The 56,264-nt window shown below is 72.8% G+C and carries 49 protein-coding genes, 2 tRNA genes, 2 rRNA genes, 1 other RNA gene and 1 pseudogene (1 of these 55 running past the window's edge); 32 read left to right on the forward strand and 23 right to left on the reverse strand.

Annotated elements, in window-relative coordinates; translation table 11 throughout:
- The 3 genes from GA0070558_RS28380 to GA0070558_RS28390 form a co-directional block, all read left to right on the forward strand.
- A 23S ribosomal RNA gene (locus tag GA0070558_RS28380) occupies nucleotides 1-166 on the forward strand; the annotation flags it as partial.
- A gap of 76 nt (nucleotides 167-242) precedes the next feature.
- Nucleotides 243-359, forward strand: a 5S ribosomal RNA gene (gene rrf, locus GA0070558_RS28385).
- A gap of 256 nt (nucleotides 360-615) precedes the next feature.
- The gene (locus GA0070558_RS28390; protein WP_077937918.1) at nucleotides 616-1,242 is read left to right on the forward strand and encodes an NADPH-dependent F420 reductase; all 627 of its coding nucleotides are present in this window, start codon (nucleotides 616-618) and stop codon (nucleotides 1,240-1,242) included.
- Nucleotides 1,243-1,341: 99 nt separating this feature from the next.
- On the opposite strand, the gene GA0070558_RS28395 is transcribed toward GA0070558_RS28390, so the two are convergent.
- Nucleotides 1,342-3,165, reverse strand: a complete 1,824-nt coding sequence (locus GA0070558_RS28395) for a VanW family protein (RefSeq protein ID WP_091285337.1) — start codon at nucleotides 3,163-3,165, stop codon at nucleotides 1,342-1,344.
- Between the two features lie 608 nt (nucleotides 3,166-3,773).
- Between GA0070558_RS28395 and GA0070558_RS28400 the strand changes: the two genes are divergently transcribed.
- Complete coding sequence (locus GA0070558_RS28400; protein WP_043966355.1) at nucleotides 3,774-4,316, forward strand: DUF6230 family protein; 543 nt, start codon at nucleotides 3,774-3,776, stop codon at nucleotides 4,314-4,316.
- An 84-nt stretch (nucleotides 4,317-4,400) separates the two neighbouring features.
- Nucleotides 4,401-6,071 (forward strand): DUF6114 domain-containing protein, encoded by a 1,671-nt coding sequence (locus GA0070558_RS28405; RefSeq protein ID WP_091285340.1) that lies wholly within the window; start codon nucleotides 4,401-4,403, stop codon nucleotides 6,069-6,071.
- Nucleotides 6,072-6,135: 64 nt separating this feature from the next.
- Here GA0070558_RS28405 and GA0070558_RS28410 read toward each other — a convergent pair whose 3' ends face one another.
- Entirely contained in the window at nucleotides 6,136-7,806 is a 1,671-nt protein-coding gene (locus GA0070558_RS28410) for a DUF885 domain-containing protein (protein WP_043964855.1), read from the reverse strand.
- Between the two features lie 52 nt (nucleotides 7,807-7,858).
- Nucleotides 7,859-8,458: a Uma2 family endonuclease gene (locus GA0070558_RS28415; RefSeq protein WP_091285342.1), complete on the reverse strand. Its 600-nt coding sequence runs from the start codon at nucleotides 8,456-8,458 to the stop codon at nucleotides 7,859-7,861.
- A 116-nt stretch (nucleotides 8,459-8,574) separates the two neighbouring features.
- Between GA0070558_RS28415 and GA0070558_RS28420 the strand changes: the two are divergent.
- Nucleotides 8,575-9,703, forward strand: a pseudogene (locus tag GA0070558_RS28420) (DMT family transporter); the annotation flags it as partial.
- Here GA0070558_RS28420 and GA0070558_RS28425 read toward each other — a convergent pair.
- From GA0070558_RS28425 to GA0070558_RS28435, 3 genes are all read right to left on the reverse strand, one after another.
- Nucleotides 9,592-10,656, reverse strand: coding sequence for a PHP domain-containing protein (locus tag GA0070558_RS28425; protein ID WP_077937922.1), 1,065 nt, complete (start codon nucleotides 10,654-10,656; stop codon nucleotides 9,592-9,594). The pseudogene GA0070558_RS28420 and the gene GA0070558_RS28425 sit on opposite strands and share 112 nt — an antisense overlap.
- A gap of 76 nt (nucleotides 10,657-10,732) precedes the next feature.
- A complete protein-coding gene (locus GA0070558_RS28430; RefSeq protein WP_256092173.1) occupies nucleotides 10,733-13,660 on the reverse strand; it encodes a glycosyl hydrolase in 2,928 nt (975 codons plus the stop codon).
- 261 nt (nucleotides 13,661-13,921) lie between these two features.
- Nucleotides 13,922-14,707 carry a M23 family metallopeptidase gene (locus tag GA0070558_RS28435; RefSeq protein WP_091285349.1) on the reverse strand — a complete coding sequence of 262 codons (786 nt, stop codon included), beginning with the start codon at nucleotides 14,705-14,707 and terminating at the stop codon, nucleotides 13,922-13,924.
- 92 nt (nucleotides 14,708-14,799) lie between these two features.
- On the opposite strand from GA0070558_RS28435, the gene GA0070558_RS28440 reads away from it, so the two are divergent.
- The 4 genes from GA0070558_RS28440 (at nucleotide 14,800) to GA0070558_RS28450 (ending at nucleotide 16,687) form a co-directional block, all read left to right on the forward strand.
- A complete protein-coding gene (locus tag GA0070558_RS28440) occupies nucleotides 14,800-15,195 on the forward strand; it encodes a hypothetical protein (protein ID WP_176734414.1) in 396 nt (131 codons plus the stop codon).
- Nucleotides 15,196-15,307: 112 nt separating this feature from the next.
- Nucleotides 15,308-15,475, forward strand: a complete 168-nt coding sequence (locus GA0070558_RS33630; protein WP_176734415.1) for a hypothetical protein — start codon at nucleotides 15,308-15,310, stop codon at nucleotides 15,473-15,475.
- A gap of 137 nt (nucleotides 15,476-15,612) precedes the next feature.
- Nucleotides 15,613-16,143, forward strand: a complete 531-nt coding sequence (locus GA0070558_RS28445; protein ID WP_043964862.1) for a tRNA adenosine deaminase-associated protein — start codon at nucleotides 15,613-15,615, stop codon at nucleotides 16,141-16,143.
- 43 nt (nucleotides 16,144-16,186) lie between these two features.
- Nucleotides 16,187-16,687, forward strand: a complete 501-nt coding sequence (locus tag GA0070558_RS28450; RefSeq protein ID WP_091285355.1) for a nucleoside deaminase — start codon at nucleotides 16,187-16,189, stop codon at nucleotides 16,685-16,687.
- Nucleotides 16,688-16,743: 56 nt separating this feature from the next.
- Here GA0070558_RS28450 and deoD read toward each other — a convergent pair whose 3' ends face one another.
- Nucleotides 16,744-17,451, reverse strand: a complete 708-nt coding sequence (gene deoD / locus GA0070558_RS28455) for a purine-nucleoside phosphorylase (RefSeq protein ID WP_077937926.1) — start codon at nucleotides 17,449-17,451, stop codon at nucleotides 16,744-16,746.
- A 75-nt stretch (nucleotides 17,452-17,526) separates the two neighbouring features.
- Here deoD and GA0070558_RS28460 point away from each other — a divergent pair.
- Together GA0070558_RS28460 and GA0070558_RS28465 are read left to right on the forward strand one after the other, a co-directional pair.
- A tRNA-Ser gene (locus GA0070558_RS28460) sits at nucleotides 17,527-17,613 on the forward strand.
- 182 nt (nucleotides 17,614-17,795) lie between these two features.
- Nucleotides 17,796-19,427 (forward strand): FG-GAP-like repeat-containing protein, encoded by a 1,632-nt coding sequence (locus tag GA0070558_RS28465; protein WP_256092174.1) that lies wholly within the window; start codon nucleotides 17,796-17,798, stop codon nucleotides 19,425-19,427.
- A 158-nt stretch (nucleotides 19,428-19,585) separates the two neighbouring features.
- Here GA0070558_RS28465 and GA0070558_RS28470 read toward each other — a convergent pair whose 3' ends face one another.
- From GA0070558_RS28470 to GA0070558_RS28490, 5 genes are all read right to left on the reverse strand, one after another.
- Nucleotides 19,586-20,623: a hypothetical protein gene (locus tag GA0070558_RS28470; protein WP_091285360.1), complete on the reverse strand. Its 1,038-nt coding sequence runs from the start codon at nucleotides 20,621-20,623 to the stop codon at nucleotides 19,586-19,588.
- Between the two features lie 112 nt (nucleotides 20,624-20,735).
- Complete coding sequence (locus GA0070558_RS28475) at nucleotides 20,736-22,814, reverse strand: NACHT domain-containing protein (RefSeq protein ID WP_091285363.1); 2,079 nt, start codon at nucleotides 22,812-22,814, stop codon at nucleotides 20,736-20,738.
- Nucleotides 22,815-22,949: 135 nt separating this feature from the next.
- Nucleotides 22,950-23,552: a hypothetical protein gene (locus GA0070558_RS28480; protein WP_077937948.1), complete on the reverse strand. Its 603-nt coding sequence runs from the start codon at nucleotides 23,550-23,552 to the stop codon at nucleotides 22,950-22,952.
- The gene (locus GA0070558_RS28485) at nucleotides 23,549-24,163 is read right to left on the reverse strand and encodes a hypothetical protein (RefSeq protein WP_091285366.1); all 615 of its coding nucleotides are present in this window, start codon (nucleotides 24,161-24,163) and stop codon (nucleotides 23,549-23,551) included. The genes GA0070558_RS28480 and GA0070558_RS28485 overlap by 4 nt, the downstream gene beginning before the upstream one ends.
- Before the next feature lie 180 nt (nucleotides 24,164-24,343).
- On the reverse strand, nucleotides 24,344-26,008 hold the full coding sequence (locus tag GA0070558_RS28490; protein WP_091285369.1) for an FG-GAP-like repeat-containing protein: 1,665 nt from the start codon (nucleotides 26,006-26,008) through the stop codon (nucleotides 24,344-24,346).
- Between the two features lie 295 nt (nucleotides 26,009-26,303).
- Here GA0070558_RS28490 and GA0070558_RS28495 point away from each other — a divergent pair, with 295 nt between their 5' ends.
- Both GA0070558_RS28495 and GA0070558_RS28500 read left to right on the forward strand, forming a co-directional pair.
- Nucleotides 26,304-27,401, forward strand: coding sequence for a helix-turn-helix domain-containing protein (locus GA0070558_RS28495; protein ID WP_091285373.1), 1,098 nt, complete (start codon nucleotides 26,304-26,306; stop codon nucleotides 27,399-27,401).
- Nucleotides 27,398-27,943 (forward strand): PIN domain-containing protein, encoded by a 546-nt coding sequence (locus GA0070558_RS28500; protein WP_091285378.1) that lies wholly within the window; start codon nucleotides 27,398-27,400, stop codon nucleotides 27,941-27,943. Before GA0070558_RS28495 ends, GA0070558_RS28500 begins: the two co-directional genes overlap by 4 nt.
- Nucleotides 27,944-28,177: 234 nt before the next feature.
- Here the strand turns inward: GA0070558_RS28500 and GA0070558_RS28505 are convergent.
- Nucleotides 28,178-28,262 (reverse strand) — tRNA-Ser (locus GA0070558_RS28505).
- 82 nt (nucleotides 28,263-28,344) lie between these two features.
- On the opposite strand from GA0070558_RS28505, the gene ffs reads away from it, so the two are divergent.
- The 9 genes from ffs to GA0070558_RS28550 all read left to right on the forward strand — a co-directional run bounded on the left by ffs (nucleotide 28,345) and on the right by GA0070558_RS28550 (nucleotide 38,325).
- An RNA gene (gene ffs, locus GA0070558_RS28510) (signal recognition particle sRNA small type) lies at nucleotides 28,345-28,434 on the forward strand.
- 131 nt (nucleotides 28,435-28,565) lie between these two features.
- Nucleotides 28,566-31,118, forward strand: coding sequence for a DNA polymerase III subunit gamma and tau (locus tag GA0070558_RS28515; RefSeq protein ID WP_091285382.1), 2,553 nt, complete (start codon nucleotides 28,566-28,568; stop codon nucleotides 31,116-31,118).
- 110 nt (nucleotides 31,119-31,228) lie between these two features.
- Nucleotides 31,229-31,537, forward strand: a complete 309-nt coding sequence (locus tag GA0070558_RS28520) for a YbaB/EbfC family nucleoid-associated protein (protein WP_218107122.1) — start codon at nucleotides 31,229-31,231, stop codon at nucleotides 31,535-31,537.
- A 14-nt stretch (nucleotides 31,538-31,551) separates the two neighbouring features.
- On the forward strand, nucleotides 31,552-32,145 hold the full coding sequence (recR, locus tag GA0070558_RS28525) for a recombination mediator RecR (protein ID WP_091285390.1): 594 nt from the start codon (nucleotides 31,552-31,554) through the stop codon (nucleotides 32,143-32,145).
- Nucleotides 32,146-32,381: 236 nt separating this feature from the next.
- On the forward strand, nucleotides 32,382-34,046 hold the full coding sequence (locus GA0070558_RS28530; protein ID WP_091285394.1) for an ABC transporter substrate-binding protein: 1,665 nt from the start codon (nucleotides 32,382-32,384) through the stop codon (nucleotides 34,044-34,046).
- 78 nt (nucleotides 34,047-34,124) lie between these two features.
- Complete coding sequence (locus tag GA0070558_RS28535; protein WP_043964889.1) at nucleotides 34,125-35,129, forward strand: ABC transporter permease; 1,005 nt, start codon at nucleotides 34,125-34,127, stop codon at nucleotides 35,127-35,129.
- Nucleotides 35,126-36,088 carry an ABC transporter permease gene (locus GA0070558_RS28540; RefSeq protein ID WP_091285397.1) on the forward strand — a complete coding sequence of 321 codons (963 nt, stop codon included), beginning with the start codon at nucleotides 35,126-35,128 and terminating at the stop codon, nucleotides 36,086-36,088. Before GA0070558_RS28535 ends, GA0070558_RS28540 begins: the two co-directional genes overlap by 4 nt.
- Nucleotides 36,089-36,157: 69 nt before the next feature.
- Nucleotides 36,158-37,225 (forward strand): ABC transporter ATP-binding protein, encoded by a 1,068-nt coding sequence (locus GA0070558_RS28545; protein WP_091285401.1) that lies wholly within the window; start codon nucleotides 36,158-36,160, stop codon nucleotides 37,223-37,225.
- Nucleotides 37,222-38,325, forward strand: a complete 1,104-nt coding sequence (locus GA0070558_RS28550) for an ABC transporter ATP-binding protein (RefSeq protein ID WP_091285404.1) — start codon at nucleotides 37,222-37,224, stop codon at nucleotides 38,323-38,325. The genes GA0070558_RS28545 and GA0070558_RS28550 overlap by 4 nt, the downstream gene beginning before the upstream one ends.
- A 101-nt stretch (nucleotides 38,326-38,426) precedes the next feature.
- Here GA0070558_RS28550 and GA0070558_RS35065 read toward each other — a convergent pair whose 3' ends face one another.
- The gene (locus GA0070558_RS35065) at nucleotides 38,427-38,759 is read right to left on the reverse strand and encodes a hypothetical protein (RefSeq protein WP_077937958.1); all 333 of its coding nucleotides are present in this window, start codon (nucleotides 38,757-38,759) and stop codon (nucleotides 38,427-38,429) included.
- The gene (locus GA0070558_RS28560; RefSeq protein WP_077937959.1) at nucleotides 38,741-39,400 is read right to left on the reverse strand and encodes an HNH endonuclease family protein; all 660 of its coding nucleotides are present in this window, start codon (nucleotides 39,398-39,400) and stop codon (nucleotides 38,741-38,743) included. The genes GA0070558_RS35065 and GA0070558_RS28560 overlap by 19 nt, the downstream gene beginning before the upstream one ends.
- 148 nt (nucleotides 39,401-39,548) lie before the next feature.
- On the opposite strand from GA0070558_RS28560, the gene GA0070558_RS28565 reads away from it, so the two are divergent.
- Nucleotides 39,549-40,943 (forward strand): MFS transporter, encoded by a 1,395-nt coding sequence (locus GA0070558_RS28565; protein WP_176734416.1) that lies wholly within the window; start codon nucleotides 39,549-39,551, stop codon nucleotides 40,941-40,943.
- Between the two features lie 69 nt (nucleotides 40,944-41,012).
- Here the strand turns inward: GA0070558_RS28565 and leuA are convergent, their stop codons facing one another.
- The 3 genes from leuA to GA0070558_RS28580 all read right to left on the reverse strand — a co-directional run bounded on the left by leuA (nucleotide 41,013) and on the right by GA0070558_RS28580 (nucleotide 44,731).
- Entirely contained in the window at nucleotides 41,013-42,773 is a 1,761-nt protein-coding gene (gene leuA, locus GA0070558_RS28570) for a 2-isopropylmalate synthase (RefSeq protein WP_091285412.1), read from the reverse strand.
- 398 nt (nucleotides 42,774-43,171) lie between these two features.
- Nucleotides 43,172-43,747 carry a nitroreductase family protein gene (locus tag GA0070558_RS28575; protein WP_091285415.1) on the reverse strand — a complete coding sequence of 192 codons (576 nt, stop codon included), beginning with the start codon at nucleotides 43,745-43,747 and terminating at the stop codon, nucleotides 43,172-43,174.
- 84 nt (nucleotides 43,748-43,831) lie between these two features.
- Complete coding sequence (locus GA0070558_RS28580) at nucleotides 43,832-44,731, reverse strand: hypothetical protein (protein ID WP_256092175.1); 900 nt, start codon at nucleotides 44,729-44,731, stop codon at nucleotides 43,832-43,834.
- A gap of 242 nt (nucleotides 44,732-44,973) precedes the next feature.
- On the opposite strand from GA0070558_RS28580, the gene GA0070558_RS28585 reads away from it, so the two are divergent.
- Entirely contained in the window at nucleotides 44,974-46,239 is a 1,266-nt protein-coding gene (locus GA0070558_RS28585) for an aspartate kinase (protein ID WP_091285419.1), read from the forward strand.
- A gap of 4 nt (nucleotides 46,240-46,243) precedes the next feature.
- Nucleotides 46,244-47,305 (forward strand): aspartate-semialdehyde dehydrogenase, encoded by a 1,062-nt coding sequence (locus tag GA0070558_RS28590; protein WP_091285422.1) that lies wholly within the window; start codon nucleotides 46,244-46,246, stop codon nucleotides 47,303-47,305.
- A 93-nt stretch (nucleotides 47,306-47,398) separates the two neighbouring features.
- Here GA0070558_RS28590 and GA0070558_RS28595 read toward each other — a convergent pair whose 3' ends face one another.
- Nucleotides 47,399-48,778: a GGDEF domain-containing protein gene (locus GA0070558_RS28595; protein WP_077937975.1), complete on the reverse strand. Its 1,380-nt coding sequence runs from the start codon at nucleotides 48,776-48,778 to the stop codon at nucleotides 47,399-47,401.
- Between the two features lie 239 nt (nucleotides 48,779-49,017).
- Here GA0070558_RS28595 and GA0070558_RS28600 point away from each other — a divergent pair, with 239 nt between their 5' ends.
- From GA0070558_RS28600 to GA0070558_RS34910, 6 genes are all read left to right on the forward strand, one after another.
- Nucleotides 49,018-49,797: a phosphodiesterase gene (locus GA0070558_RS28600; RefSeq protein WP_091285426.1), complete on the forward strand. Its 780-nt coding sequence runs from the start codon at nucleotides 49,018-49,020 to the stop codon at nucleotides 49,795-49,797.
- 4 nt (nucleotides 49,798-49,801) lie between these two features.
- Nucleotides 49,802-50,434: a histone deacetylase gene (locus GA0070558_RS28605; RefSeq protein ID WP_091285430.1), complete on the forward strand. Its 633-nt coding sequence runs from the start codon at nucleotides 49,802-49,804 to the stop codon at nucleotides 50,432-50,434.
- A gap of 266 nt (nucleotides 50,435-50,700) precedes the next feature.
- Nucleotides 50,701-51,159, forward strand: coding sequence for a lamin tail domain-containing protein (locus tag GA0070558_RS28610; protein ID WP_228986650.1), 459 nt, complete (start codon nucleotides 50,701-50,703; stop codon nucleotides 51,157-51,159).
- 87 nt (nucleotides 51,160-51,246) lie between these two features.
- The gene (locus GA0070558_RS28615) at nucleotides 51,247-51,747 is read left to right on the forward strand and encodes a hypothetical protein (RefSeq protein WP_091285434.1); all 501 of its coding nucleotides are present in this window, start codon (nucleotides 51,247-51,249) and stop codon (nucleotides 51,745-51,747) included.
- Between the two features lie 9 nt (nucleotides 51,748-51,756).
- Complete coding sequence (locus GA0070558_RS28620; RefSeq protein WP_077937968.1) at nucleotides 51,757-52,257, forward strand: GNAT family N-acetyltransferase; 501 nt, start codon at nucleotides 51,757-51,759, stop codon at nucleotides 52,255-52,257.
- A 125-nt stretch (nucleotides 52,258-52,382) separates the two neighbouring features.
- Nucleotides 52,383-53,042, forward strand: coding sequence for an HNH endonuclease family protein (locus tag GA0070558_RS34910; protein ID WP_077937969.1), 660 nt, complete (start codon nucleotides 52,383-52,385; stop codon nucleotides 53,040-53,042).
- Between the two features lie 365 nt (nucleotides 53,043-53,407).
- Here GA0070558_RS34910 and GA0070558_RS28630 read toward each other — a convergent pair whose 3' ends face one another.
- From GA0070558_RS28630 to GA0070558_RS28640, 4 genes are all read right to left on the reverse strand, one after another.
- Nucleotides 53,408-53,647: a hypothetical protein gene (locus GA0070558_RS28630; protein ID WP_091285436.1), complete on the reverse strand. Its 240-nt coding sequence runs from the start codon at nucleotides 53,645-53,647 to the stop codon at nucleotides 53,408-53,410.
- Nucleotides 53,648-53,649: 2 nt separating this feature from the next.
- Nucleotides 53,650-54,852, reverse strand: coding sequence for a helix-turn-helix domain-containing protein (locus GA0070558_RS28635; protein ID WP_256092176.1), 1,203 nt, complete (start codon nucleotides 54,850-54,852; stop codon nucleotides 53,650-53,652).
- Entirely contained in the window at nucleotides 54,839-55,006 is a 168-nt protein-coding gene (locus GA0070558_RS34680; RefSeq protein WP_256092177.1) for a hypothetical protein, read from the reverse strand. Before GA0070558_RS34680 ends, GA0070558_RS28635 begins: the two co-directional genes overlap by 14 nt.
- Nucleotides 55,007-55,193: 187 nt before the next feature.
- On the reverse strand, nucleotides 55,194-56,264 hold the 3' portion of the coding sequence (locus GA0070558_RS28640; RefSeq protein WP_500862224.1) for a helix-turn-helix domain-containing protein. Its footprint extends 96 nt past the window's final position; 1,071 of the gene's 1,167 nt are visible here — the last part of the coding sequence; the start codon falls outside the window, past its right edge; it ends in the stop codon at nucleotides 55,194-55,196.

Consider the following 56,264-nt stretch of genomic DNA (forward strand, 5'->3'; position numbering starts at 1 on the left):
ATAACCGCTGAAAGCATCTAAGCGGGAAGCCTGCTTCAAGATGAGGTATCCCACCCTACTTTGTGGGGGTAAGGCCCCCAGCTAGACGACTGGGTTGATAGGCCGGAGATGTAAGCTCGGTAACGGGTTGAGTTGACCGGTACTAATAGGCCGAGGACTTGACTACAAAGCTGCTACGCGTCCACTGTGCAACTCTGAACAAACAGACGGCCTTGGTTGGTTGTTTGATATGTTCATAGAGTTACGGCGGTCATGGCGGAGGGGAAACGCCCGGTTACATTCCGAACCCGGAAGCTAAGCCCTCCAGCGCCGATGGTACTGCACTCGGGAGGGTGTGGGAGAGTAGGACGCCGCCGGACATTCTTTCGTTTCAGGGCCACCCCTAACCGGGGTGGCCCTGAAACGCGTCTGCGGCCATTTTGTCGAACACTCCCACCGGTGCCGCCCGCCTCGGTAGCGTCGACCGGGGACCCGCCGTCGGGCGGCGTTCCCCACGACCGTGGCCGGAAACCCGTACGTGGCGTTCGCCTCCAGCGCTATTGGGACGCTCCGGCCGGGGTACCTGCCCACAGTTCGACCGGATCTGACCGCCGGGAGGCGGAGGCAGGAGTGGTCATGAAGATCGGAATCATCGGGTCGGGACACATCGGTGGCACCCTCACCCGTCGGCTGAGCGCCCTGGGCCACGAGGTGACGGTCACCAACTCACGGGGGCCGGAGTCCCTCGGGGACCTGGCGCGGGAGACCGGCGCGACCGCGGGAACCCTTGAGCAGGCCACCGACCAGGCCGAGGTGGTCGTGGTGGCCATCCCGCTGCGGGCGGTGCCGGAGCTGCCGGCCCGACTCTTCGAGGGCCGGATCGTGGTGGATGCCGACAACTACTACCCCCAACGGGACGGCGACATCGCCGAGCTGCTGGACCGCAGTCTCAGCTCCAGCCGGTGGACGGCCGAGCACCTCAAGGGCGCCCGGGTGGTGAAGGCGTTCAACAACATCCAGGCCCAGCACCTCATGGACAACGGCCGGCCGGCCGGCGCGGCCGACCGGATCGGGCTGCCGGTGGCCGGCGACGACGCCGACGCCAAGCGCGCCGTGATGGAGCTGGTCGACGCCCTGGGCTTCGACCCGGTCGACGCCGGCACCCTCGACGAGAGCTGGCGGCAGCAGCCGGACACGCCCGTGTACGGCACCGACCGCGACGCCGACGGCGTACGCCAGGGGCTGGCCGACGCGCGGCCCTGAGAGCCCGTCCCGGGCGGCCGGGCGTGTTTCGCGTACCCAAGGTGATGCCCCGCCGGCGAGGTGCCGGCGGGGCATCGGTGTGTCCGGGCCCGGCGGACCTCAGTCGGCGGGGCCGCCGCAGACGTAGCGCGGCTCGGCAAGGTACCGCCAGGTGAACTTCTCCCGCTTGACCACCTTGCCGTCCTTCTTGATGACCCGGAAGGCGTCCTGGGTGAAGCCGTCGATGCCGTTGCTGGGGATGCACGACGGGCCGGGCGTGAGGTGGATGGTCTTCGGCTTGGTGACGTCCCGGCGGGGGCCGTACTCCGTCTTGACGCTGTCGTAGATCTTCGTGCTCCAGATCGACACGGTCACCGAGCTGGCGGTGGTCGAGGTGTCGATGAGGACGCCGTACTTCGTGTTGTTGCGGAACTTGAAGTCGAGGTTCGGCCAGAAGATCGTCGACTCGATGACCGGCGGGTACCGGCTGAACCAGTAGGAGTGCGGCTTGTGCTCGACGTCCTCCAGGCCCGCGTAGTAGGTGGCGTTGAACAGGGTGGTGGTGAACTGGGAGGTGCCCCCGCCCACGCCGGGGACGAGCTTGCCGTCGAGGATCACCGGGGCGTCCCGGTAGCCCTGGGCGTAGCCGCGCTCGCCGGTGTGGCCGTTGAGGGAGAACGTCTCGCCGGGCAGCACGACCGTCCCGTCGACGTCCTTGGCGATCTGGACGATGTTCTGGCTGCGGGGCGAGGAGAGGCCGCCGGTGAAGTGGGTGGTGAACCGGGAGACCCGTTCGGAGATGCCCAGCCCGGCCAGTTTCTCGGTGGTCAGCTCCGGCTGGGTCTCCTTGAGCCGGCCGGTGACCTTCCGGTCGTCGGTGCGGGGCAGGACGGCGAGCAGGTCGCGGCTGAGCGCGGCGCTGTCGAGCTGCTCGCCGGGGCGCCCGTCGACCGGCTTCGGCTTGCCCCCGGTGACCGTCATCCGGGCGTCGCGGGGCTCGGTCTCGATGGCGTCCAGCTTGTCGCCGAGGGCGGCCCGCAGCCGCTTCACGTCGACGCGGGGGGTGAGCTTCCCGGCGTCGTCGGCGGTGAAGCGCAGGCTCCGGGCGATGGCGGCGGGCGGGATGGTGACGGAACCCTTGTCGGTGTCGAGGGTGACGGGGGCGGCGACGGCGGGGCGGGCCAGCTCGGCGACGAGCTTGTCGACCTCCTCGGCGCTGGTCGCCGGCGTGTTCTCCACCAGCGGCACGGTCACCGGCTGACCGGAGAGCCAGCCGGCGCGGACCGCCTGGGCCGAGCGCTGCGGGTCGAGCGCGAGGCCGGACCTGGGGCGTACCGGCTTGGGGGTGGTGCCGGTGAAGATGATGGCCGGCACGGTCCACTCGCGGGTCTGGTCGCCGGCCGCCTTGCGCAGGGCCGCGTCGAGCCGGGTGGCGTCGACGGTCACCACCGGGGCGACGGCGCGCGAGCCGACGAGGCGGCTCACCGGGTGCGCCTGGGCCTTCGCCGCCGCGTCCACCGTCGCTTCGACGTCCACCGCGAGCCCCACGTCGGCGGGGGCGAACTCCAGGCTCTTCTCGCCGACCGTCACCCGCAGGGGGGCGCTCGGGGTGCCCGCCCGCTCCAGCTCAGCGCGTAGCTCGCGGATCGCGTCGGTGCGGCTGCGTCCGCCCAGCTCGGTGCCGAGCACGGTCGTGCCGCGCGGGACGTCGCCGGCGTACGCGTAGGCGCCCACCCCGCCGACGGCGGCCAGGACGACGGTGCCGACGCCGGCGGCGAGCAGGACCCGCAGTCGGCGGCTGCGGAAGGCCGGCCCGGTGCCGGCTGTGGCCTTTGTGGCTGCCGGTGCGACGGGGTCCGGCTCGTCGACCGGCCAGCTCACCGCGGTCACCTTGACGGTCGGCCGGTCGTCGGCGGGCGGTCGTGTTTCGCCGTACAGAGTCACAGCAACCTCGATCGGTACGTACCACGTGGGAGCCTCTCCCACCCGGGAGACACCTACGGTAACCAACGGCGGGGCCGTCCGGCAGTCTGCGTCCCCGGCCGGGTCCGGGCAGCGTGTCAGCGTGGGGCGCACCGGCTGTCCGTCGGGCTGCGCGGGCTGGTCATGCGGGATTTCCACGCCGGTATCGCCGTCGGGGTGATCGATGGATCACTCTCAGCGGTCTGGCAGGTTCCCGTTACCAAAAAGTTACCGGCGGGTATCACGGCTACGTCGCGTGAGTCTCGCCGCGTCGCCTGTCGCACTCGGCCCGGTTTGTCCGGTGGGGCGTCGAGGTGGGCGTTGACCGAAGGTGACCATAACCGATCTTGATGGCGCGGGCGAGTTACCCGCCGGTAGCAAGGGTCTTGTGACCTGGGTCGCTTAGCGGCAGCATCCAATCCGCACGCTGCGCGCACCGTCCGGCCAGCGGATCGCAGCAGCCACCGCAGCTTCCCCCACCCCCCGAGCCGCGATCCCGCGCTCGGTGACCCCCGTTCGAGGAGGACCTCGTGAAGGATTCGGAAGACCGTCTGGAGCAGGGCGGCACCCGTTGGCGGCGGTTCGCCGCGATGATGGTGCCCGCGACCGCCGTCGCCGGCGCCATCGTCTTTGGCATGGCCAACGGCGCGATCGCGGCGTCGTTCGCCGTCTCCGGCCAGACCTTCAAGGTCGGCGCCTCGAAGCTGGAGGGCACCGGCTTCAAGCAGTACGGCGGGTTCGTCAAGGAGAAAGACGGCACCGCCCACCCGGTGGCGGTGTCCGAGATCGCGGACGCCAAGCTCTACGACCTGTGCCAGTCGGTGAAGATCCCCGACCTGCCGATCGTGCTCACCATCAACGCCGGTGGCGGCGGCAACCCGGCCACCGCCAAGGGCCTGCTGATCGACATGGACTCCCTGGGCGGCGACGCCGAGTTCAAGAACATCAAGATCGGCCGGGACGCCACCGACCTCAACGAGGGGGCCACCGCCAAGTCGTTCGGCCAGAGCGCCGACAGCGTGACCATCACCGACCTGGAGCAGGTGGCCCGCTCCACCAGCGCCGCGATCTTCACCCTCAACGGGCTGAAGCTCAAGGTCAACGTGGGTGCCGCCGCCAAGGAATGCTTCTGAGCCAGCCACCGGGCCCGTGGGGGGTGTGCCCTCCACGGGCCCCGGCCCGCCCTCGTCACCAGTGAGCACCGCCAGGAGGAGTACGTGACGACCGCCAACCCGCAGCACGCCCAGCCGGGCGGGGTCAGTCAGGCGTGGCGCAACTTCCGCCGCTGGCGTCGGGCCCGCCCCTTCTGGGGCGGCCTGTTCACCGCGCTGGCCGGGCTGGAGATCTTCTCCACCACCCAGATGAGCCTCAGCGGCCTGAGCTTCCAGATGGGGCCGACCGGCTTCCTGTCCTGGCTGATCCCGGTGATCCTGGTGGCCTGCGGGATGCTGATGTGGTTCAGCCCGCAGCAGCGGATGTTCTACGCGATCGTCGGCGCGGTGACCGCCGTGTTCTCGCTCATCGGGGTCAACCTCGGCGGCTTCTTCGTCGGCCTGCTGCTCGGCATGGTCGGCAGCGCCCTCGGCTTCGCCTGGGTGCCCGCCCGCCGACCGGCCGCCGCGCCGGCCGGGTCCGGCCCGCCCGCAACCGCGACCGAAGAGCCGGCCGGAACCGCGACGGCCGGGCCGGTCGACGCCGACGCCGACCGCGCCGGCGAGGCGGCGCTGGTCGACGAGCTGATGCCCCGCGCGCAGCACCCCGACGACGTCACCGGCCCGCTCACCGACACCCTGCCGCCGCCCCGCAACCCCCTGCGCGAAGCGCTGCCCGCCGACGCCGCACCCCCGCTACGGGAGTCCCCGGCCGCCGGCGCGGGCGACGACAGCACCCAGGTGCTGCCGAGGGTCGGGGCGGACGGCCGCCCGCAGCCCCAGCCGGCCGAGGACGGCCCGGGCCGACGCGGAACGCATCGGGACCCGAGGCTGCTGGCGATCACCCTGGTGCTGCTCAGCGTCTCGGCCGCCGGGGCGCTGGCGCTGCGCGACCAGGCCCCGGTGCAGGCCGCCCCCGCCGCCCCGTGCCCCACCCCGTCCGCCACCCGCACGGCCGAGCCCGAGCCGTCGGCGTCGCGCCCGGCCAGCAAGAGCCCCACCCCCACCCCCAGCCCGAGCGCGGAGAAGACCTCCGGGGGCAACGTGCTCACCGACATCATCGACGGCATCGGCGACCTGTTCACCGGTGGCGACGACGACGCCGAGCCGGCCGCGAGCCCGGAGCCGACGGGCACCGCGTCCACCACCGGCACACCGACGTCCACCGCCCGGCCGACCGCTTCGGCGAAGCCGACCCCGGACGCGTCGGCCAGCCCCGACAAGCCCGGCGACGGGTGCGCCACCCCCGAGCCCACCGAGCCCGCCGAGGTCGAGCCCGGCGAGCCGCTGCCCAGGATCGCCCCCGAGCCGGGCCAGCCCCGGGTGGCGGCGAAGCCGTCGAAGCTCACCGGCTCGAAGGTCACCATGACCGGGCTGCGCTTCGAGGGGATCGTCGACCTGCCGACCGGCGACGGCACGCTCAAGGCGCTGAAGTTCAGCATGGCCAAGAGCGTCACCGACGACTTCCAGCTCCTGGCCGACGGCCCCGGCGGCCGGAGCCAGCGGTACGTCACGGACCGGCTGACCGTCCAGGGCGACGTGGCGTTCTACGCCACCCGGTTCGTCGGGCGGCTGCTCGGCATCAAGATCACGCTCACGCCCGACCTGCCGTTCCCCGACGGCATCCCGATCACCTCGCCGATCCCGATCACCTTCACCGACCCGGTGATCGACCTCGCGTACGTCCAGTGCGACGTCCTCACCGGAAAGCCGGCGCTGAAGCTCGACCTCGCCTGAGCCGCCCCCGACGCGACGGCCGGGGCCACACCCCCGGGCCCCGGCCGTCGTCCGTGCGGGAAACTCAGAGACGGGCGAGCGCCCGGCGCAGCGGGTCGAGGCCCAGCGCCCCCAGGTCCAACGCCTGCCGGTGGAACTCCCGCAGGTCGAAGTCGGCGCCCTTGCGGGCCTTCGCGTCCTCCCGGGCCTGGAGCCAGATCCGCTCCCCGACCTTGTACGAGGGGGCCTGCCCCGGCCAGCCCAGATAGCGGTTCAGCTCGAAGCGCAGGTTCTCGTCGGGCACCCGGCAGTGCGCCCGCATGAACTCCCAGCCCAGCTCCGGGGTCCACCGCTCGCCCGGGTGGAAGTCGAACGGGTTGTCCTTCGGGATCTCCAGCTCCAGGTGCATGCCGATGTCGACGATCACCCGGGCGGCGCGGAACGCCTGCCCGTCGAGCATGCCGAGCTTGTCGCCCGGGTCCTCCAGGTAGCCCAGCTCGTCCATCAGCCGCTCGGAGTAGAGCGCCCAGCCCTCGCCGTGTCCGGAGACCCAGCACAGCAGCCGCTGCCAGCGGTTGAGCAGGTCGGCCCGGACGGCGGTCTGCGCTACCTGGAGATGGTGACCCGGCACGCCCTCGTGGTAGACGGTGGTCACCTCGCGCCAGGTGGAGAAGTCGGTGACGCCCTGCGGCACCGCCCACCACATCCGCCCCGGCCGGGAGAAGTCCTCGCTCGGGCCCGTGTAGTAGATCGCGCCGTCGCTGGTCGGGGCCAGGCAGCACTCGATGCGGCGCACCTGCTCCGGGATGTCGAAGTGGGTGCCGTGCAGGTCGCTGATCGCCTTGTCGGCCAGCGCCTGCATCCAGTCCCGGAACGCCTCCTTGCCCTGGATGGTGCGCGCCGGGTCGGCGTCCAGCGCGGCCACCGCCTCGTCGATCGTCGCGCCCGGCCCGACGATCCGCGCGGCCACCGTCCGCATGTCGGCCTCCAGCCGGGCCAGCTCCGCGAACCCCCAGGCGTACGTCTCGTCGAGGTCGACGCGCGCGCCGAGGAAGTACTGCGAGGCCAGCGCGTACCGCTCCCGGCCGGCGGCCTGCTTGTCGCGCCCCAGCGGGGCCAGTTCGTCGCGGAGGAACTGGCCGAACCCGGCGGTGGCGGCGGTGGCCGCCGCCGCGCCCCGGCGCAGCTCCGCCCCGAGCGTGCCGTCGACGCCGAGCCGCTCCACCAGGCCGTGGAAGAAGTTGTCGCCGCTCGGGTCCGTCCAGACGTCGCACTGCTTGGCGACCTCGACGAGCTGCGCCTTCGAGCTGACCCGGCCCGCGCCGGCCGCCTCGCGCAGCGTCGTCTTGTAGCCCTCCAGGGTGCCCGCGAACCGGTTGAGCCGGGCCGCGATGTTGGCCTGCGCCTCCTCGCCCTCGGTGGGCATCAGGTCGAAGACCATGCGGATGTCGTGCAGCCCGCTGGCGATGACGTTGACCTCGCTGGTCGTCTCACCCGCCTCGTACCGGGCGAGGTCCAGGCCGAGCCGCTCCTGCATGGCCTCCCTGGCCGTCCGCTCCGACTCGGAATCGGGCTCGGTCACGTCGAGGTCGGCCAGCGTGCGTCGGGTCAGCTCCGCCCGGGCCGCGTAGCCCTCCGGCGACAGGTCGTCGAGCTGGTCGTCGTGTCCGGCGATGCCGACGTAGGTCGCGCCGACGGGGCTCAGCGGCGCCCAGTCGGCGACGTATCGGTCGGCGAGGTCATCGATTCGTCCCACGGGGTGACACTACGCGACCGGGCCGGGCGGTTGTCGAGCGTGATTGCCGTGTTCAGGGCAGCAGCTCGGCCGGGTCGAAGTCGATCGGGAACGGCGCGTCGGCCCGCAGCCGCTCCCCGCTGACCGCCCGCGCGACGGTGTCGTAGACGCCAGACGTGCCGAGGGCGAACAGCTCGACCGCCGCGTGCCGCAGGCGGCGGGAGAGTTCGACCCGCATGAAGTACGGCACGCCGGCCGCCGCGCACCGGCGCGGCTTGTCGACGAAGTCCTGCCGCCGGCTGCCGGGCGAGACGAACTCGACGGCCATGGTGCACAGGCGGGCCGGGATCCAGCGGTCCTCCTCGTCGTCCTTCGGCAGACCGTGCAGCACGGTGACGTCCGGCTGGATCCAGCGCTGCGGCGTGAAGGTCAGGTTGACCTGGCCGTACACGTAGAAGCCGGCGGCCTTGGCCGCTGGCTTCAGGAGGTGGGCGAGCTCGATCTCGGCATAACTGTCCGTGCCGACCTCAGCGGGCGTCATGACCAACCTTCCGTCGATGCACTCGTACCGCACATCGGGCAGCTGCGGCAGCGGGAGGTACTGCTCCGCGAGCTGGGTGGTCCAGATCCCGTCGAGATCGACGAGCGGGTCGAAACGCATCGGCATCGCCATCGGGGGCACCTCCTCGGCTGGTCAACGCACCACCACTGTAGGTGGTTCCTGTGGTGGTGGACACGGTGGCGGGAAACCGCGCGACAGCGTCGCACCCCTGCGGCAGAGTGTCAGGGGTGACACCCGATACCACCCCTGACAGGTCGGCGCTGCGCAGCTGGCTGCCCGGCTTCCTCGCGCTCGCCGCGATCTGGGGCGCGAGCTTCCTGTTCATCAAGGTCGGCGTCCGCGAGCTGCACCCGCTGCACCTCACCCTCTACCGGGTCGCCGCCGGTGCGCTGACCCTGCTCGTCGCGCTCGCGCTGCTGCGCGACCGGCTGCCCCGCGAGCCCCGGATCTGGGCCCACCAGTTCGTGGTCGCCGCGCTGGGCGTGGCCGTGCCGTTCACCCTCTTCGGCTACGGCGAGCAGCGGATCGAGTCGATGCTCGCCGGGATCTGGAACGCCACCACGCCGCTGATCGTGCTGCCGATGGCGGTGCTGGTGTTCCGCACCGAGCGGCTGACCACCCGCAAGGCGGTCGGGCTGGGGCTCGGCTTCGCCGGGGTGCTCGTGGTGCTCGGCGTCTGGGCGGGCGTCGGCGGGGCCCACTTCACCGGTCAGCTCATGTGCTTCGGCGCGGCGGCCTGCTACGGCTTCGCCATCCCGTACCAGAAGCGGTTCGTCGCGGGCAGCGCCCACTCCGGCCTCTCGCTCTCGGCGACCCAGCTCGTGTTGGGGACCGCGCAGCTCGCCGTGGTCGGCCCGCTGGTGGCGGGCGCGCCGCCGCTGCCCACCGACCTGTCGCCCGGCGCGCTGGCCAGTGTGCTCGCGCTGGGCGCGCTCGGCACCGGCCTGGCCTTCGTGATCAACCTGCGCAACATCCGGGTGGCGGGGGCGAGCACCGCCTCCATGGTGACCTACCTCGTGCCGATCTTCGCCGTGCTGGTCGGGGCGCTGGCGCTCGGCGAGCGGCTCACCTGGCACCAGCCGGTCGGTGCGCTGATCGTGCTGGCCGGGGTCGCGGTGACCCAGGGCCTGCTGGGCCGGCGCGGGCGGGCCCGCAGGGTCGACGTCGCCCCGCCGGCCGCCCCGGTCGCCGCCCGCTGAGCCGGCGCACGCCGGGCCAGCCCACGTCGAGCCGCTGCGCGTCGGTCAGCCCCGGGCCCACGCCACGAGGCGCTCCGCCGGCCAGGTGTTGACCACCCGGTCGGCGGGGACGCCGCACAGGGCCGCCCGCTCGCAGCCGAACCGCTGCCAGTCGAGCTGGCCGGGGGCGTGCGCGTCCGTGTCGATAGCGAACCGGCAGCCCGCCTCCAGCGCCCGCCGGATCAGCCGCTTCGGCGGGTCCTGCCGCTCCGGCCGCGAGTTGATTTCGACGGCCACGTCGTGCTCGGCGCACGCGGCGAAGACGGCGTCCGCGTCGAAGTCGCTCTCGGCCCGGGTACGCGGCCGGTGCGCCCGGTCGCCCGGCCCCCGCACGCCGGCCGGGCGCGACGACACCATCCGGCCGGTGCAGTGGCCCAGGATGTCCAGGTGCGGGTTGGCGATCGCCGCCAGCATCCGCCGGGTCATCCGGGCCCGCTCGTCGTTGAGCCCGCTGTGCACCGAGCCGACGACCACGTCGAGGCGGGCCAGCAGCTCCTCCTCCTGGTCCAGCGAGCCGTCGGCGAGGATGTCCACCTCGATGCCGGTGAGGATGCGGAACCCCTCGGGCAGCGCCTCGTTCACCGCCGCCACGTGGTCGAGCTGGCGGCGCAGCCGGTCCGCCGTGAGCCCCCGGGCCACCTTGAGCCGCGGCGAGTGGTCGGTCAGCACGACGTACTCGTGGCCCAGCTCGACCGCCGCGAGCGCCATCTCCTCGATGGGCGAGCCGCCGTCGGACCAGTCGGAGTGGGTGTGGCAGTCACCGCGCAGCGCCTCGCGCAGCGCCGTGGCCGCGGCGTCCAGGTCGGTGCCCTCGGTGGCGACGAGCCGGCGCAGGTAGACCGGCTCCTCGCCGGCCAGCGACTCGGCGACGCAGCGGGCGGTGACGTCGCCGACGCCGGCCAGCTCGGTGAGCCTGCCGGAGCGGGCCCGTTCGGCCAGCTCCGCCGCCGGCAGCGCGGCCAGGGCCGCCGCCGCCGACCGGAACGCCCGCACCCGGTAGGTCGCCTCGTTGGCCCGCTCCAGCAGGAACGCGATCCGGCGCAGGTCGGCGATGGGGTCCCGGTCGGTCATGCCCTGCAACCTACGCGCCCGCGCCGCCGGTCGGGGTACGACCGGCGGCGCGGGGTGGTGCGTCAGTGCGGACCGGTCAGGAGTACGGCAGCTTCACGACCGACTGGTTGCCGAGGCCGAGGGTGCTGGGGCTGCCGCCGATCGCCGACCAGACCTCCACCTTCACCGTGCCGTTGGCGAGGTTGCCGAGGGCGCCGCTGCTGGAGTGCAGCCCGGCGGCCTGGGTGTAGTGCTCGTACCCGGGGACCGGGTCGGTGGCGAAGTAGCGGTAGGTCTCCACCCGTTCCCAGCTCCCGTTGCCGGTGAGGTCGTAGGAGAGCCGCACCTGCACCCCGTTGCCGACGGCGGTGCCGGCGTCGAGGAACAGGTCGAACGCGGTCTGCCCGCCGGCGTACGCGAGGTTGAGGCCGGTCGCGGTGAACACCCGGGCGTTGGTCGGGGTGCCGTCGTGGTTGCCGTTCGCCGCCGCCACCGTCGTGGTGCCCGCGCCGCCGGCCGCACCGAGCCCGCCCCCGGCGAGCAGGTAGCGCGTCGGCGAGCTGGCCGGCGGCGTGGCGGTCGGCGTCGGGCTCGGGCTGGTGGGCGTCGGGGTCGGCGTCGGGCTGGTGGTCGGCGTGGGGCTCGGGGTGCCGGTCGGCGGCACGCCCCCGGCGGCGTTGCCGCCGCTCCACGTGTACGCCCCGGTGGTGGCCGTCTTCCCGGCCCCCACGGTGAGCGCGGTGCCGTCGGAGAACCGCACCGTGACCGGCGCGGCGGTGATGTTCGACGCCACGTACGTCCGCGCCCCGTTGCGGGTGAAGACGGCGCTCAGCGGGTGGTTCGCGCTGACCGTGGTGTCGACCGTGCCGAGCGCGGCGAGGTTGCGGATCCAGTGGAAGGTGTGGGCGCGGCTCTCCCCCTCCTCCGGCGTGTACCCGGGGTTGGCCCGCAGGTTCGACAGCGCCGTGGCGGGGTCGCCGAGCGCCTGGAACTGCCAGAGGATGTCCTGCCACACCGTCGGCTGCCCGTTGTTGTTGCGCACCAGTTCGGCGTAGTTGGTGCGCACGTACGCGGGGTCGTAGCCGAGGTAGAGGTGGCCGCCGGTGACGGGCAGCAGGTTGATGCCCTGGATCATCTCCGGCTCGGCGCTGAACCAGGTCGCGTACGCGCCGCCGTCGCCCCAGACCATGCCGACCGTCGAGTGCTCGAACCCGGCCGGGAAGTTCTCGTCGGCGTGGTCGAACCAGTATTCCTGGATCGCCGCCGCCTGCGTCGTGTAGAGGAAGATGCCGGCGTCGCGGACGGCCGTGTCGCCGGTGGCCTGACCCCACTGGATCAGGGCGTTGGCGAAGTTCATCCCCTCCGACGAGGACTCCTGGTTGTTGCCCGCCCCGAACGAGCCGTGCCCGGAGGCCCAGTCGTGGCCGGCGTAGATGTCGAAGTCCCGCAGGTACGGGAACCGGGTGTCGTTGCGGTCGTAGTTGTCGGCGTCGCGGATGAGCAGGTCCACCATGCCGCCGTAGCGGGCGTCGGTGGCCCACTGCGGGTCGAACTTGGCCAGGGTGGCCGCCGCGGCGATGAAGTAGCCGTAGTGGAAGTGGTGGTCGTTGAGTTCCTGGTCGGACCCGTAGGAGGCCGGGTAGCCGATCAGGGTGCCCCAGTTCTGGTCGTAGTAGAAGACCTTCGCGGTCTTGCCGGGCGAGGCGGTGAACCAGTCGGTGAGGGTGGACCGGATGGCGTTCAGCGCGCTGTCGCGGGTGGTCGTGTCGTCGACGAGGTCGGCCACCTCGGCGATCCGGGCGGCCCGGCCGAGGCCCTTGCCCGTCCAGTACGTGTCGCCGCCGCGCTGGTCCGTCGGGTTGCCCCGCACTGCGGCGAGCTGGTCGCGCAGGGTGGCCAGGTCGGCGCCGGAGCCGTCGCCGACGGCCGGCAGTTCGGGCAGCACCCCGTGGTAGGTCATGGCGGTGCGGAACTGGGTGACGCCGGTGAGGACCTTCATCCGGCCGCGCGCCGACGGGTACGTCTGGGTGATCGGCGTGGAGCCGGTCAGCGCCCTCCACTGGTGCGGGTAGAGGCTCACCACGGTCTGCGTGGCGGTGCCCTCCCGGGGCGTGGTGGTGAACGCGTACGTGGTGGTCAGGCGGCTGGCCGCCTGGTCGTACGCGTACGAGACGCGGGTGCCGGTGACGTGGGCGTGCGCGTACCGGCCGTAGGTGGTGGCGAGGCTGGTGCGTTCGGCGGCGGTGCTGCCGGCGGTGGTGGGCAGCAGGGCGACGGAGAAGTAGCCCTTGCCCGCGAGGGTGGACGAGATCCGGCCCCCGCTGACCGTCCAGCTCGCGCCGCTCGGCGCGTACGCGACGTAGTCGTGGCCGGCGACGGTGAAGCCGATGGTGGCGCCGCTGTTGGACCAGACGGTCGGGGTGCTGTTGGCGTTGACGACGGCGTCGCCGCCGGTGGCCTGGAAGTAGGCGAACGGCAGGCCGTGGCCGATGGTGGCGCGCAGGGTGCGCGCGCCGTCGCTCCAGTACGGGGTGACGGTCCAGTCGGTCCAGCCGGCGACCTTCACCGTCGGCGCGGCGAGCCCGGCGACGCCGACGCGGATGTCCTGCGTGTACGGGTAGTGGAACTCGCCGACGCCGGTGGCCGTGCCGCTGATCGCCGGGGTCGAGTTGGCCGAGAAGCCCAGGCCGTCGGTGAACGTGTCGTAGGACAGCGGGTGGGCGTGCAGCGGCTCGCTGTAGGCGCAGTCGGTGCGCTTCCACAGCAGAGACGACCACCAGTCGTTGGTGGGCACGGCACCGGCGGGGGCGTCGGCGGTGACGTGCTGCCGGGGGTTGGTGGAGAGCTGTCCGCAGCCGGAGGGCAGCGGGCCGACGGGCGTGGTGGTGTAGCTGCCCGCCCCGACGGACGCGGCCTGGGCGGGGGCCGTGTTGACGGCCACGGCGAGGCCGCCGGTGGCGAGGGCGAGGACGGTGGACGAGACGAGGGCCCAGAGGCGGTGGCGGTGTGGTGTGGGAGGTGTCACGGGTTCCTCCATCGCGCGGGTGCGCCGGACCGGCCGGCGTCGGCGCTTGGTCGGGATTGGAGAGGTTCGTTACCTGTGAGAGCGCTCTCTCATGCCGGGACGTTAACCGGTGTTCGAGACGTCCGTCAATGTGTGCGACCGGTTGAGCCGGGATGTCGCGATTGGACCGTCCCTGGTCCCGCTCCCACGCCCCGCTCAGCCGCCCCAGAGGGGGCGCTGCTCGGCGGCTCAACCGCCCCGGCCGGTCCGGCCGGCAGGACCTCAGCCGCCCCCGCCGCCGGTCTTCGGGGCCTTCGGGCAACCGTGCTCCCGACGCCACGCGGCGACCTCGGCGGCCGGCTCCCGGTTGCCGCCCCGCCGCCACGAGTCGAGATAGCGGGCCGGCCAGACCACCCCGCGCCGGATCCACCAGTCGCCCCGGCCCGAACACTGCGGGGAGAGCCCGAAGTGCAGGTGGCAGACGTTGTTGGCGTTGCCCGTGCGGCCCACCCGGCCGAGCTGTTTCCCGGCCCGCACCCGCGTGCCGGCGTCGATCCCGTCGGCGATCGCGCTCAGGTGCGAGCCGTAGTAGCGCACCCCGTCGTCGCCCAGCAGCGACACCGACAGGCCGCCGTTGTAGGGACCCAGCGGCCCCCGCTTGTCGAACCGGTCCACCCGGCTCACTTCCAGGATCGTCCCGTCGGTCACCGCCACCACCGGCTCGCCGCAGTCGGCGAAGATGTCCGTCCCCGGATAGGCGGAGTGGGTCGGGTGGTAGGCGACGTTGCCCGCGCGCACCGGGAAGACGTGCCGCAGGCCGGTGCGCGTCGGGCTGGGCGACGCCGACGGCCGGGCGCTCGCCGACGGGGCGACCGGCGACGCCGACGGGCCGACCGGCGTCCCGGCCGGCTGCCCGCCGGTGACCATCCCGGTCGGTGCCACCCAGCCGGCCCCGGGCGTGCGGTTCGGCGGCGGCGCGCCGCAACCGGCGGCCAGCACCGGCGCGAGCAGCAGCAGCACCGGGTACGCCGCGCGCGGGCGACGCCGACGCGGGAAGCGCGAGGACATCCGCCCATCCTGACAGAACCGATACGGTGGGGAGGGTACGGTCCGGGGTGTCCACCCCGCGCCCTGCGGCAACCGGCGGACGGAGTGCGGTGATGACCTGGCAGCCGGCCCACCCCGACTGGGTCGACCCGGAGCAGCCGGCCCACCCCGGCTCGCGTACCCCGTCGGGGCTCTTCCCCTCCGGGCCGCCGTCACGGCCCACCTGGCGCGAACCGCACCCGGTGACCGGCTCGGCGGTCGCCTCCGGGGCGGCCGTCACCGCCGCGTGGCTCGTGCTGTTCGCCCTCCTCGGCCGCGACGTCCCCACGTACGCCTGGTGGACCGTCGTCGCCGGCGCGCTGGCCTGGCTGGCCGCCCTGGCGCTGGCCCGCCACGGCGACCGCGGCGTCGCCACCGGCGTTGCGATCGTCACCGCAGGCGGCTGGAGCGTCGCCGCCGCCGTGGTGGCCGTGACCTGGGCGACGACGGGCGACTGGCCCCTGTGGTGACGGGCCCCGCGCGGCGGGACCGGCCGGCCCGCGCTGCCACCCTCGGTCGCCGGCCGGCTGCGCACCGAATCCCGTCTTGACGTACCCGCTTCGACGGCGCACTCTCGGCGGTATGGCCTGGACCACCCCGCGGCTCGACCCCGAGCGGAGCCGCCGCCGCCTCCAGATCCTCGCCGAGCTGGCGGGGGCCAGAGCGGGACGCGAGCGGGAACGGCCCCAACGCGCGCGCACCGAACGGCTGCGCCAGCTCATCGCCACCCGACGCCGGGTCGCGGGCTGACGGCTCCGGCCGACCGCCGCACTTTCCACAGGAATGACCGGCCCTTCGGGGCGTTGACCGGTCGCCTGCCGACCCGACCGGTTAACGTGCACGCGTAACGAGTCGGCGTGCTGTGCCGAGGCAAACTTGGGGGAACCGTGTCGTACTTCGCTGCCGCCGTGGTGCGCGACGGAGGCGGCTGGACCGCCGCAGAGGTGAACCTGCGCGGGGCCACCGACGTCGACGAGGTCGCCGACCGGCTGCGGGACGTCGAACCCGACGCCGACCTGTCGCTGCTCTTCGTCGAGGCCGACGACGCCTACCTGGTCATCCTGCGCCTCGACGAGGGCGAGGACCTGCGGGTGTTCGGCTCCGACTCCGCGTACGCCGAGGAGTCCCGGCTCGGCGCCCTGCTGGTCGGCGACCTGAAGGGGTCGGTCACCGGCTTCGACGACACTGAGGAGCCCCGGCCGAGCGCCGGCACCGGCGACGACGACAGCGAGCAGCCCGCCGTCGACCCGGAGGCGGACCCGGTCGGCGACGCCGACCTCCTCGCCGACCTCGGCATCCCCGCGCAGCGGCTGCTGCGCCTCTGCGCCCACGAGGGCATGCTGCCGGCCGACGTGACCGCCGAGGTGTGCCAGGTCCTCGGCTGCGCCGACGAGGTCGAGGAGCTGCGTGGCGTCTGAGCCACCTGTCCCCCGTGGTCGCCGGCAGCGGCACGAGCTGTGGATGCGGCGCGCCCTCCAGGTCGCGGTCACCGGCCCCGACCCGGCCCGCGCCGCCGCGCCGGCCGACGGGGTGGCTCGCGTCGCTGCGGCGGTCGACGCGGCTCGCCCTGACGAGGTGGCCGACGACGTGCCGGTCGGCGCCGTCCTCTACGGCCCGGACGGCACCGAGCTGGCCGCCGGGCGCAACGAGCGGGAGCTGACCGGGGACCCGACCGCGCACGCGGAGGTGCTGGCGCTGCGCCGGGCCGCCGAACGCCTGGGCCGGTGGCGGCTGGACGACTGCACCCTCGTCGTGACGCTGGAACCCTGCACGATGTGCGCCGGGGCCATCGTGCTCGCCCGCGTCGCGGCCGTCGTCTTCGGGGCCTGGGAGCCCAAGACCGGGGCCGCCGGCTCGCTCTGGGACGTCCTGCGCGACCGGCGGCTCAACCACCGCCCCGAGGTCTACGGCGGGGTGCTGGAGGCGGAGAACTCCGCCGTCCTGCGCGCCTTCTTCCGCTGACCGTCTGCTGACCCGCCGCCCGCCCCGCGATCGGGGCCGGGCCGGGCGGGGACTGCTCAGGCGATCGCCGTGTCCAGGCCGATCTCGACCATCTGGGAGAACGTCTGCTCCCGCTCCTCCGACGTGGTCTTCTCGCCGGTCTTGATGTGGTCGCTGACGGTGAGGAGGGTCAGCGCGCGGGCGCGGAACCGCGCGGCGATCGTGTAGAGCGCCGCCGACTCCATCTCCACCGCCAGGACGCCGTAGTCGGCGAGGCTGTCGTAGAGATCCGGCCGGTCGGTGTAGAAGGCGTCCGCCGCCAGGATCGGGCCCACCCGCATGGTGATGCCGCGCCGCTCGGCCACCTCGACCGACGTACGCAGCAGCCCGAAGTCGGCGACCGGGGCGTAGTCGATCAGCCCGGCGAAGCGCATCCGGTTCATGTTGGAGTCGGTGGACGAGCCGATGGCGGCCACCACGTCCCGCAGCTTCAGTTCCTCGGTCAGCGCCCCGCAGGAGCCGACCCGGATCAGGGTCTTCACGCCGTACTCGTTGATCAGCTCGTGGGCGTAGATCGAGGCGGACGGCATGCCCATGCCCGAGCCCTGGACGGAGACCTCCACCCCGTTCCAGCGGCCGGTGAAGCCCAGCATGCCCCGGACCGTCGAGTAGCACCTGGCGTCCTCGAGGTAGGTCTCCGCGATCCACTTGGCCCGCAGCGGGTCGCCCGGCATCAGGACCCGCTCGGCGATCTCTCCCGGCTTCGCGCCGATGTGCGTACTCATGGCAAAGATCCTGCCAGGCCGACCGGGGGGATACCGGTTCGGCATCCGGTCCCGGTGTCCTGTACCCTCGTCGGCGGTGGCGTGTCCGAGTGGCCTAAGGAGCACGCCTCGAAAGCGTGTGAGGGTTTACGCCCTCCGCGGGTTCAAATCCCGCCGCCACCGCTCGTGAAACGCCTGGCAGATCCGTGAGGACCTGCCAGGCGTTTTGTCTTCCGCCGTCTCCCGCCGTCCGAACGTCGCACAACGGGTCCGAAAGTCCGTTATCGCCGTCGATCCGGGGCCCCTATCGTGTCGGGACGTAAACACGGAGCGGGGAGAGTCATTTGCGTCGGAGAACTGCAAGCGTGTCGGTCCTGGCCGTGCTGGCCGGGCTGGCGATCAGTGCCCCCGCCGAGGCGGCGGACATCGGGATCATCACCCGGGAGGGCGTCAGCCTCCAGTACGAGCGGGTGGCGAAGGCGGTGACCCCGGTGAAGGGGACGGGTGCCACCCGGTCCGACTTCGACGGCGACGGCCGCGACGACCTCGCCGCCACGGGTCAACCCTTCGAACCCAAGCTGCCCCATTACCCGACCGGGCTGGTCGTCGTGCGCTACTCGTCCGCGCCGCAGGTCGACTACTTCACCGGGGTGCTGCGGGACGTACCCAGCTGCAGCTGCTTCGGCAGCGCGGTCGTGGCGGGGGACTTCAACGGCGACGGCTACGACGACCTGGCGGTCGGCGACTCGGGCGAGGCGGACCCGCAGAACAAGACCTACGCCGGCGGGGTGTGGGTCATCCCGGGCAGCGCCTCGGGCCTGGTGGTCGGCGCGGCGGGCCACTTCAACCAGAGTTCGCCGAACGTGCAGGGTGAGCCGGAGGACTACGACCAGTTCGGGGCGGTGCTCGCGGCCGGCGACATCAACGGGGACGGCCGCGACGACCTGGCGGTCGGCGCGTACGGGGAGGCGATCGGGGACAAGGCGGACGCCGGCTCGGTCTACGTCCTGTTCGGCGGGTCGACGGGGCTCACGGCCACCGGCTCGCAGTACTTCCAGCAGGACCAGGCGGCGGTGCCCGGTGCCGCCGAGCGCAACGACCAGTTCGGCCGTGCCCTCGCGATCGGCAAGGTCAACAAGGACCGGTACGCGGACCTGGTCATCGGCGCACCGTGGGAGAACGACGGCGGTGGCGCCAGCGGCAGCGGGCTGGTCACCCTGATGTGGGGGTCGGCCGGCGGTGTCTCCTCCACCGGGGCCACGTCCGTCACCGGGGCGGGAGTGCACGCGGCGACGGGCGACCGCTTCACCGTCGCCTGGCACCTGGGCGAGTCGCTCGCCGTCGGCGACGTGAACGGCGACGGGCTGGGCGAGGTGATCGCCGGGGCACCGAGGGCCCAGACCCCGCAGGACAACGGCGGCCTGATCGCGGTCTTCACGGGTCGCTCCGCCGGCCTGTCCGGCAGCGCGGTGAAGATCATGACGCAGCGCACGGCCGGTGTGCCGGGAGACCCGGAGTCGTTCGACCGCTTCGGTCTGACGCTCGCGGCCGGCGACGTGACCGGTGACGGCAAGGCGGACGTGTTGGTCGGCACGCCCGGCGAGGACATCGGTTCCACCACCGACGCCGGCACAGTCACGTTGCTGAAGGGTTCCTCCTCGGGCCTGACCGGCACCGGGGCGCAGGGCTTCGACCAGAACCACTCGGTGGTGCCGGGCTCGGCCGAGCGCTGGGATCGCTTCGGTGGCACCGTTGCGCTGCTGAACCTCAACGGCACCGGCGGGCTGGACGCCGTCGTGGCGTCGGCCGGGGAGGAGGTGGCCGGCGACACGCCCGGATACGCCTCGGGCTCCATCGCCGCGTTCCACGGCTCCTCCGGTGGGCTCGTGCCGCAGGCCACCTCGTGGAGCGGCGCGTCCCTGCGTACCGATCGCATCTCGCTCCTGAACTACGGGGACCGCATCGCCGGGCCGCACTGCGGCATCACCGCTATCTGACCCGTCTGGGGCCCGCCACGGGCACGACGAACCGCCCCATGGCGGTGATCGTGCCCGCGCCGGGCCCCAGGGCTCGGCCCGCCCCGACTCACGTCACGGGGAGGTGGCGTCCCGTTGGGTGAGCCGGTATGCGCCGTCGACCGGCCTCGATACGCGGGTCAGCCCTTGATCGAGTTGGGCACCACGGGGACCGTCACCGACGTGCCCGTGTTCGCGGTGACGTCCGGCACCAGGATCCTGGTGATCTCGATCTCGGGGCGCTGGGTGCGCCTGGCGATGCTGTCCGTCTCGCGCTGCACGGGGCAGAACGGCAGCCCCAGCCAGTACTTGGCGAAGACGTCCCACGCCGCAAGCTCCTCCCGATTCAGCTTCTCGACCTCGAGGCCGTCGTCGCCCTTGCCGATGTCCGGCAGGGCCGCCTTGTCGAACGCCTCCGCCAGCAGGACGACCGTCTCGTCGTAGCGGTTGGGGTTGACGGACCGGCCGAGTCCCCAGTCGTCACGCGTCCGGCTCAGCCGCTCCCGGTCATCGTTGCTGATCTTGTTGTCCTGCTGCTCGCCGAAGAGCAGACCCCCCTCGTCCTTCCCCGTCCACCAGCTCGCGTAGTAGGCACCCTGGTAGCCCTGGCACAGGTAGCGGTTGCCGTTCGGGTGGACTTCCAGCAGGAAGGTGTGCACGAACGGGATGGTGCAGTCGAGGAGCAGGATCTGCCCCTGCGGCGGCACCTCCCGAAGAAGCTCCAGCAACCGTTTCCCGGCACCCGAGCCGACCTTCTCCCGCTTTCCCGACTCGATGCCGCCGACGAAGGTGGGGTGCTTCTTCTTCAGCTCGGACAGGATGTTCTCGGCCGTCTTACCGCAGTTGGCCCAGTTGACACTGCCCATCGCCATGTTGAACAGGCCCTCGTTGCGGGACTTCACGACGGTCGTGTTCCTCTCGCCCAGGAACCCGCCGGTCTTCACCCGCATCTGCGCCGCCCGCACGGCCTGCGGCCAGGAGGGGAACGACTCCTTACCCGCGGGGCCGGACCAGGTGATGAGCTGCGCCAGGATGGCCTGTCGTTCGTGCTCCGCCAATTCCTCACCGGTCGTCTGCTGATATTGGCCGAACGCCTGCTCGATCTGCTCGGCGTAGGGGTCGAGCGCGCCCGTGACGCTCAGGTCCGGAATCGGATTCTTGGCGATGGTCAGCAACATCTGCTCCTCGGCGTGATCGTCGACGTCGGAACGACGCCGACACCGAGACGATGCCGCAGGGGGAGACGCGCTGCTGTCCGAGATCCGCGGTTCTGTTATCCGCAACCCGATCTCACGGGCGGGGGAGCATCTGGGCGTCGGACTTGGTCAGCCGGTCGGCGAAGAACTCCAGCAACTCCCGGTGGACGAAGATGTAGCCGTCGCCGACGTTTTGCAGGAACAGGCACTGCACGGCGTAGTCGAGGAAGGGCCGCAGCGGCCGGGGCAGGACGCTGTCGCGGGCGAACCGCCGGCGGACCAGCCACTGCTCGGTGAGCGGCCCGAGCGCGACGGCCACCAGCAGGTACGACGCGGCGAACGCTCCGACGACCACCCCGTACCGGAGGCCGTCGGCACCGGTGCGGGCCAGGCCGACGGGCAGCCCGCCGAGGGCGCCGGTGACGACGCCCAGCAGCGGCGCGCCGGTCGCGGCGAAGCGGAGCCGCTGCCGAAGGGCGGGGCTCGGGATCTCGCGGCGCGGCGCGCCGCCGGGCGGGCCGATCAGGTAGAGGTCGAACAGCATGGCGCGGGTGAAGGCCAGGGCGAGCAGGGTGGCCAGCAGCATCCCGAACCAGTGCGCGAAGTCGGCGAGCAGGCCCGGCCAGCCGCGCAGCCCGTCGGTGAGGCCGAAGGCCAGCCCGACCAGGAGTGCTGCGGCCACGGCCGCCCACCCGACGCCGACGTTGCCGGCCACGTCGCGTAGTTCGTCGGCGGTGTCGGTCACCCAGTTGACCCGGAGGGGCCGCCGGTCCTCCGGCCGGCGTTCCCGGGAGGCGATCAGTTCGAGGTCGTCGTACTCGTCGCGGACGAGGGCGAGCAGGGTCAGCGTCGCGGCTGCCAGCCCCACCACGAGGCCGGGCCAACCGATCAGGGCAGCCCCGAGCAGGGTGACCACCCCGCCCACGGCGACGCTGGCCAGCGCCCGGCTGAGCAGGTCGGCGCTGCGCCCGGCCCAGAACGGCGACCAGGTCGGGGCGACCAGGTCCAGCACGAAGATGGTCTGCTGCCGCTTGCGCAACTGGTGGCCGAGCACCGTCAGATACTGGACGGCCTGCTCCGGCCGGTACGCCGGGTGCGGGCGGTGCCGCAGCATCGTCTCGACGTACCGGGCGAAGAGGCGGGTGCGGCGACCGCCGGGGCCGTCGGTCGGGCCGGGACCGTCGGCGTAGGCCAGGCCCATGATGGCGAGCAGCAGGGGCGACCCGGTGAACTCCCACAGGCCCTCGTCGGCGGCGAGGGCGGCCCGCAGGCCGGCGAGAGCGGGCCCGGAGCGGTCCAGGTACCGCTCGATCTGCGGCCGGGTCAGCGGCTGGATCGTCACCGTGCCGTAGACGGGCAGGCTGGTGCGGAGCTCCCGGTATTCCGACTCGCGGCAGCAGACCGCGATCGGGGTGAGCGGCTGCCGGGCGTGGAACACGGCGATCGCCGCCGCGCACTCGTCGCGGCGGGCCGCGACGACCTCGTCGAGGCCGTCGAGCAGGGGCAGGACCGCGCCGGCCTCGATCCACGCGGTCGCCTGCCGGGACGGGATGCCGTAGCGCTCGGTCAGCTCGGCGGCGAGCCACTGCTCCAGCGGCAGGCGTCGGGTGGCCCACGACGACAGGTTCAGCACCACCGGGATGGGGGCGTCCGGGTCGCGCCCGGCCCCGTCGACCAGCTCCCGGGCGAGCTCCAGCAGGGTGGTCGTCTTGCCGGAGCCGGGCGCGCCGAGGATCACCACGGCGCGGTCGAGCCGCTCGAAGAGGCCGGCCACGGACGCGCCCTGGTCGAGGACGCCGGTGAAGCCGTCGCGGTGGGTGGCCCGCAGCGTCCACGGGTACCGCCGGTCGTCGGCCGACGCGGTGACGCCGAGCTGGATGCGCGCCTCGCGGTGCAGGGAGCGGTCCAGCACGCTGGTGATCCAGTACCGGCGTACCCGGTCGAGCAGGACCCGGCGGGCGTGCGCGGCGGCCACGCCGGTGACCGGCGCGGACTCCCGGGCCCGCCGGATCTCGACCACCATCACCGCCACGACCACCACGGCGAGCGCCGGCCAGGCGAGCCACAGGTGCGGCGTCCACCCGTCGGGCAGCGCCCCGGTGGCGACGTTGGTGACGACGCCCAGCAGGGTCACGCAGACCACCGAGAGGACGACCATGGTTACCCGACGCATGCGTCGTCTCTACCGTCCGGCCCGCGTCCGCACAACCCATGATCGGGTACGCGCCGGTCAGGCCGCCTGCGGACGATGGAGCCCTAGGCTCAGCAGGGACCGTGGCCCCGGTTCAGCGGGAGCCGTGGCCCCGGTTCAGCAGGGGCCGTAGCCCTCGGCGAAGAGGCGGCGGGCCCAGTCGGCGTACCCGGCGATGATCTTCCGGACCGTGCGGCCGTCGTGCAGGAAGAGGTACGCGCGGTCGCCGCTGCGGGCCAGCAGCCCGTCGAACCGGTACGTCCGCTGTGGAGCGTCGAGCGGGCTGACCGACCGGTAGCGGGCCCGGACCTCCCCGACCGGCGTGCCGACGCCGATGCCCTGCGGGGTGCGGACGTTGATCCGCTCCGCCGTGGGGACGGGGTCGTCGAGCCAGAGCAGCACCAGCCGGTCGTCGACGAAGATCGGGCTGACCGCGCCGTGGCCGGCGAGGGTGGGCCCGCACGCGTCCACGTCGGACGCCAGCATCCCGCGCCGGGCCAGTTCCTCCTCGGTGTCGCCGAACTCGACGTCGGTCAGGCCGTTGAGGTCGACGACCTCGTCGACGGCCTCGTCTGCTGCCGACCGGCCGGCGTCGGGCGGCGGGCCGGGCGGGCGCGCGTCGCCCCCGGCGTCGACCGGACCCTGTGGACGTACGCCGCTGCCGGCGATCGAGGCAGCCGCGAGCAGTGTCGCAATGAAAACGAATTGTCTGAATTTCATGGAATCCCCCAGTCCACAACGGCCCCGGGGCGCTCAGGTTGCTGCCGATCGCCGGATTCCCCGAATTCCCACTCCTCGGCCAGCTCGTCCCAGTAGTCGGCGCTCAGTCCGCGCCGCCCGTGCGCCAGCCAGCCGGCGGTGTTCCGCTCCAGGTGCAGGCCCAGCTCGGCGAACGGGTCGAGCCACCGCCCCGGCTCCGCGCCGATGCGGGTCAGCGCCGCGTTCAGCGGCCACTGCCCGCGCGGGGCGTCCAACACGTCGTCGAAGTGCGGCCCCCAGCTCACCGCGCCGCCGAGCCACACCACCGACGCCTGCCGGCCGAGGCCCCCCGAGAACTCCGCCTCCAGATAGGCCACCGGCCCCGACCGCGACCACCCGGCGAACAGCCCCGCCAGGGCCGGCGACAGCACCAGCTCGAACGGCTGCTCCGGGCCGGGCTCCCCGGCGGCGAAGTCCGGCAGCGCCCCGGTCAACTCCTGCACGAGCTGCGGGGTGACCGGCAGCAGCGCGAAGTCCTGCCGCAGCGCGGCGAGCACCGCGTGGTCCAGGTCGGCCGTCCGCTCGCGGAGCAGCTCGACATCGGCCACCACCGCGCTGAGCTGGTAACTCATCGGACCCTCCGCCGTCCACAAGCTGTGGATAGAACATGTGTACGACCGGGCGTGGCGTGCCGGCGCTGCCCCGGACCGTACCGAACGCGCCCCCTGTGGCCGCCGGGCCGGTGCGGACGTGGAAGAAGGGCCGGCCCCGGGCGGGGGCCGACCCTTCCTCCAGCGCGGGAGGTACCCGGATCAGTAGAACGAGCCGTCGCTCTGCGGCCCGGCGATGCGCAGGCCGAAGCGCTGGGGCCAGGCGCGGTCGGTGCGCAGCGACGCGCCGCTCCACGAGGTGGTCTGCGGCACGAGCCCGCCGCTGGACCCGAAGAACGAGGCGATCGACCCCGACGGGTAGCCCGCCGTGTCCGACGCCACCTCCTCGCCGGTCGACGCCACGACGGCGTCCAGCGCGCCGGTGCCGTCGAGGTTCAGCAGCGCGACGGAGGCGCCGAACTTGTCCCCACGCTCGGCCGAGCCCGGCACCACCGAGTGGTTCTGGTCGAAGCCCTGCGCCCCGGTGCCCGTGAGGCCCGAGGAGGATCCCTTCAGCAGGGTGATCATGCCGGCGCTGTCCGTCGAGCCGATGTCCTCGCCGGGCACGCCGACCAGCACGTCCGCCTTGCCGTCGCCGGTCACGTCGCCGACCGCGAGCGAGCCACCGAAGCGGTCCTCACCCTCGGGGTCGCCCGGCACGCCCGCCGTGCGCTGCGTGATGATCTTTACGGCGCTGGCGGACAGGCCGCCGGACCGGCCCGTGAACGCGGCGATGAGCCCGCCGGTGATGTCCGGGGTCTGTGCGCTGGGCGCACCGGCGATCACCTCGCCCAGCCCGTCGCCGTTCACGTCGCCTATCGCCAGGGCCTCGCCCAGGTACCAGGCGATCGTGAACTCGTCGCCCGTCGCCGGGTGCACCGCCGCGCCGGTCACCGACGTCGCGCCCGTGGTCGACACGCCGCTCGCCGAGCCCCACATCAGGGTGACCATGCCGCTGCCGTTCCAGGACGTGCCGTCGTTCTCGTGCGGCGCGCCGATGACCAGGTCCGCGTACTTGTTGTTGTTGACCTTGCCGATCGCGAGCGAGAAGCCGAAGTGGTCGTTGCGCTCGGCCGAGCCCGGCACCGCCGCCTGGTCCTGCTGGAGATACTGGGAGCCGGTGGCCGTGAGTCCACCCGACCCGCCGAACAGGACGTAGACCGAGCCGGCGTCCGCCTTGTCCCCGATCGCCTCCCCGTACGCGCCGATCGCCAGGTCGTCGCGGCCGTCCCCGTTGATGTCGCCGCTTGCGAGCGCGCCACCGAACCGGTCGTAGCTCTCCGGCTCACCCTGCACGTTCGGCGAGCTCTGGTTGAAGTGGCCCGCCGCGCCGACCACCAGGCCCGAGGCGCTGCCCGGGATGACCCAGACCCCGCCCGCGTGGGTCTTGTTGCGCGGGTCCACCTCGTCCGAGTCGCCGATCACCAGGTCGTCGTAGCCGTCGCCGTTGAAGTCGCCCGCCGCCAGCGCGGTGCCGAAGCAGCCGCAGCCGCCCTCCGACGACAGGACGCCGAAGAAGTAGTCGACCTGCGGCGCCGACGAGTAGCGCACGACCACCACGCCGGTCGGATACTGGGGCAGATTGGTCTCGAAGGGGTCGCCCGAGGCCGCCAGGTCGTCGCGGCCGTCGCCGTCGAAGTCGGACCGGGTGGCACCCGTCCCCTTCACCGGGGTCACCGCCTTCGCCACCCGGTGATACTGGAGGGCGATGCCCTCCCGGGTGATGGTGCCGAACTCGTCGGCCGCCCGCGCGGGCGCACCGACCGCGAGGCCGGCCACCACGGCCAGGGCCGACACACCTGCCGCTGTCTTTCGACGTGTTGTCATCCGACGCAACACAAACCCCCGCTCGTTGTTGGACGCCCCGACACGCTAGGGGGATAGACCAACGCCCATAACCAGGCGAACGGGCAGGTCAGCCGCCGACCGGGCAGCCCACCCGACCGAACGGCCGACCCGGTCCGTCACTTCAGCGCGACCCGTCGCCGGCGGCGCGCTGTCAGACGCGCACTCCCAGTCTTCAACTCCGAGATGCTGCGCCGCGTAGCCGTGTGGGTGTGCCCGCCGCTTCGATCATGGCTGTACCTGCCGTACGGTCGGCCGATGTTCTAATATCGAACACGTGAGCATAGGAGGGCGTGTTGCCGAGGCTCGGGCAGAGTCCGGACTGACCCAGGCTCAGTTGGCTGCTGCGGTCGGCATGGCGCGAAGTTCGTTGGCGAAGATCGAAACGGGAGCGCGAGGGGTAACCGCACTGGAGCTGGTTGCGATTGCGCGAGAGTTGCGGCGTCGCGTGGAATGGTTTGTGGAACCCGGTCCGCCCTCCATCGTCTCCTACCGCGCTTCGAGGTCGGGCGTAGCTACCCAGGTTATCGATGATGAGTTGGACCGGCTCGCCCGTGATGTCGAGTTTGTTGTTGCCGAGGTGCCCGAACTTGTGGACGGGCAGCCTGGTCAGCAACCGTTGCCCACCTCTATGGCCGCAGCGGACGTCCTTGCCGCCAAGGCGCGCTCCCTGCTGAAGCTCTCGGCTCGCGAGCCCGTCCTTGAGTTGTCGCGTCTGGTCACCAGCATTGGGCTGTTGCCCTTCGCTTTGCCGCTCGGGGAGGGGGCGGACGCAGGGACCGTGCTGCTCCGAGTCGGAGGGGTCAGCGTCGTCAACGGCGACCTGCGTGTTGGCCGACGCCGACTCGCGCTCGCCCATGAGCTGGGTCACTACCTGATCGCAGACCCGTATACGACGGACTGGCGCGTTGCCTCGACCGAGGCCGACGCGCTGGAGGCGCGACTTGACCGCTTCGCGCGTGCCCTGCTTCTCCCTGAGGCTGACCTCCGCGAGCGGTGGGCACAGTGGTCCGCTGGCGGAGATGAGGCGTTGCGCGACGTGGCTGTGCGTGCTGGTAGCCACTACCAGGTGGACATGGCCACCCTCGCGCGGCGACTCGGCGAACTTGAGCTCGTGGACGGGAGGCAGGTCAACGAGATTCGTGGGGTGCGCACGAAGAAGGCTGACATTGTCGAGAAGAATCTTGTCGTGCCTCGCGAGCTAGAGCCGATCTCTTTACCGCGCACCTACGAACAGGCTGTCCTTCGGTTGTACAGGGGCGAAACAGTAACGGCCGATCGCGCACTCGGGCTGCTATTGGGTACCTTCGACGAAGAATCGCTGCCTGACCGTCCCGAAGCGCCAGAATCCGAGATCTGGGCCGTTACCTCGTGACCGATGAACCTCGTGCATATGTTCTCGATACTGGTCCGCTGAGTCACTTTTCCCGTAGCCAATGGCTTGGCGTTCTCAAGGCTGTGCTCAAAGACGCGCGAGTTGTGATTCCCGACGTCGTCGAGGCCGAGCTGCGGACCGGTGCTGTCCAGAATGATCACCTGCGGGCCGTGCTCGACGCCGACTGGATCGAAGTCATCCCCCTCGACACCCCTGAACACTTGTCCGCGTTTGCCTACTACGAGCAGCGCCTCGTGGGTGCCGATGGACGCAACGTGGGGGAGTGCGGTGTGCTCGCCCTGGCCGAGACCATGGCGCACGCCGTGGCGGTTGTCGACGATCGGGTTGCCGGAAATGCGGCCAGAGGTCGCAACGTCGAGGTCCGGCGCACTCTGGGCCTGCTGTGTGACGCGATCCGCGAGGGGCTTCTTACGGTGCCCCTGGTGTCAGCACTGGCCGACGATCTCATGCGCGATTCCTACCGCCTTCCGTTTGGCCCGGGAGGTTTCGCGAGGTGGGCGGACGAGAATGGGCTTACCTGACGCTTCTCGCGCATGCTGACTCTGGGTCGTACTCGTTGTTGGCTACAGCGGGTGCCGCCAGATCCTGGTCCTCGGGCCGCTGGGGCCCGCCAAGCCGCGGCACCTCGCGTTGACTGGTCGGGAGGGCCGACCCGGCCACGGTGGGCCGTCTGCTCTGCGGCCGACTGGCCGCAAACTACGTTACGGCCGGCCCCCGGGGGCCGGCCGTAACGTAGTTTTCCCTGCTCAAGCGAGCGGAGGATACGAGATTCGAACTCGTGAGGGTGTTAACCCAACACGCTTTCCAAGCGTGCGCCCTAGGCCTCTAGGCGAATCCTCCGTGGGACAGGATACAGGTCCCCCGCGCGCCGGCCACCCCACCACCCCCCGAAGATCGACCGGGCGTCGGGTAGGGTGGGTGTCACCTCCCGTGCGGCGGTATCTCGTGAACCTCCCCAGGGCCGGAAGGCAGCAAGGATAAGCGAGCTCTGCCGGGTGCACGGGAGGCCTTTTTGTCTCCCGGCACCGCTACCGTACGCCGCAGGCCAGGTGCCGGCCAGAGTGCCGGCCGGGGCACGGGGTGGTGGGTGGTCACCCGCGCCCGACCGGCGCAGAATGGCTCGGTCGAGAGGAGGCGGGACGCGTGACACTGGCGCTCTACCGCAAGTACCGGCCGCGCACCTTCGCCGAGGTCATCGGCCAGGAGCATGTCACCGAGCCGCTGTCGCAGGCGCTGCGCAGCGGTCGGCTCAACCACGCGTACCTCTTCTCCGGGCCGCGCGGCTGTGGCAAGACCTCCAGCGCCCGCATCTTGGCCCGCTCGCTCAACTGCGAGCAGGGCCCGACGCCGGAGCCGTGCGGGCAGTGTGACTCGTGCCGCTCGCTGGCCACCGACGGGTCCGGCTCGCTCGACGTCATCGAGATCGACGCGGCCAGCCACGGCGGCGTCGACGACGCCCGCGAGCTGCGCGAGAAGGCGTTCTTCGCGCCGGCCCGCAGCCGGTTCAAGATCTACGTCATCGACGAGGCGCACATGGTCTCGTCGGCCGGCTTCAACGCCCTGCTCAAGCTGGTCGAGGAGCCCCCGGAGTACGTCAAGTTCATCTTCGCCACCACCGAGCCGGAGAAGGTCCTCGGCACGATCAAGTCGCGGACCCACCACTACCCGTTCCGGCTGATCCCGCCGAAGACGCTCCGCCCCTACCTGGAGCAGCTCACCGAGGCCGAGGGGGTGACCGTCGACCCGGCGGTCTTCCCGCTGGTGGTGCGCGCGGGCGGCGGCAGCGCCCGGGACAGCCTCTCCGTGCTCGACCAGCTCATCGCGGGCGCGGGCCCGGAGGGGGTCACCTATCCCCGGGCCGCCGCGCTGCTCGGCGTCACCGACTCGGGGCTGCTCGACGAGATGTGCGACGCCCTCGCGGCCGGCGACGGCGCGGCGGCGTACGCGACCGTGGACCGGGTGGCCGAGGCCGGGCACGACGCGCGCCGCTTCGCGTCGGACCTGCTGGAGCGCCTGCGCGACCTGATCGTCCTCCAGCAGGTGCCCGACGCCGCCGAGAAGGGCCTGATCGACGGCCCGGCCGACCAGATCGAGCGGATGACCGCCCAGGCGCAGCGGCTCGGCCCGGCGACCCTGTCCCGGTGCGCCGACATCGTGCACGACGGCCTGGTGGCCATGCGCGGCACGACCGCGCCCCGGCTGCTGCTGGAGCTGATCTGCGCCCGCATGCTGCTGCCCGGCGCGGACGACTCCACCGGCGGCCTGCTCCAGCGGCTGGAGCGGATGGAGCGCCGGCTCACCCTGGGTGCCGTCGAGCTGCCGCCGGCCGCCGCCGGCTCCGCGCCGGCCGCCACCACCCCGGCGGTACGCCCCGAGCCGACCCCCCCGCCTGCGGCGGCTGCCGCGCACCCGGCGCAGGCTGCGGCGTCCGCCGCCCCGGCGGCTGCCCCGGCTCCGTCGGCCGCCCCGCCGTCCGTGGCCGCTGCGGCGGCGGCTCCGGTGTCCGCAGGCCCTGCCCCGGCCGCTCCCGCCCCGGCCGCGCCCCGGCGGGAGGTCCCGCCGGAGGCGGTCATGCCCGACCCGGCGACCCCCGCCCCGCCCCGCCCCGGCGCGGCTCCGGCGGGTGCCCTGGACGCCGTCGCGGTGCGCCGGGTCTGGCCGGAGATCGTCGCGAAGGTCAACCGGATCAAGAAGCCGGCCGCCGCGCTGATGCGCGACGCGGTGGTCCGTGATGTGGACGGCGACACGCTGGTGCTGACCGTCAAGTCTCCGGTGCTCGCGCAGATGATGGGCAACCACACGTCGGTGCTGGCCGAGGCGCTCTACGAGGAGTTCGGCGGGCGCTGGCAGGTGCGCTGCGAGGTGGCCGGCGAGCGGGGCGGCGTGTCGCCGGGCGGCGGCTCCCGGGGGCCCGCCCCCGCCTCGCCCCGCCCCGCCCCGGCCCCGCCCGCGACCCCCGCGCCCGCCACGAACGCCCGCCCGTCGCCCGGCGCTGCGCCGGGTCCTGCCGGCGGCGGTGCTGCCCCGGCCGGCGGTGCCGCTGGCGCTGACGAGGAGTGGCCCGAGCCCGCCCGCCCCGGCGGGGCCGCCACCGCTCCTGCCGCGAGCGCCCCGGCCGGGGACGACTGGCCGGAGGCGGCCCGCCCGGGTGGCTCCGCCGCCGCGCCGCCGGCAACGGCCCCGCCCGGCGGGCCCGCCCCGGTGGCCGCCGCGCGTGCCGCCGCCCCGGCGACGTCGCCCAACGGTGCCGCCAACGGTGCTGCGGCCAACGGTGCCGCTGCGGCGACGCCGGCCAACGGAGCCGCCGCGCGTGGTGCCGCCCCTGCCGCGCCGGCCAACGGTGCCGCCGCCCCGGGCGGCAGGGCTCCCGCTGCCGGCAGCGGGCTCGCCGCCGCGCGGGCTGCGGCGGCCGGCCGCGGTCCGCGTACCCAGAACGGGGCCCGCAAGACCGCGGACGCCGACTGGGCGGGCGAGCCGCCCTACGACCCGGACTTCGACGGGCCGGTGCGCGGCGGTGGCCGCCCGGGCCCGGCGGCGTCGGCCGCCCCGACCTACGAGGGCTTCGACCCGGGCGACGAGCCGCTCGACGAGGTGATCGACGAGCGGACGGCCCGGCAGTCCAGCGAGGAGCAGGCGGTGCAGCTGCTCCGGGAGGCGTTCGGCGCGGAGAAGATCGACGAGGTGGACGCCCGCTGACGCGGGCGTCGCCCGTGCCAGGCAACAGTCTGCGCCCCGGTTAGGCTGGGCGCGGCCGAGCAGACGAGTGCGAGAAGGAGCCATCCGTGCGCCCAGGTGGACAGCCGAACATGCAGCAGATGCTGAAGCAGGCGCAGAAGATGCAGCAGCAGATCGCCAAGGCCCAGGCCGAGCTGGCCGAGGCCGAGCTGACCGGCACCGCCGGGGGCGGCCTGGTCGCCGTGACGGTCTCCGGCTCCGGCGACGTGAAGAGCATCAAGATCGACCCGAAGGTGGTCGACCCGGAGGACGTGGAGACGCTGGAGGACCTGGTGGTCGCCGCGCTGCACAACGCCGCCGAGGCCGCCCGGGCGCTGACGGAGCAGAAGATGGGCCCGGTCGCGGGCGGGATGGGCGGCCTCGGCCTGCCCGGCTTCTGAGCCGGCCGACGCAGATGTATGAAGGTGCCATCCAGGACCTGATCGACGAGCTGGGGCGACTGCCGGGCGTGGGCCCGAAGAGCGCACAGCGGATCGCCTTCCACGTCCTGTCGGCCGATCCGGCCGACATCAACCGGCTGGCCGGCGCGCTGCGCAAGGTCAAGGACCTGGTGCGCTTCTGCACCACCTGCTACAACGTCGCCGAGTCCGAGCAGTGCCGGATCTGCCGCGACCCGCGCCGCAGCGACGAGGTGCTCTGCGTGGTCGAGGAGCCCAAGGACGTCGTGGCGATCGAGCGCACGGGTGAGTTCCGGGGCCGCTACCACGTGCTCGGCGGGGCGATCAACCCGCTGGAGGGGATCGGGCCGGACAACCTGCGCATCCGCGAGCTGATGACCCGGCTGGGCGGCGGCGCGGTGCGGGAGCTGATCCTGGCCACCGACCCGAACACCGAGGGCGAGGCGACGGCGACGTACCTGGCACTGATCGTCAAGCCGATGGGCATCTCGGTGACCCGGTTGGCCAGCGGCCTGCCGGTGGGCGGCGACCTGGAGTACGCCGACGAGATCACCCTTGGCCGCGCGTTCGAGGGGCGCCGGGCGGTCTGACAGCAGGTGCCCTCAGGGGCAGGGGCGACGTAACAGTTTGGCATCGTGGTTTCGGATCGTTCGGCGAAACTCGCTTTTCGCCGTAGATTCTTCGGCCGTCTCGCGCCTGGGACACGATCCGATACCAACCCTTGCCCTGGCAGTTTCGGGCCGGTCCGAACGGGAGCTAAGGTCACGGCCATCGGTGACCCCTGTCACCACGTTGTCCGTACCCCCAAGGACGAGGTGAAGCACCCATGCGTGCACCCAGGCCGAAGGTCGCTGTCGCGGCCGTCGCGGTCGCGGCCCTCGCGGTAGCAGGCTGCGCCGAGAGCAACCGCGATGACAACTCCGGCGGTAGCAAGAAGGACACCATGGTCTTCGGCGTGGCCGGCGACCCGAAGGTCCTCGACCCCAGCTTCGCCAGCGACGGCGAGTCGCTGCGCGTGGCGCGCCAGGTCTTCGAGACGCTGGTCCGGCCGGAGGAGGGTGGCACCAAGGTCACCCCGGGGCTGGCCGAGTCCTGGACCCCGGACGCCGCCGGCACCACGTGGACGTTCAAGCTCCGTTCCGGCGTGAAGTTCCACGACGGCACCGACTTCAACGCCGAGGCCGTCTGCGCCAACTTCGACCGCTGGTACAACGCGAAGGGTCTCATGCAGAGCCCCGACGTGACCGCGTACTGGCAGGACGTCATGGGCGGCTTCGCCAAGAACGAGGACCCGGAGCTGCCGCCGAGCCTCTTCAAGTCCTGCACCGCCAAGGACGCCACCACCGTGGACCTGGCGTTCACCCGGGTCTCCAGCAAGATCCCGGCCGCGCTGATGCTGCCCTCGTTCTCGATCCACAGCCCGAAGGCGCTCCAGCAGTACGACGCCAGCAACGTCGGCGGCACCGCCGAGGACATCAAGTACCCGCCGTACGCGACGGAGCACCCGACCGGCACCGGCCCGTTCAAGTTCAAGTCCTGGGACGTCGCCAACAAGACGCTCACCATCGAGCGCAACGACGACTACTACGGCACCAAGGCCAAGCTGAAGACCCTGATCTTCAAGACCATCTCCGACGAGAACGCGCGCAAGCAGGCGCTGCGCTCCGGCGACATCCAGGGGTACGACCTGGTCGGCCCGGCCGACGTCGAGCCGCTGAAGACCGAGGGCTTCAACGTCCTCACCCGCCCGGCGTTCAACGTCCTCTACCTGGCCATCAACCAGAAGGGGAACCCGAAGCTCGCCGACCTCAAGGTCCGGCAGGCGATCGCGTACGCGCTCAACCGGCAGGCGCTGGTCGACTCGAAGCTGCCCCCGGGCGCGAAGGTCGCGCTGAACTTCATGCCCGACACCGTCGAGGGCTTCAACGGCGACGTCACCAAGTACGACTACAACCCGGAGAAGGCCAAGGCGCTGCTGGCCGAGGCCGGCGCGTCGAACCTGACGCTGAAGTTCCACTACCCGACCGAGGTCACCCGGCCGTACATGCCGAACCCGAAGGACATCTTCGAGCTGCTCTCGGCGGACCTCAAGGCGGTCGGCATCAACGTCGAGGCCATCCCGCTGAAGTGGAGCCCCGACTACCTGAACGCCACCACCTCCGGCAGCAAGCACGACCTGCACTTCCTCGGCTGGACCGGTGACTACGGCGACGCCTACAACTTCATCGGCACGTTCTTCGACCGGCCGAAGGACGAGTGGGGCTTCACCAACGCCCAGCTCTTCGCCCAGTTCAAGGACGCGGACACCACCGCCGACCAGGCGGCCCGGGTGGAGAAGTACAAGGCCCTCAACAAGGCGATCATGGACCTGCTGCCGGGTGTGCCGATCTCGCACTCGCCGCCGGCGATCGTGTTCGGCAAGGACGTGACCGGGATCAAGGCGAGCCCGCTCACCGACGAGCGGTTCGGAACCGCCGAGTTCAAGTCCTGACCTGACGCAAGGACCACGGGCGGGCGCCGTTACCCACGGCGCCCGCCCGCAGCCCTCCGTACCCCTTTCGAGGCCGCCGTGTTCCGGTTCATCGTCAGACGCCTGCTCCAGCTGATACCGACGCTGTTCGGGCTCTCTCTCCTGTTGTTCATCTGGCTCCGGCGGCTGCCCGGCGGCCCCGAGACCGCCATCCTCGGCGAGCGCGGCACCCCGGAGATGCGCGCCGCCATCCGCCGCAACCTCGGCCTCGACGAGCCGATCCTGATCCAGTACGGCCGGTTCGTCCGGCGACTGATCAAACTGGACCTGGGCACCTCGACCTCCACCAAGCGCCCGGTCGTCACCGAGTTCTTCGAGCGGTTCCCCGGCACCGTCGAGCTGACCGTGATGGCCATGATCATCGCCATCGGCATCGGCATCCCGCTGGGCTACCTGGCCGCCCGCCGCCGGGGCCGGCTGTTCGACCACCTGTCGGTCGGCGGCTCGCTGATCGGCATCTGCATCCCGGTGTTCTTCCTCGCGTACGTGCTCAAGGCCCTCTTCTCGGAGAACCTTGGCTGGTTCCCGTCCAGCGGCCGGCAGGACCCGACCCTCGGGGCGACCCGGATCACCAACTTCTTCGTCCTCGACGGGCTGATGACCCGGGAGTGGGACGCTGCCGCCGACGCCCTCTGGCACCTGGTGCTGCCGGGCCTCGCGTTGGCGAGCATCCCCCTGGCGATCATCGTCCGGATCACCCGGGCCAGCGTGCTGGAGGTGCTCAACGAGGACTTCGTCCGCACCGCCGAGGCCAAGGGCCTCACCGAGTCGACGGTCCGCCGCCGGCACGTGCTGCGCAACGCCATGCTCCCCGTGGTCACCTCGATCGGCCTGCTCACCGGCGGGCTGCTCTCCGGCGCGGTGCTGACGGAGACCGTCTTCGCCTTCAGCGGCATCGGGGCGTTCGTCGCCGAGGCGATCAGCCAGCGCGACTATCCCGTGCTGATGGGCTTCATCCTGATCATCGCGGTGGTGTACGTGCTGGTGAACCTCCTCGTGGACCTCTCCTACAGCGTGATCGACCCGAGGGTGAGGGTGCGATGACGATCAGCCCCGGCAAGAAGCGCGAGAAGATCGACCGGCTCGCCGAGCTGGCCGCCCGGGACGACGAGCGCGGCGTGAGCCTCTGGCGGGAGGCGTTCCGCCGGCTGCGGCGCAACCCGGCCGCGATCGTCGGCGCGGTCATCCTGGCCCTGTTCCTGCTGATCGCCATCGTCGGCCCGTTCCTCGTCCCCTACCCGGCCGACGCCCAGCTGTGGAAGGGCGAGATCCGGGACAACATCGGCTACTTCCCGGGCCCCCGGGCCGACAACTGGTTCGGCGTCGACCACATCGGCCGCGACGAGTTCAGCCGCATGATCGTCGGTGCCCGGCAGACGCTGCTCGTCGGCGTGGTCTCCACGCTGATCGGCCTGGCCGTCGGGTCGCTCATCGGCGGCATCGCCGGGGCCAGCGCCGGCCTCGGCGGCAAGTGGGGCCGGGCCGTCGACAACACCCTCATGCGCTTCGTCGACATGCTGCTGGCCATGCCGAGCCTGCTGCTGGCCATCAGCATCGCCGCGCTGCTCGGCGCCGGCCTCACCACCGTCATGATCGCGGTCGGCGTGGTCTCCGTGCCGGTCTTCGCCCGGCTGCTGCGCGGGTCGATGATCTCCCAGTCGAACAGCGACTACGTGCTCGCCGCGACGTCGCTGGGCGTGCGGAAGCCGAAGATCGCCCTGACCCACGTGGTGCCGAACTCGCTCGCCCCCGTCATCGTCCAGGCGACGCTGACCCTGGCCACCGCGATCATCGAGGCCGCGGCGCTGTCGTTCCTCGGCCTGGGCAACAACGACGCGTCCATCCCCGAGTGGGGCGTGATGCTCGCCGACGCGCAGCGCTACCTCGACGCCGCGCCCCGGCTCGCCGTCCTGCCCGCCCTCGCCATCATCGTCACCGCGCTCGGCTTCACCCTGCTCGGCGAGGCGATGCGCGAGGCCCTCGACCCGAAGCTGCGGAAGTAGGTCGGCTGTCGTGTGTGCAGCGCGAGGAGTGAGCTTGCGAGCCCCGCAGTCGCAAACGGAAGGCCGATAATGGCACTGCTCGAAGTGGACGACCTCTCCGTCACCTTCGCCCGGCGCGGTCAGCGCACCGTGCACGCCGTCGACGGGGTCTCCTTCTCCGTCGACGCGGGCGAGGTGGTCGGCCTCGTCGGCGAGTCCGGCTGCGGCAAGAGCGTCACGTCGCTGGCGATCATGGGTCTGCTGCCCAGGCAGCCCGGCCTGCGGGTCGGCGGCAGGGCCGTCTTCGACGGCACGGACCTGCTCCAGCTCGACGACCGGTCCCGGCGCGACATCCGGGGCCGGGACGTCGCGATGATCTTCCAGGACCCGCTCTCCTCGCTGAACCCGGTGATCCCGATCGGGCTCCAGGTGACCGAGGTGCTCACCCGGCACCGGGGGATGAAGGGGGAGGCGGCCCAGAAGGAGGCCGCCGACCTGCTCGACCGGGTCGGCATCCCCGACCCGCGCCGCCGGCTCAAGGAATACCCGCACCAGCTCTCCGGCGGCATGCGGCAGCGGGCCCTGATCGCCATGGCGGTGGCCTGCCAGCCCCGGCTGCTCATCGCCGACGAGCCGACCACCGCGCTCGACGTCACCATCCAGGCGCAGATCCTGGAGCTGCTCAAGGAACTGGTCCGGGACTCCGGCACCGCGCTCGTGATGATCACCCACGACCTGGGGGTGGTCGCCGGCATGTGCGACACGATCAACGTGCTGTACGCCGGCCGGGTGGTGGAGACGGCCCGCCGCCGCCCGCTGTTCCGCGAGCCGCGGCACCCGTACACCGTGGGGTTGCTCGGCTCGGTGCCGCGCCTGGACGCCGGGCGCGGCGAACGGCTCAACCCCATCCCCGGCTCCGTGCGGGACGTGCTGGCCTGGCCGGACGGCTGCGCCTTCGCCCCGCGCTGCACCCGCCGCATCGACGAGTGCGTGGGGGCGCCGCCGGAGCTGACGCTCACCTACGACGGCCGCAGCTACCGGTGCGTCAACCCGCCCCCGGTCCCCGGCACGCCGCCCCCGGCGGCGACCGACGCCGGCGCGCCGGAGCCCGCGACCGGCGGCCCGGTGCCCGCACCGCGCGAGGAGGAGAAGCCGTGACCGAGAGCGACATCCTCGTCGAGGTCCGCGACCTGAAGGTGCACTTCCCGATCAAGCGGGGACTGATCCTCGACCGGGTCGTCGGCCACGTCAAGGCCGTCGACGGCGTCGACCTGAGCATCCCGCGCGGCAAGACGTACGGGCTGGTCGGCGAGTCCGGCTGCGGCAAGTCCACGCTGGGCCGGGCGCTGCTCCAGCTCACCCCGCCCACCGGCGGCGAGGTCCGCTTCGACGGCGTCGAGCTGACCACCCTCGCGGCGGGGAAGCTGCGCACCATGCGCCGCCGGATGCAGATGATCTTCCAGGACCCGATGTCGAGCCTCGACCCCCGGCAGAACGTCGAGTCGATCCTGACCGAGGGGTTGCAGACCCACGGCATCGGCACCGACCGCGACGACCGGCGGCGGATCATCGGCGAGACCCTCGACGCCGTCGGGCTGCCCCGGTGGGCGCTGTCCCGCTATCCGCACGAGTTCTCCGGCGGCCAGCGGCAGCGCATCGGCATCGCCCGGGCCCTCGTGCTCGGCCCCGAGCTGATCGTCGCCGACGAGCCCGTCTCCGCCCTGGACGTCTCCATCCAGGCCCAGGTGGTGAACCTGCTCGACGAACTCCAGGACAACCTGGGCCTGACGTACCTGGTGATCGCGCACGACCTGGCCGTGGTCAAGCACATCTCCGACGTCGTCGGCGTCATGTACCTGGGCGCGCTGGTCGAGGAGGCGCCGAGCGACCGGCTCTACAGCGAGCCGCTGCACCCGTACACGCGGGCGCTCATGTCGGCCGTGCCCGTGCCGGACCCGGACGTCGAGGACCGGCGGGAACGCATCCTGCTCGCCGGTGACCTGCCCTCGCCGGCCAACCCGCCGTCGGGCTGCCGCTTCCACACCCGCTGCCCGTGGGCCCAGCCGACCCGCTGCGCCGACGAGCGGCCGGCGCTGCGGGAGATCGGCGGCAGCCGGGTCGCCTGCCACTTCGCGGAGCGGATCGCCACCGGCGAGCTGCGCCCGCACAAGGTGAGCGCCCAGATCGTGCGGCCCGAGGGCGAGGGCGAGGACCCGGCGGTCGTCTCGGCCCCCACGGAACCCGGCTCCTACGTCTGAGGTGCAAGGAAGGGCCCCCTGTTAACGCATTCTGCATAGCAGGGGGCCCCTGTTAACACCTGTGGCCGGTCTGCCCTCCGGGCGTTCAGCTCGGCGGCCGGTCAGCCCTCCGGGCGGTGGAGCAGGCCGACGGCGATCGTGTGCACGGCGTCCAGCCCGGCCGGATCGGCCAGCGGGGCCCGCCCGCCGGTGACGGCGTACCACTCGTCGGCCTCCCGGTACTGCACGCGCAGGGCGACCTGGCCGTCGGCGTACTCGGTGCGCAGGGTCAGCTCGCCGGTCACCACGCCGACCTCGTCGGTCATCACGCCGCCGGGGCCGGGCACGATGTCGGCCGTACGGCTCGACGCTTCGCCCCCGGTAGCGCCCGCGTCCGGGGCCTGCCCCGGTGCCGGTGCCGCCCCGGCCTCGCCCGTCACGGCTTGCTCGCCCATGTGCAGCCCCCCAACATGTCCGACAGGGCGGCCTTCTCGGCACTGGTCACCGTCAGCCGCCAGTGGTGCTTCACCGTCACCCAGTCCTCGGCGTACTGGCACCAGTACGACCGGTTCGCCGGCTTCCACTGCGACGGATCCTGGTCACCCTTGGACCGGTTGGAGGACGCCGAAACGGCGATGAGCTGCGGTCGCGTGAGATCGTTGGCGAAGTCGCCCCGCTTGGCGTCGTCCCACTCGTCGGCACCCGAGCGCCACGCGTTGGCCAGCGGGACCGTGTGGTCGATGTCCACGTCGGAGGGGTCGGTGAACGTCCGCCCGTCGTACACGCTCTCCCAGCGGCCCGCGACCACGTTGCAGCCGGAGAACCGGATGTCCTTGCCGTCGCGCTTCAGCACGCTGTCGCGTACGTCGCAGTTCTTGCCGGTGTCCCGCCAGTGCGGGAAGCGGCTGCGGCTGTAACCCTTCATCGACGCGGCGCTCGCCACGGTGAGCTGGTCGAGCATCTGCCCGACGTTGCCCCCGCCGCCGCTGGGCGCGGCCTCCGGCTCGTCGACCACCTCGCAGCCGGCGGTCGCGACGGCCAGCGCCACGGCGAGCGCGGCGACCACGGCCGCGCGACGTCCTGATCTGGTACGCACAGACGACACCTCTCCAGCTTGCGGGCTCCCGGCGATTGCGCACAGTACCCCGGCACCGTTTCCATGATTCGTGGCGTCCGGCAAATCGGCCGGAGGAACACTGGTACCCGTGACCGCACCCACACCGCCCCACGCTCCCGCGCTCCGGATGGGCACCCCCGCCGGCCGGGGCACCCTGCTCGCCGCCATCCTCGCCTCCGGCATGGTCTTCCTGGACAGCACGGTGGTCAACGTCGCACTGCCCCGCCTCGGTGCGGACCTCGGCGCCACCGTGGCCGGTCTCCAGTGGACCGTCAACGGCTACCTGTTGATGCTGGCCGCGTTCGTGCTGCTCGGCGGCGCGCTGGGCGACCGCTTCGGGCGGCGGCGCGTCTTCCTCCTCGGGGTGGTCTGGTTCGCCGTCGCCTCCGCGCTGTGCGGCCTGGCCCAGGGCACCGGCTGGCTGATCGCGGCCCGGTTCCTCCAGGGCGCCGGCGGCGCGCTGCTCACCCCCGGCTCGCTGTCGGTGCTCCAGTCCAGCTTCCACCCCGACGACCGGGGCCGGGCCATCGGCACCTGGTCCGGGCTGGCCGGGGTCTCCACCGCGCTCGGCCCGTTCGTCGGCGGCTGGCTGATCGACGCCCTGTCCTGGCGGTGGATCTTCTTCATCAACCTGCCGCTGGCCGTGCCGGTGGTGCTCGCCGCGCTGCGCTGGGCACCCGAGAGCCGCGACGTCGACGCCTCGCGTACCGGATCGGGCCGGCGGCGGTTCGACGTGGCCGGCGCGCTGCTCGGCGCGCTCGGCCTCGGTGGCGTGACGTACTCCCTGATCGACGCACCGGCCCGCGGGGTGACCTCGCTGCCGGTGCTGGCGTCGGTGCTGGTCGGCGTGCTCGCCGCCGTGGCGTTCGTGCTGGTGGAACGCCGCCGGGGCGACACCGCGATGCTGCCCACCGGCCTGTTCGGCAGCCGGCTCTTCTCGGTGCTGAACGTCTTCACGGTGGTGGTGTACGCGGCCCTCGGCGGGTTCACCTTCTTTCTCTCCGTCTACCTGCAGAACGTCGTCGGCTGGTCGGCCATGCTCACCGGCCTGGCCACCGTACCGATGACGGTGCTGCTGCTGGTCGGCTCGTCGCGGGCCGGCGCGCTGTCGGCCCGGATCGGGCCCCGGCTGCCGCTGACGATCGGGCCGGTCGTGGCCGCGCTCGGCCTGCTGCTGCTGCGCGGGGTGTCCCCGGGCGCGTCGTACTGGACGGACGTGCTGCCCGGGGTGACCCTCTTCGGCCTCGGCCTCACCCTCGTGGTGGCCCCGCTGACCGCCTCGGTGCTGGCCGCCGTCGCGGACCGGTTCGCCGGGGTGGCCAGCGGGTTCAACAACGCCGCGTCGCGGGCCGGCGGCCTGCTCGCGGTGGCCGCGCTGCCGCTGCTGGTCGGGCTGAGCGGCACCGGGTACGAGCAGGCGGCGGCCCTGACCGACGCGTTCCGGGGGGCGATGCTCTGGTGCGCGGGCGGGCTGCTGGCGGGCGCGGCGATGGCCGGCCTGCTGATCCACCGCCCCAGGTGAGCGGCAGCGCTCGTTAGGAAGGGCCCCCTGTTATGCAGAATGCGTTAACAGGGGGCCCTTCCTTGCACCTCAGGCGCGGGCGCGGTTGACGGCGCTGGTGACCGCCTTCACGGAGGCGGTGACGATGTTCGCGTCCACCCCGACGCCCCACACGGTGCGACCGTCCACCTCGCACTCGACGTACGCGGCGGCCTGTGCGTCGCCGCCGGAGGAGAGCGCGTGCTCGTGGTAGTCGAGCACCCGTACCGCCACGCCCACCGACTCCAGCGCGTTGACGTACGCGTCGATGGGGCCGTTGCCGACGGCGGTCAGCGACCGGGTGTCCGACCCGCCGACGCCGACCCGGGCCTCGATCTCGACCTTGCCGTCGACGGTGCCGATGGCGTAGCCGGCCAGCGTCAGCGCCGGGTCGCTCTGGTGGTCGACCAGGTAGTGCCCGGCGAAGATGTCCCACATGGTGCCGGGGTCGACCTCGCCGCCGCCGTGGTCGGTGACCTGCTGGACCACGCCGGAGAACTCGATCTGCAGGCGGCGGGGCAGGTCGAGCTGGTGCTCGCTCTTCATGATGTACGCGACGCCGCCCTTGCCGGACTGCGAGTTGACCCGGATGACCGCCTCGTAGGTGCGGCCCAGGTCCTTCGGGTCGACCGGCAGGTAGGGCACGGCCCAGGCGAAGTCGTCGACCGGCACCCCGGCCGCCGCCGCGTCGGCGTGCAGGGCGTCGAAGCCCTTCTTGATGGCGTCCTGGTGGGAGCCGGAGAAGGCGGTGTAGACCAGGTCGCCCGCGTACGGGTGGCGCTCGTGCACCGGCAGCTGGTTGCAGTACTCGACGGCCCGCTTGACCTCGTCGATGTTCGAGAAGTCGATCATCGGGTCGATGCCCTGGGAGAACAGGTTGAGCCCCAGCGTCACCAGGTCGACGTTGCCCGTGCGCTCGCCGTTGCCGAACAGGCAGCCCTCGATCCGGTCCGCGCCGGCCAGCAGGCCCAGCTCGGCGGCGGCCACGCCGGTGCCCCGGTCGTTGTGCGGGTGCAGGCTCAGCACCAGGCTGTCGCGGCGGGGCAGGCGGCGGTGCATCCACTCGATCGAGTCGGCGTACACGTTGGGGGTGGCCATCTCGACGGTCGCCGGCAGGTTGATGATCAGCTTGCGGTCCGGGGTCGGGTTGATCACCTCGATCACCGCCGAGCAGACCTGGAGCGCGTACTCCAGCTCGGTGCCCGTGTACGACTCCGGAGAGTATTCGTAGTAGATCTCCGTGTCGGGGGTGTGGATCTCCGCGTACTTCTGGCAGAGCCGCGCGCCGCTGGTGGCGATGTCGGTGATGCCGTCCCGGTCCAGGCCGAAGACCACCCGACGCTGGAGCGTGGAGGTCGAGTTGTAGAAGTGCACGATCGCCCGCTTCGCGCCGCGCAGCGACTCGAACGTCCGCTCGATCAGGTGCTCCCGGCACTGGGTGAGCACCTGGATGGTCACGTCGTCGGGGATCAGATCCTGCTCGATGAGCTGCCGGACGAAGTCGTAGTCGGTCTGGCTGGCCGACGGGAAGCCGACCTCGATCTCCTTGTAGCCCATCTGCACCAGCAGCTGGAACATCCGGCGCTTGCGCTCGGGGGACATCGGGTCGATCAGGGCCTGGTTGCCGTCGCGCAGGTCCACGGCGCACCAGCGGGGCGCGGCCTCGACGTGCCGCGTCGGCCAGGTGCGGTCGGGCAGGTCGATCCGGAACTGCTGCTGGTAGGGCTGGTAGCGGTGGTGCGGCATCCGGCTGGGGCGCTGCCGGGCGAAGGGATCAGCGTCGGTGTCGGAGGCGGTGGCGGGTTGAGCCATGGCGGAGTGTTCCCCCTGAGTCAGGTGGCGTCAGCAATCGGAAGGCCGGCGACGGTGCGGCAGCGGCGGCTGGGCCGGTGCGGCGACGGTGCCGGGGCCGGCGCGGGGCGCCGACGGGAGGTTCGGATCTGCTGGACGGCGCGCTTCGACTCCGCGACGAGGTGCCGGCCGGTCAGGCCTCGTCGCGGCGACCAAGGAGAAGGTACGCCCGCCACATGACAGAGTGACCCTACGTGATGGGACGGGGGGTGGGAAGGCCGGTCCGTAGATTGAGACGGGAGTCGCAACCGGTCGAGATTCCTGCTGCTCGGACGCGGTGCCACCGGACGCTGGGCGGCCGGGTCCCGTCCCAGCCTGGCGTCACGCTCGGCCCAGCCCGGGCCGGCAATCGTCGACGCTCAGCGCAGCAGCAGGTCGGCCAGGGGCCGGCGGCGGCGCAGGCCGACCTCCTGTGCCCGCAGCGCGGTGGGCAGGCTGGCCGGGTCGCCGAGTCGGCCCACCGCCGCCACCACCAGCGGGCGGACGCCGGCCGGCAGGTCCAGGTCGGCGGCGAGCCCGGTGTGGTCGAAGCCGGCGATCTGGCGCACGTAGAGCCCCAGCGCGGTGGCCTGCACGGTCAGGTGGGCCACCGCCTGCCCCAGGTCGTACGCCGCGCCGGTGCCGGCGTCGCGGGCGACGCCGGTCACGGTGGTGCCGCTTGCCGTGGTGCCGGCGGTGAGGTGGGCGCCGAGCAGCAGGGCGGCGGCGTGCCGGGCCCACGGCTGGTCGTCGGAGGGGAGGTTGACCAGGATGCGTTTCCAGGTCTCGTCGTCCCGGTGGCCGAGGGCGAACCGCCACGGCTGGCCGTTGCCCGCCGAGGGTGCCCAGCGGGCCGCCTCCAGCAGCGAGGCGGCCTCGTCGGCGGTCAGCGTGGCGGCGGGGTCGAACGCCCGGGGACTCCAGCGGAACGCGAGCAGCGGGGTCAGGTCAGCCATGGATGAAGCATCCCGTATCGGACTTTTTGCCCCGTAATGCGGGTCGGGTGAATGTGGCCGGAGCCACCCGTAACGGACGGCCGGTCAGGGCGTTGCCGTGCCAGACGGAGCCGGCTCCGGCGGGGACTCCGGCGAGGACTCCGCCGTGGGCTCCGGCGCGGCGACGCCGAGCGGCTCGCCGTCGGTGACCGGGCCGGCCAGCTGCACCGTCGCGGGCCCCGGGCCGGCCGGCCCGGCCAGGACGAGCGTGCCGCCGGTGGTCCGCACCGCCGTCGGGGTGCCGTCCGGGGCGTAGCAGTAGATGCCGACGTCCAGCGGGGCGTTCAACGAGGCCGAGGTGGTGTCGACCGAGTAGCAGGACCCGCTCGCCCCCTGCGGCGGCCGGGCCGGGGAGACCGCGAGCGGGGCCCGCCGGTCGGTGAGCACCTCCAGCCAGTCGGTGAACGGGTGCTGCACCCGGGGGTCCAGCCGGTGCGGGACGGCGTCCGTCGGGTCGCCGAGGCGTACGCAGCTCGCCGGCTCCGGCCGGCCCGCCGACGGCAGGCCGCACTGGTAGAGCCCGTCGGCCGTGGCGGCGAGCGACACGTCCGCCGTGCCGCCCAGCGCCCCGCCCGGCACGTCCACCCGCCAGGTGCCGTCGGCGGCGCTGGTCACCACGATCGAGCGGTCGGAACCGGTGCCGTCGGCCAGGGTGTAGCGGGCGGTGAAGCTCCGGTCCTGGGCCGCCGCGGCCAGGGCGGCCAGCTCGTCGCGGGCGGCGTCGGCGGCGGCGGGCGCGGGGTCGGTGGGCGTCGGCGGGGCCGGCGCGGGGGCCGGATCGTCGGCGCAGGCGGCGAGCAGGGCCGGCAGGACGGCGAGCGCCGCGACGCCGGTCAGCCGCCGGGCCGGCGGGACGGGCGCGGGGATGCCGGTGCGGTGTGGGGCCGGCGGGGTGGGCGTGGGGACGCCGGTCGGACGCCGGGCCGCGCGGAGGTGGGCGTGCACCGGGTCATTCTGCGGTGCGCGGGCCGCGCCCGGGACCCCGCCGACGCCGTTGCGCGGGCGTGTCGCGTACCCCGCGGCGGGCTGGTGAGGGCGCGGCCCGGCCGGCCGGGCGGGCCGGATGGTGGGATCACCTGACCCGGCCTTCCGGGCCGCCGGATACCCTGATGGGGTCTGACAAGGTGCCACCGGCTGGTTGCCGGCGGTGCGACACGTCGAAGGACGCGGGGAGGGAGTGCACCGTCGTGGCACTCGTGGTGCAGAAGTACGGCGGATCCTCCGTCGCCAACGCCGAGCGGATCAAGCGGGTGGCCGAGCGCATCGTCGCCGCCCGCAAGGCCGGCGACGACGTGGTCGTGGTGGTCTCCGCCATGGGCGACACCACCGACGAGCTGCTCGACCTGGCCAACCAGGTGAGTCCGCTGCCGCCGGGCCGCGAGCTGGACATGCTGCTCACCGCCGGGGAGCGGATCTCCATGGCGCTGCTCGCCATGGCCATCCACAACCTGGGGTACGAAGCCCGCTCGTTCACCGGCTCGCAGGCCGGCGTGATCACCACCTCGGTGCACGGCAAGGCGCGGATCATCGACGTCACCCCGGGGCGGCTCAAGGGCGCGCTCGACGAGGGCGCGGTGGTCATCGTCGCCGGCTTCCAGGGCGTCTCGCAGGACACGAAGGACGTCACCACGCTGGGCCGGGGCGGCTCGGACACCACGGCCGTGGCGCTCGCCGCCGCGCTGCACGCCGACGTCTGTGAGATCTACACCGACGTCGACGGCATCTTCACCGCCGACCCCCGGATCGTGCCGAACGCCCGGCACATCCGCCACGTCACCTACGAGGAGATGCTGGAGCTGGCCGCCTGCGGCGCGAAGGTGCTGCACCTGCGCAGCGTCGAGTACGCGCGCCGCGCGGGGCTGCCGATCCACGTCCGCTCGTCATACTCGACCAACACCGGCACGATGGTCACCGGATCGATGGAGGACCTTGCTGTGGAACAGGCACTGATCACCGGCGTCGCCCACGACCGCAGCGAGGCGAAGATCACGATCGTCGGGGTGCCGGACGAGCCGGGCGCCGCCGCGCGGATCTTCGACACCGTCGCCAGCGCCGAGATCAACATCGACATGATCGTGCAGAACGTCTCCACCGAGGGCACCGGCCGCACGGACATCTCGTTCACCCTGCCCAAGACCGACGGCCCGACCGCCATGGCCGCGCTCAGCAAGATCCAGGAGCCGGTCAAGTTCAAGGGCCTGCTCTACGACGACCACGTCGGCAAGGTCTCGCTCATCGGCGCGGGGATGCGGTCCCACCCGGGCGTCGCGGCCGGCTTCTTCGCCGCCCTCGGCGCTGCCGGCGTCAACATCGAGATGATCTCCACCTCCGAGATCCGGGTCTCCGTGGTCTGCCGGGACACCGACCTCGACAGGGCCGTCCGGGCCATCCACGACGCCTTCGAGCTGGGCGGCGACACCGAGGCCATCGTCTACGCGGGGACCGGGCGGTAACGCCGTGCCGGCGCGGCCCACCCTCGCCGTGGTCGGGGCGACCGGTGCCGTCGGCACCGTCATGTGCGAGCTGCTGTCGTCGCGGCGCGACGTGTGGGGCGAGATCCGGCTGATCGCCTCCGAGCGGTCGGTCGGGCGGCGGGTGCGCTGCCGGGGCGAGGAGCTGACCGTCGGGGCGCTCACCCCGGAGGCGTTCGACGGCGTCGACGTGGCCATGTTCGACGTGCCCGACGACGTCGCCGCCGAGTGGGCCCCGGTCGCGGTGTCCCGGGGCGCGGTGGCGGTCGACAACTCGGGCGCGTTCCGGATGGACCGCGACGTCCCGCTGGTCGTCCCCGAGATCAACCCCGAGCAGGTGCGCAACCGGCCGAGGGGCATCGTCGCCAACGCCAACTGCACCACCCTCGCGATGATCGTGGCGATCGCCCCGCTGCACCGCGAGTACGGGCTGCGCGAGCTGGTCCTGGCGTCATACCAGGCGGTCTCCGGGGCGGGGCAGGCGGGCGTGGACGCGCTGCACCTCCAGCTCGGCAAGATCGCCGGGGACCGGGTGCTCGGCTCCCGCCCCGGCGACGTGCGGCAGGCGGTCGGCGACGAGCTGGGGCCGTTCCCCGCCCCGCTGGCGCTCAACGTGGTGCCCTGGGCCGGCTCGCTCGCCGACGGCGGGTGGTCGTCCGAGGAGCTGAAGATGCGCAACGAGTCGCGCAAGATCCTCGGCCTGCCCGACCTGAAGGTCTCCGCGACCTGCGTACGGGTGCCGGTGGTGACCGGCCACTCCGTGGCCGTGCACGCCGTCTTCGCCACCGAGGTCGACGCGGAGGGCGCCCGGGAGGCCCTGCGCAACGCCCCCGGCGTGATCCTGGTCGACGATCCGGCCGCGGGCGAGTTCCCGATGCCGATCGACGCCGTGGGCACCGACCCGTCTTGGGTCGGCCGCATCCGCCGCGCCGTCGACGACCCGCGCGCCCTCGACCTCTTCGTCACCGGCGACAACCTGCGCAAGGGCGCGGCCCTCAACACCGCCCAGATCGGCGAGCTGCTGGCCAAGGAGCTCACCGCCCGCTGACGCCCCGCGCGCCGGCGGGGTCGGCCGGCGAGGTGCTCAGGCGCGGTGGGCCCGCCCAGCGGCGGCCGGGCGCTCAGGCGCGACGACGTCCGCTCAGGCGGCGGCCAGGCGGACGCCGTCGCGCCCCTGACGCTTGACCGCGTAGAGGGCCTGGTCGGCGCGGCGCAGGGTCTGCTCGGGCGACTCGCCCGGCCGGGGCAGGGCGACGCCGACGCTGATCGTGCGGCCGGTGCCCCGTGCCGCCTCGGCCAGCCGCTCGGCGATGCGCACCGCCTCCTCGGGGCGGTTCACCTCGATCACGGCGACGAACTCGTCCCCGCCGATCCGGTACAGCTCGTCGCCCTGGCGCAGCGCCGCCTCCAGGGCCCGGGCCAGCCCCACCAGCAGCCGGTCCCCGGCCTGGTGGCCGTACGTGTCGTTGACCGCCTTGAAGCCGTCCACGTCGATGGCCAGCAGCGCCGTACGCCCCGGGGTGGCCCGCGCGATCCGCTGCCCGAACGGCCCGGTGTGCCGCAGCCCGGTCAGCGGGTCGGAGCTGGCCTGCTCGCGCAGCCGCGCCAGCGTACGCAGCCGGTCGAGGCAGGTCCACGCCTGCCCGGCGAGCAGCTCCATCAGGTTGACCGTGGTCGGGTCGGGCCGCAGCAGCCGCTCGTCGGCGACCAGCAGCACCCCGCCGCCGTCGGGCGGCCCGACGGGCACCGCCACCAGGGTGCGCACCCCGGCGTCGGCGAGCGGCCGGTATTCCTCCGTGGGCGGGTGCCCCGCCTCGCCGAGGGTGTAGCCGGCGCCGTGCCGGTGGGCGCGGGTCACCATCCGGTGCAGGGCGGGCGCGCCCGCCTCGGTCAGCTCGGCCCGGATGCGGGACTCCAGCTCGCCCGGTGCGCCGGTGGGCGCGCCCAGCCGGGGGCCCCTCCCGCCGCCGGACAGCAGCAGCACGGCCGCGGAGAGGGTGGAGACCTCCCGGGCCGCGCAGATGGCGGTCGTCATCAGGTCCCACTCGGTGGGGGCCGCGGTCAGCGCGGCGGCGTGCCGCAGCAGCTTCTCGCTGCGGGTCTCGGCGGGCGGGCCGCCCAGCGCGGTGATCCGCGCGCCGAGCCGGGCGGCGACGCGTTCGGCGGTCTCCCGCCACGCGTCCAGCTCGACCGGGTCGGACCACTGGAGGTCGAGCACCCCGATCGGCCGGCCCGCCGGGTCGAGGACCGGCACGCAGACCTCGGCGGTCACGTCGGGGCGCACCGGGAGGTAGTCGGGGTCGGCGGCCACGTCCGCGACGGTGGCGGGCTCGCCGGAGGCGTACACCCGGCCGACGACGCCGGCCTTCGGCGGGACGGTGGCGAAGACCTGCCACGCGCCGGTGGCGGCGACGCAGCGCAGCCGGTCGCGCACCTGGAGCAGCACGGAGATCGTGGCCGGCGCGTACCGGGCCAGCGCGGTGACGGTCCACTGGCACGCCTCGACGGCGGTCGACGCCATCGGCAGGCGGACCGTGACGTCCCGGACGACCCGGTGGTGATCTACGCGCACGTGGTTCCTGACAGGGGAGGGAAGCGGCCCGACCAAGCGTACTCACCGCAGCTCAGCAGGCTGCCACCAAGATCATTCGCTTCGTACACATGTGCTATCCACAGGCTGTGGACGCGGCCTGTGGACGGGGCCGTGGGCGGCGTGCGGCGGCGATAGCCTGAAGGCACCGGTCGACCTGGAGGCCCGCGATGCTCATCGCCCAGCTCAGCGACACCCACCTCACCACCGGTCCGCTCGCCGCCGAGCCCGCCGCCGCGCTGCACCGGGCGCTCGGCCGGGTGCTCGGCCTGCGCCCCCGACCCGACCACGTCGTCATCACCGGCGACCTCACCGAGCACGGCAGCCCCGAGGAGTATGTCGCGCTGCACGACCTGATCGCCCGGTTTCCGGTGCCGGTGCACCTCGTCGCCGGCAACCACGACGACCGCGAGTCGCTGCTCGACATCTTCGGCGGCACCCCGCACCTCGGCGGCGGCTACCTCCCCCACTACGCCGTCGAGCAGCCCGACGCGACCATCGTCGTGCTCGACTCCGTCAGCTCCGGCGAGCCGGCCGGCCGGCTCGGCCCCGAGCAGCTCGCCTGGCTCGACGAGACGCTCGCCCGCCGGCCCGGGCTGCCCGCCGTCGTCTGCCTGCACCACCCGCCCGTCCCGGTGGGCCTGCCCTACCTCGACGGCATGCGCCTGCGCGACGGCGACGACCTCGCCACGGTGGTGGCCGCCCACCCGCACGTCGTCCGGGTCGTCGCCGGGCACGTGCACCGCCCCGTCACGGTCGGCTTCGCCGGCACGGTGCTGACCGCCGCGCCGAGCACCTGGCGGCAGTCGTCGCTCACCCTCGACGAGGGCGACGAGATGGGGTACGCCCTCGAACCCACCGCCTTCCTGCTGCACCTCGTCGCCGACGGTGGCTGCGTCACCCACACCGTGCAGGTGAGCCACGCGGCGGCTCGCACCGGCGCGTACTGACCGGATGGACGAACTTCTCTGGTACGTCGCCTATGGCTCGAACATGCACGCCGACCGGCTCGGCTGGTATCTGGGCGGGGGCCGGCCGCCGGGCGGGCTGCGGACGTACCCCGGATGTCGGGACTGCCGGCCGCCCCGCCGGTCGGCGGCGGTGCTGGTGCCCGGCGGCATCTACTTCGCCGGGGAGTCCCGGGCCTGGACCGGCGGGATGGCCTTCTACGATCCGGCGCTGCCCGGCACGGCGGCGGCGCGGGCCTGGCTGCTCACCCGCGAGCAGTTCGCCGACGTCGCCGCGCAGGAGATGTACCGGGAGCCCGGTGCCGACCTCGACCTGATCGGGGTCGCGGTCACCCACGGCCGGGCCACCCTCGGCCCGGGGCGCTACGAGACGCTGCTGTGCACCGGGCTCCGCGGCGGCGTGCCCATGCTGACCTTCACCGCACCATGGCGGGCGGCGGACGTCGAGTGGACCGCGCCCGCCCCCGGATACCTCGCGATGCTCGCCGCCGGCCTGCGCGAGGCGCACGGCTGGGCGCCGACGCGCATCGCCGGCTACCTGGCGGGCCGCCCCGGCGTCGCCGACCGCTGGGACCCTCGGGCCGTCGACTCGTTGGTGGCGGCCACACTCGCCGGGTGAGGCTCGCCCGCCCGGGACGTGCCCCGGTACTGCCGTTCGCGTCACGCTGTGTCGCCGTTCGCCCCGTGCTCTCCCGCCGTTCGCGTCACGCTGCGTCGCCGTTCGCGCGGTCCCTCGGCACCGTTCGGCCGCGATCGGTGGGCCCTGCGGGCGTAGTTGCCGGCGCGGGCGGCAAACCGTCCAGAGTGGCCGTCCGACGCCGATAGCCTCTGCTCACGTTCCGCGCCGGCACCCGTCGAGGGCCGGCCGTCAGCATGTGGGGGATCGTGTTGAAGAAGAGGCTGACCGGCATCGCCGTCGCTCTCGCCGTCACCGTCGGTGGCTCGCTCACCCTGGCCGCGCCCGCGCAGGCCGCCACCCCGGCGATCCAGATCACCAAGGCCTACTACAACTCGCCGGGCACCGACGACCGGTCGAACAGCAGCCTGAACGCCGAGTACGTGAAGCTGACCAACCGCAAGACCACGACCGTCAACCTCAAGTCGTGGACGCTGCGCGACAAGTCGAGCCACATCTACAAGTTCACCAGCGACTTCAAGCTCGCCGCCGGGGCCAGCGTCACCATCCACACCGGCAAGGGCACCAACACCTCGACCCACCGGTACTGGGGGTCGGGCGCGTACATCTGGAACAACACCGGCGACACCGCGTACGTGCGCGACACGGCGGGCAAGACCATCGACTCCTGCTCGTGGGGGAGCAGCGGCAGCTACACCAACTGCTGACGCTGTCTGTTGGTCGGCCGGCTCTCATGAGGGGGGAGCCGGCCGCCAGCGTCCGGCCCGCTTGGTGGGTCTGCCATCCTGGGAGCGATGACGACGACCTGGCGACACCTGCCCGCGCCGGCCCGCGAGATCGCCCGGGCGGCCACCGACGCCGTGGCCGCCGCCCGGGTCCGGGACACCGAGGCGTACGACGAGGCGGTCGACCGGCTCGCCGGGGCGGACCGGTCCGGGCTGGTCCTCGGCGCGGTGGTCCGCCTGCTGCTGGAGGAGACCCACCCCGACGGGCTGGACGGCGACGACGTCCGGCAGGTGCTGGAATCGTGCGTCCGAAGCGCGGCGACCTGGCGGCCGGACGTCGACCCGCACGTGGTGCTGGTGCTGCTGGCCGGCGCGCTCGGCGTGTACGACCCGGGCGACGACCCCACCCCGCCCGACCCGGCCGCGCTGGCCCGGCACGCGCCGCTGCTCCTCGCCGACCTGCTGGCCGCGAGCGCTTCGGAAGGGCCTCCGGCTGCGCCGGACCGGCCGCTCGACGGCCTGCTGACCGCCGCGTTCGCCGAGATCCGGCGCACCGAGCTGAACGACTGAGGCGTACGCGTGCTGCTCCGGGACGTCGACGCCGGCGATGTCGAGGCGTACCGCCGGATGCGCTGCGACCCGGTGATGATGGCTGACCTCGGCGGGCCGGTGCCGGAGGAGTCCGTGGCCGGTCAGCTCCGGCACGACCTGGACCTGGTGGCGCGCGGCGCCGGCCTGATCAAGATGATCGTGCCCGATCCGGCCGACCCGGCGGTCGTGGCCGGCACGGTGACCCTCCACCGGCACGAGATCGACGGTGCGCCCGCCGCCGAGATCGGCTGGATGGTGTTGCCCGAGCACCAGGGGCGGGGCGTGGCCGGGCGGGCGGTCCGGATGCTGCTCGACGAAGCGCGCCGGGTGGGCGGCTGGTCACCGGTGCACGCCTTCCCGGGGGTCGACAACGCAGCCTCGAACGGCCTCTGCCGGTCGCTCGGGTTCGCCCTGCTCGGAGGGCGGGAGACGCCGTTCCGGGGCCGGATCTTCCGGACCCGGCACTGGGTGCTCGACCTGCGTGCCTGAGGCGCGGTGGAGCCGCCTCGGGCGAGGGTTCGCGAAGCGTTCACCTGCGGGTCCTGGTTGTGGGAATGTCGCCTCTGTCTATATACATGGGGGACGATGCATCCCGCCTACCCGGACGGAGCACCATGAACCGCACGCCGCGCGCCGCCGCGATCACCCTCGCCGCCGCCCTCGCCGCCACCGTTGGCCTGGCCGACCCCGCCTGGGCCGCCAGCTACTCCGCGCCCCTGCAGACCGCCGTCGCGGCCCTGCCGGTGGCCACCGAGATCCGCACCGGCTACAGCCGGGACCTCTTCCCGCACTGGATCGACGCCGACGGCGACGGCTGCAACACCCGCAACGAGGTGCTGCTCGCCGAGGCGGTGACCGCGCCCACGATCAGCGGCACCTGCACGCTCTCCGGCGGGCGCTGGTACTCCTACTACGACAACGCCTACTGGACGGCCACCGGCGACGTCGACATCGACCACATGGTGCCGCTCGCCGAGGCATGGGACTCCGGCGCCCGCAACTGGTCCACCAGCCGCCGCCAGGCGTACGCCAACGACCTGGACGACTCCCGCCCGCTGGTCGCGGTGACCGACAACGTCAACCAGTCCAAGGGCGACCAGGACCCGGCCACCTGGATGCCGTCGTACAGCTCCGCCCGCTGCCGCTACGTCAACGAGTGGGTGGCCACCAAGACCCGCTGGCGGCTCACCGTCGACACGGCCGAGAAGGACGCGCTCACGAGCTGGGCGAACTCCTGCCCCAACGTCACCATCTCGGTCACGTACGCGTACTGACCGTCGTACGGCAGCCTCACCCGGCCGGTGGCAGTGACCAGGGCTCCTCGCCCAACAACTCCCGGCACGCCGTCACCACCTTTGCTGGGCCGCGTCGATCCGAGCCTCGGCCTGGCTCATGTCCGCCTCGCCGTGGCTGCCCACGTCCAACTCGCCGGCGTCGTACGCAGCCTCGTACAGCTCCTTCGTCGTCCGCTGCCTTGCCGCTGCCTACCGGCCGACGTCGATCGGCAGGAACGAGTCAAGGCCCCTCCGCGGAGGGGCCTTGACCTGTTCTCACCTCTGGTCAGGGTGGCCGGATTCGAGCCGACGACCTCTTCGTCCCGAGCTCGCGGCACGCTGGTCGGATCGGGTGTCGTCCGAGGTCATCCGGTGTGCTGCGGGTCGTCCCGGTCCGGTGTGGCTGGCGGGGTTGCTGTACTCCGCTGCTGTACTTCCTCGGCGGTGTCGATGACGTTGCGGGCGGCGGCGGCCACGGTGCATCCCGACGTCCGGCAGATCGGGCAACGCCCGTCGGCACCGGGTTGGTGGTCGCGGAGGACCTGGCGGGCGGTGAGGGCCAGCCGGTTGCGGATCTGGGCCAGGGAGAGGAACGGCGCGGTCATGGTCAGGTCACCCTGAGGACGACGGCGAGTTGGATGATGGTGGCCGGGGCGTGTGGGTGTCTGGCGACCTGGGCGACGATGCTGCGGGCGGCGGGGCGGTGGCGCACCTCGGCCGGTGCCGTCCGGTCGGCCTCGGCCAAGACCCGCGCCGCGTTGGTGGGGTCGTCGGTGTAGAGGTAGGCGCGGGCGGCGTCGAGCAGGTGCGCGGCGCGGTGTTCGGCAGGCAGCCACCGCCATCCATCCCGCTTGGTGGCTCTCCGGTGCCAGACGACCGCTTCGTGGGCGTTGCCGAGGTCGAGGGCGGCGGCGACCCGGGACAGGTCGACCGCTGCCGGCCCGAACCCCGTCCGGTGGTGGTCCTGACCGTCGCCGACCCGAGCGGCCATGGCGGCAGCCTCGTCGATCAGGTCGGCGGCGGTGCGGTCGTCGCCGTGGCGGGCGGCGGCCAGGGCCGCCTGGACGAGCAGCGTCCCGTACAGCGACAGCTCCGGCGGTTGCGCGTCGTCGGGGTCGGGCGGGGCGATCCGGTACGCGGCGGCCCGGGCCGTCGACACGGCTGCCTGTGTCCGCCCGTAGGCGCGGAGCGCCTGGCCGAGTTGCACGGTGGCGGCGGCCACCAGGATGGGATCGCCGGTGGCGGTGAGCATGGCCCGGTCGGCGGCCAACCAGGCAAGCTCGGCCTCACCCAGCTTCGTCAACAGCGACGCGGTCACCCGGTACGCCTCCACCAGTGTTGCCCGCGCCTGCTCAGGGTCGTCGGCGTGCGCGCGCTGCGCGCCGGCCAACAGCTCTGGGACCATCGCGGTCACCCGCGCGTACCGGGCGTACTGGAAGCTGACCCACGTGTGGGCGGCATCCCGCGCGAGTTGATCCGCCGGCACCACGGCACGGTCGGTCACCGAGTGACCCACCGCGATGTCGTACGTCGACAGGGCCTCCCGGACCTGTTCGACGCCCTCGACCCGCCCGGTCACGTCGGCGGGCTGGGTGTCCCGGCCCAGCAGCACCGCCGCGTCGATCCGCAGCACGGCGGCGATGTCGTGCAGGGTCGACACCCTGTCGAGGGACCGGACGCCCCGCTCGACCTTGTCCACCCAGCTCTTGGACTTGCCGAGCCGATCGGCGAACACCTGCTGCGACAACTGCCGCCGCCCCCGCCAGTACGCCACCCGCCGGCCCACCGGCAACAGCTCAAGGCCGTTCACGACGCCACCGCCGGTCGGGCACCGCCCGGGTGGTCTCCTCGGCCGGTATCCGCTCGGCCTCGGCCTGCGCCAGGATCCGTTGTCGGGCGGCCTCCCGTTCCGCCTGCTGGATCTGCTCGCCCCTGCCGCCCTCGACCGGACCGGTGTCGCCCATTCCCCACCTCCGCTGGTAGGGGCGCGACGGCGTGCTCGTGGAAGGACCGACACCGCCGCGCCCGGCTCCAAGCGGGTCACGGCGCTCTGGTGTGTTCGCGTCGATCCCGCCCTCGCTCACAGCATTGAGCGATCGGCTGGTTACTCAAAGGTGTCGGCTGTCCGCTGGACGGGTCGGCTGTCCTCTGTCAGCCGGCGGGCCGGTACGCCTCGTACACCTCGCGCAGCGCCGACGCCTCTGCCGTGTCGGTCTGCTCGACCCTTCGTAGCACCTCACGGGCCCGCCACCAGTTCGACGGTGCCACCCGCCCGGAACGGATCGCCTCGGCGGCGACCGCGCTTGCCTCGTCGGGCTGGTCGGCAGCGACCAAAGCCAGGGCCAGGTCGAGGCGGGCAGACGCGGACCGCCGTGGCCGGTCGCCTCCGTCGCCGCGCGGATCCAACTCCGCCAACGCCACCCGGGCCACCTGCTCGGCAGCCGGGTCACCCGCCCACGACAGCGTCGTCGCCGTGTACGCCAACGCCTTCGTCGGGTCGTACCGGTAGTGATGCTCGGCCCGCTCCGGCACGGGCAGGTTCGCGGTCAACCGTTCCAGGCGGTCCAGCGCGTCACGGGTCCGCCGCACGTCACCCACGCGCGCCCATCCCCGCGCCTCCTGTGCTGTCGCCTGGATGTGCGCCGAGCTGCCCCGAGGTGCCACCTGTTGGGCCTGCTGGGACAGGTCGATCGCCTGCCGATGCTCACCCTGGGTGAGCCGGTCCCACGCCCGGGTCTCCAGACACCACGCCTGGATCTCCGCATGCTCGGCATGTTCGGCGAGCGCCGCGCCAGCGACCAGGTGCGCGCCGGCTGCGGAACGCTGCCGAAGGTCGATGTGCACCGTCGCACGCAGCACGGTCAACCACCCACCGGCAACGACCAGCCGCCGCCGCTGCACCAGGGTTCCCCGGCCATCCAGCAGCCGGCCCACGTACGCCAGGTGCCGGCGCACCATCGGCAGCAGGTCTGCCGGCGGGGTCGTCGCGTACGCGCTCGCCAGGTCGTCGACGCTGGCCTCGATGCGGGCGAGCGTCTCGGCGCTCACATCACTGGCCCGCACCCGGGCAAGCAACTCGTCGGCCTCGGCATCATGGTCGACAGGCTGACCGACGAGCCGCGCGAGCGCGCCGCCAGCCTGAAGGACCTCATCGAGGTGCCGGGCCGTCTCGGGCGTCGGAGCCTTGGCACCCGTCTCCAGGTCATGGAGGTGGCTCTTGCC

The organism is Micromonospora haikouensis (assembly GCF_900091595.1).
In the GTDB taxonomy this organism is placed as follows: Bacteria; Actinomycetota; Actinomycetes; order Mycobacteriales; family Micromonosporaceae; genus Micromonospora; species Micromonospora haikouensis.

Bases quoted from the DNA above. Each gene is read 5' to 3' on its own strand.
- GA0070558_RS28390 (WP_077937918.1), top strand. From the start codon at position 616: ATGAAGATCGGAATCATCGGGTCGGGACACATCGGTGGCACCCTCACC.
- GA0070558_RS28400 (WP_043966355.1), top strand. From the start codon at position 3,774: ATGATGGTGCCCGCGACCGCCGTCGCCGGCGCCATCGTCTTTGGCATG.
- GA0070558_RS28415 (WP_091285342.1), bottom strand. From the start codon at position 8,458: ATGGCGATGCCGATGCGTTTCGACCCGCTCGTCGATCTCGACGGGATC.
- GA0070558_RS28425 (WP_077937922.1), bottom strand. From the start codon at position 10,656: ATGACCGACCGGGACCCCATCGCCGACCTGCGCCGGATCGCGTTCCTG.
- GA0070558_RS28435 (WP_091285349.1), bottom strand. From the start codon at position 14,707: ATGTCCTCGCGCTTCCCGCGTCGGCGTCGCCCGCGCGCGGCGTACCCG.
- GA0070558_RS28440 (WP_176734414.1), top strand. From the start codon at position 14,800: ATGACCTGGCAGCCGGCCCACCCCGACTGGGTCGACCCGGAGCAGCCG.
- GA0070558_RS33630 (WP_176734415.1), top strand. From the start codon at position 15,308: ATGGCCTGGACCACCCCGCGGCTCGACCCCGAGCGGAGCCGCCGCCGC.
- GA0070558_RS28450 (WP_091285355.1), top strand. From the start codon at position 16,187: ATGCGGCGCGCCCTCCAGGTCGCGGTCACCGGCCCCGACCCGGCCCGC.
- deoD (WP_077937926.1), bottom strand. From the start codon at position 17,451: ATGAGTACGCACATCGGCGCGAAGCCGGGAGAGATCGCCGAGCGGGTC.
- GA0070558_RS28470 (WP_091285360.1), bottom strand. From the start codon at position 20,623: ATGTTGCTGACCATCGCCAAGAATCCGATTCCGGACCTGAGCGTCACG.
- GA0070558_RS28475 (WP_091285363.1), bottom strand. From the start codon at position 22,814: ATGCGTCGGGTAACCATGGTCGTCCTCTCGGTGGTCTGCGTGACCCTG.
- GA0070558_RS28480 (WP_077937948.1), bottom strand. From the start codon at position 23,552: ATGAAATTCAGACAATTCGTTTTCATTGCGACACTGCTCGCGGCTGCC.
- GA0070558_RS28485 (WP_091285366.1), bottom strand. From the start codon at position 24,163: ATGAGTTACCAGCTCAGCGCGGTGGTGGCCGATGTCGAGCTGCTCCGC.
- GA0070558_RS28490 (WP_091285369.1), bottom strand. From the start codon at position 26,008: ATGACAACACGTCGAAAGACAGCGGCAGGTGTGTCGGCCCTGGCCGTG.
- GA0070558_RS28520 (WP_218107122.1), top strand. From the start codon at position 31,229: ATGCAGCAGATGCTGAAGCAGGCGCAGAAGATGCAGCAGCAGATCGCC.
- recR (WP_091285390.1), top strand. From the start codon at position 31,552: ATGTATGAAGGTGCCATCCAGGACCTGATCGACGAGCTGGGGCGACTG.
- GA0070558_RS28530 (WP_091285394.1), top strand. From the start codon at position 32,382: ATGCGTGCACCCAGGCCGAAGGTCGCTGTCGCGGCCGTCGCGGTCGCG.
- GA0070558_RS28540 (WP_091285397.1), top strand. From the start codon at position 35,126: ATGACGATCAGCCCCGGCAAGAAGCGCGAGAAGATCGACCGGCTCGCC.
- GA0070558_RS28545 (WP_091285401.1), top strand. From the start codon at position 36,158: ATGGCACTGCTCGAAGTGGACGACCTCTCCGTCACCTTCGCCCGGCGC.
- GA0070558_RS35065 (WP_077937958.1), bottom strand. From the start codon at position 38,759: ATGGGCGAGCAAGCCGTGACGGGCGAGGCCGGGGCGGCACCGGCACCG.
- GA0070558_RS28565 (WP_176734416.1), top strand. From the start codon at position 39,549: ATGGGCACCCCCGCCGGCCGGGGCACCCTGCTCGCCGCCATCCTCGCC.
- leuA (WP_091285412.1), bottom strand. From the start codon at position 42,773: ATGGCTCAACCCGCCACCGCCTCCGACACCGACGCTGATCCCTTCGCC.
- GA0070558_RS28575 (WP_091285415.1), bottom strand. From the start codon at position 43,747: ATGGCTGACCTGACCCCGCTGCTCGCGTTCCGCTGGAGTCCCCGGGCG.
- GA0070558_RS28595 (WP_077937975.1), bottom strand. From the start codon at position 48,778: ATGGCGTCGACCGCCGTCGAGGCGTGCCAGTGGACCGTCACCGCGCTG.
- GA0070558_RS28600 (WP_091285426.1), top strand. From the start codon at position 49,018: ATGCTCATCGCCCAGCTCAGCGACACCCACCTCACCACCGGTCCGCTC.
- GA0070558_RS28605 (WP_091285430.1), top strand. From the start codon at position 49,802: ATGGACGAACTTCTCTGGTACGTCGCCTATGGCTCGAACATGCACGCC.
- GA0070558_RS28615 (WP_091285434.1), top strand. From the start codon at position 51,247: ATGACGACGACCTGGCGACACCTGCCCGCGCCGGCCCGCGAGATCGCC.
- GA0070558_RS34910 (WP_077937969.1), top strand. From the start codon at position 52,383: ATGAACCGCACGCCGCGCGCCGCCGCGATCACCCTCGCCGCCGCCCTC.
- GA0070558_RS28630 (WP_091285436.1), bottom strand. From the start codon at position 53,647: ATGACCGCGCCGTTCCTCTCCCTGGCCCAGATCCGCAACCGGCTGGCC.
- GA0070558_RS34680 (WP_256092177.1), bottom strand. From the start codon at position 55,006: ATGGGCGACACCGGTCCGGTCGAGGGCGGCAGGGGCGAGCAGATCCAG.